42 protein-coding genes and 2 pseudogenes (1 of these 44 running past the window's edge) are annotated in these 57,671 nt (G+C 52.4%); 11 read left to right on the forward strand and 33 right to left on the reverse strand.

From position 1 onward, the window contains the following. Nucleotides 1-268: 268 nt before the first annotated feature. The 3 genes from SD70_RS13295 to SD70_RS13305 form a co-directional block, all read right to left on the reverse strand. Nucleotides 269-1,747 carry an ABC transporter substrate-binding protein gene (locus SD70_RS13295; protein ID WP_041048048.1) on the reverse strand — a complete coding sequence of 493 codons (1,479 nt, stop codon included), beginning with the start codon at nucleotides 1,745-1,747 and terminating at the stop codon, nucleotides 269-271. A 174-nt stretch (nucleotides 1,748-1,921) separates the two neighbouring features. Then, nucleotides 1,922-3,442 (reverse strand): response regulator transcription factor, encoded by a 1,521-nt coding sequence (locus SD70_RS13300; RefSeq protein ID WP_041048049.1) that lies wholly within the window; start codon nucleotides 3,440-3,442, stop codon nucleotides 1,922-1,924. Further along, on the reverse strand, nucleotides 3,435-5,258 hold the full coding sequence (locus tag SD70_RS13305) for a sensor histidine kinase (RefSeq protein WP_041048050.1): 1,824 nt from the start codon (nucleotides 5,256-5,258) through the stop codon (nucleotides 3,435-3,437). Before SD70_RS13305 ends, SD70_RS13300 begins: the two co-directional genes overlap by 8 nt. 199 nt (nucleotides 5,259-5,457) lie before the next feature. Between SD70_RS13305 and pdxR the strand changes: the two are divergent. From pdxR to SD70_RS13340, 7 genes and pseudogenes are all read left to right on the forward strand, one after another. Then, a pseudogene (gene pdxR, locus SD70_RS13310) lies at nucleotides 5,458-6,902 on the forward strand (MocR-like pyridoxine biosynthesis transcription factor PdxR). A 213-nt stretch (nucleotides 6,903-7,115) separates the two neighbouring features. Continuing rightward, nucleotides 7,116-9,341 carry a helix-turn-helix domain-containing protein gene (locus SD70_RS13315; protein WP_041048051.1) on the forward strand — a complete coding sequence of 742 codons (2,226 nt, stop codon included), beginning with the start codon at nucleotides 7,116-7,118 and terminating at the stop codon, nucleotides 9,339-9,341. Between the two features lie 315 nt (nucleotides 9,342-9,656). Next, complete coding sequence (locus SD70_RS13320) at nucleotides 9,657-11,066, forward strand: ABC transporter substrate-binding protein (RefSeq protein WP_052487393.1); 1,410 nt, start codon at nucleotides 9,657-9,659, stop codon at nucleotides 11,064-11,066. A 101-nt stretch (nucleotides 11,067-11,167) separates the two neighbouring features. Then, nucleotides 11,168-12,106: a carbohydrate ABC transporter permease gene (locus SD70_RS13325; protein WP_197081031.1), complete on the forward strand. Its 939-nt coding sequence runs from the start codon at nucleotides 11,168-11,170 to the stop codon at nucleotides 12,104-12,106. Continuing rightward, nucleotides 12,103-12,936: a carbohydrate ABC transporter permease gene (locus SD70_RS13330; RefSeq protein ID WP_041048052.1), complete on the forward strand. Its 834-nt coding sequence runs from the start codon at nucleotides 12,103-12,105 to the stop codon at nucleotides 12,934-12,936. Before SD70_RS13325 ends, SD70_RS13330 begins: the two co-directional genes overlap by 4 nt. Before the next feature lie 37 nt (nucleotides 12,937-12,973). Further along, the gene (locus tag SD70_RS13335) at nucleotides 12,974-13,975 is read left to right on the forward strand and encodes a Gfo/Idh/MocA family protein (protein WP_041048053.1); all 1,002 of its coding nucleotides are present in this window, start codon (nucleotides 12,974-12,976) and stop codon (nucleotides 13,973-13,975) included. 154 nt (nucleotides 13,976-14,129) lie between these two features. Then, entirely contained in the window at nucleotides 14,130-15,008 is an 879-nt protein-coding gene (locus SD70_RS13340) for an aldose 1-epimerase (protein WP_269432468.1), read from the forward strand. 79 nt (nucleotides 15,009-15,087) lie between these two features. Here SD70_RS13340 and SD70_RS39805 read toward each other — a convergent pair whose 3' ends face one another. The 6 genes from SD70_RS39805 to SD70_RS13365 form a co-directional block, all read right to left on the reverse strand. After that, on the reverse strand, nucleotides 15,088-15,567 hold the full coding sequence (locus SD70_RS39805; RefSeq protein WP_331436781.1) for a zinc-binding dehydrogenase: 480 nt from the start codon (nucleotides 15,565-15,567) through the stop codon (nucleotides 15,088-15,090). A gap of 147 nt (nucleotides 15,568-15,714) precedes the next feature. Then, nucleotides 15,715-16,092 (reverse strand): alcohol dehydrogenase catalytic domain-containing protein, encoded by a 378-nt coding sequence (locus tag SD70_RS39810; RefSeq protein WP_331436782.1) that lies wholly within the window; start codon nucleotides 16,090-16,092, stop codon nucleotides 15,715-15,717. Next, complete coding sequence (locus tag SD70_RS13350) at nucleotides 16,089-18,356, reverse strand: helix-turn-helix transcriptional regulator (protein WP_052487395.1); 2,268 nt, start codon at nucleotides 18,354-18,356, stop codon at nucleotides 16,089-16,091. Before SD70_RS13350 ends, SD70_RS39810 begins: the two co-directional genes overlap by 4 nt. 73 nt (nucleotides 18,357-18,429) lie before the next feature. Beyond that, nucleotides 18,430-19,305, reverse strand: coding sequence for a carbohydrate ABC transporter permease (locus SD70_RS13355; RefSeq protein ID WP_041048054.1), 876 nt, complete (start codon nucleotides 19,303-19,305; stop codon nucleotides 18,430-18,432). Then, nucleotides 19,299-20,264 (reverse strand): ABC transporter permease, encoded by a 966-nt coding sequence (locus SD70_RS13360; protein ID WP_041048055.1) that lies wholly within the window; start codon nucleotides 20,262-20,264, stop codon nucleotides 19,299-19,301. Before SD70_RS13360 ends, SD70_RS13355 begins: the two co-directional genes overlap by 7 nt. A gap of 73 nt (nucleotides 20,265-20,337) precedes the next feature. Next, on the reverse strand, nucleotides 20,338-21,954 hold the full coding sequence (locus SD70_RS13365; RefSeq protein ID WP_041048056.1) for an extracellular solute-binding protein: 1,617 nt from the start codon (nucleotides 21,952-21,954) through the stop codon (nucleotides 20,338-20,340). A gap of 698 nt (nucleotides 21,955-22,652) precedes the next feature. On the opposite strand from SD70_RS13365, the gene SD70_RS33290 reads away from it, so the two are divergent. Then, a complete protein-coding gene (locus SD70_RS33290) occupies nucleotides 22,653-26,774 on the forward strand; it encodes an OmpL47-type beta-barrel domain-containing protein (RefSeq protein WP_052487396.1) in 4,122 nt (1,373 codons plus the stop codon). A 48-nt stretch (nucleotides 26,775-26,822) separates the two neighbouring features. On the opposite strand, the gene SD70_RS13375 is transcribed toward SD70_RS33290, so the two are convergent. Beyond that, nucleotides 26,823-27,695: an AraC family transcriptional regulator gene (locus SD70_RS13375; RefSeq protein ID WP_197081032.1), complete on the reverse strand. Its 873-nt coding sequence runs from the start codon at nucleotides 27,693-27,695 to the stop codon at nucleotides 26,823-26,825. Nucleotides 27,696-27,824: 129 nt separating this feature from the next. Here SD70_RS13375 and SD70_RS13380 point away from each other — a divergent pair, with 129 nt between their 5' ends. Then, nucleotides 27,825-28,928 carry an SGNH/GDSL hydrolase family protein gene (locus SD70_RS13380; protein ID WP_041048057.1) on the forward strand — a complete coding sequence of 368 codons (1,104 nt, stop codon included), beginning with the start codon at nucleotides 27,825-27,827 and terminating at the stop codon, nucleotides 28,926-28,928. Nucleotides 28,929-29,059: 131 nt separating this feature from the next. Then, nucleotides 29,060-29,608 (forward strand): dihydrofolate reductase family protein, encoded by a 549-nt coding sequence (locus SD70_RS13385; RefSeq protein WP_041048058.1) that lies wholly within the window; start codon nucleotides 29,060-29,062, stop codon nucleotides 29,606-29,608. 185 nt (nucleotides 29,609-29,793) lie between these two features. On the opposite strand, the gene SD70_RS13390 is transcribed toward SD70_RS13385, so the two are convergent. The 7 genes and pseudogenes from SD70_RS13390 to SD70_RS13420 form a co-directional block, all read right to left on the reverse strand. Next, nucleotides 29,794-31,500: an adenine deaminase C-terminal domain-containing protein gene (locus SD70_RS13390; protein ID WP_041048059.1), complete on the reverse strand. Its 1,707-nt coding sequence runs from the start codon at nucleotides 31,498-31,500 to the stop codon at nucleotides 29,794-29,796. Between the two features lie 19 nt (nucleotides 31,501-31,519). Next, the gene (locus tag SD70_RS13395) at nucleotides 31,520-32,581 is read right to left on the reverse strand and encodes an ABC transporter ATP-binding protein (RefSeq protein WP_041048060.1); all 1,062 of its coding nucleotides are present in this window, start codon (nucleotides 32,579-32,581) and stop codon (nucleotides 31,520-31,522) included. 14 nt (nucleotides 32,582-32,595) lie between these two features. Continuing rightward, a complete protein-coding gene (locus SD70_RS13400) occupies nucleotides 32,596-33,384 on the reverse strand; it encodes an ABC transporter permease (RefSeq protein ID WP_041048061.1) in 789 nt (262 codons plus the stop codon). Between the two features lie 5 nt (nucleotides 33,385-33,389). Then, the gene (locus tag SD70_RS13405; RefSeq protein ID WP_041048062.1) at nucleotides 33,390-34,208 is read right to left on the reverse strand and encodes an ABC transporter permease; all 819 of its coding nucleotides are present in this window, start codon (nucleotides 34,206-34,208) and stop codon (nucleotides 33,390-33,392) included. 29 nt (nucleotides 34,209-34,237) lie between these two features. Further along, nucleotides 34,238-35,170 carry a nucleoside hydrolase gene (locus SD70_RS13410; RefSeq protein ID WP_041048063.1) on the reverse strand — a complete coding sequence of 311 codons (933 nt, stop codon included), beginning with the start codon at nucleotides 35,168-35,170 and terminating at the stop codon, nucleotides 34,238-34,240. A 182-nt stretch (nucleotides 35,171-35,352) separates the two neighbouring features. Further along, nucleotides 35,353-36,434 (reverse strand): annotated as a pseudogene (locus SD70_RS13415) (ABC transporter substrate-binding protein). A gap of 204 nt (nucleotides 36,435-36,638) precedes the next feature. Continuing rightward, nucleotides 36,639-36,998, reverse strand: coding sequence for a hypothetical protein (locus SD70_RS13420; protein WP_041048064.1), 360 nt, complete (start codon nucleotides 36,996-36,998; stop codon nucleotides 36,639-36,641). Here SD70_RS13420 and SD70_RS13425 point away from each other — a divergent pair. Continuing rightward, a complete protein-coding gene (locus SD70_RS13425; RefSeq protein ID WP_041048065.1) occupies nucleotides 36,991-37,329 on the forward strand; it encodes a hypothetical protein in 339 nt (112 codons plus the stop codon). The genes SD70_RS13420 and SD70_RS13425 overlap by 8 nt on opposite strands. A gap of 37 nt (nucleotides 37,330-37,366) precedes the next feature. Here the strand turns inward: SD70_RS13425 and SD70_RS13430 are convergent, their stop codons facing one another. From SD70_RS13430 to SD70_RS13510, 16 genes are all read right to left on the reverse strand, one after another. Next, nucleotides 37,367-38,293, reverse strand: coding sequence for an MBL fold metallo-hydrolase (locus SD70_RS13430; protein ID WP_041048066.1), 927 nt, complete (start codon nucleotides 38,291-38,293; stop codon nucleotides 37,367-37,369). A 193-nt stretch (nucleotides 38,294-38,486) separates the two neighbouring features. Then, a complete protein-coding gene (locus tag SD70_RS13435; RefSeq protein WP_041048067.1) occupies nucleotides 38,487-39,167 on the reverse strand; it encodes a Crp/Fnr family transcriptional regulator in 681 nt (226 codons plus the stop codon). A gap of 343 nt (nucleotides 39,168-39,510) precedes the next feature. After that, entirely contained in the window at nucleotides 39,511-43,368 is a 3,858-nt protein-coding gene (locus SD70_RS13440; RefSeq protein WP_041048068.1) for a carbohydrate-binding protein, read from the reverse strand. 625 nt (nucleotides 43,369-43,993) lie between these two features. Continuing rightward, nucleotides 43,994-45,079, reverse strand: a complete 1,086-nt coding sequence (locus SD70_RS13450) for a Gfo/Idh/MocA family protein (RefSeq protein WP_041048113.1) — start codon at nucleotides 45,077-45,079, stop codon at nucleotides 43,994-43,996. Between the two features lie 43 nt (nucleotides 45,080-45,122). Beyond that, nucleotides 45,123-45,491, reverse strand: coding sequence for an L-rhamnose mutarotase (locus SD70_RS40655; protein ID WP_231571206.1), 369 nt, complete (start codon nucleotides 45,489-45,491; stop codon nucleotides 45,123-45,125). 21 nt (nucleotides 45,492-45,512) lie between these two features. Further along, nucleotides 45,513-46,343: an amidohydrolase family protein gene (locus tag SD70_RS13460; protein ID WP_041048070.1), complete on the reverse strand. Its 831-nt coding sequence runs from the start codon at nucleotides 46,341-46,343 to the stop codon at nucleotides 45,513-45,515. Nucleotides 46,344-46,531: 188 nt separating this feature from the next. Then, nucleotides 46,532-47,452 carry an ABC transporter substrate-binding protein gene (locus SD70_RS13465; protein ID WP_041048071.1) on the reverse strand — a complete coding sequence of 307 codons (921 nt, stop codon included), beginning with the start codon at nucleotides 47,450-47,452 and terminating at the stop codon, nucleotides 46,532-46,534. Between the two features lie 85 nt (nucleotides 47,453-47,537). Beyond that, entirely contained in the window at nucleotides 47,538-49,364 is a 1,827-nt protein-coding gene (locus tag SD70_RS13470; RefSeq protein ID WP_052487398.1) for a cache domain-containing sensor histidine kinase, read from the reverse strand. 15 nt (nucleotides 49,365-49,379) lie between these two features. Then, a complete protein-coding gene (locus tag SD70_RS13475) occupies nucleotides 49,380-50,993 on the reverse strand; it encodes a response regulator transcription factor (protein ID WP_041048072.1) in 1,614 nt (537 codons plus the stop codon). 21 nt (nucleotides 50,994-51,014) lie between these two features. After that, complete coding sequence (locus tag SD70_RS13480) at nucleotides 51,015-51,860, reverse strand: carbohydrate ABC transporter permease (protein ID WP_041048073.1); 846 nt, start codon at nucleotides 51,858-51,860, stop codon at nucleotides 51,015-51,017. 5 nt (nucleotides 51,861-51,865) lie between these two features. Next, complete coding sequence (locus SD70_RS13485; protein WP_052487399.1) at nucleotides 51,866-52,804, reverse strand: carbohydrate ABC transporter permease; 939 nt, start codon at nucleotides 52,802-52,804, stop codon at nucleotides 51,866-51,868. Nucleotides 52,805-52,871: 67 nt separating this feature from the next. Continuing rightward, nucleotides 52,872-54,266, reverse strand: a complete 1,395-nt coding sequence (locus SD70_RS13490; protein ID WP_052487400.1) for an ABC transporter substrate-binding protein — start codon at nucleotides 54,264-54,266, stop codon at nucleotides 52,872-52,874. 335 nt (nucleotides 54,267-54,601) lie between these two features. After that, the gene (locus tag SD70_RS13495; protein ID WP_041048075.1) at nucleotides 54,602-55,486 is read right to left on the reverse strand and encodes an ROK family protein; all 885 of its coding nucleotides are present in this window, start codon (nucleotides 55,484-55,486) and stop codon (nucleotides 54,602-54,604) included. Between the two features lie 31 nt (nucleotides 55,487-55,517). Continuing rightward, nucleotides 55,518-56,819, reverse strand: a complete 1,302-nt coding sequence (locus SD70_RS13500; protein ID WP_052487401.1) for a lactate racemase domain-containing protein — start codon at nucleotides 56,817-56,819, stop codon at nucleotides 55,518-55,520. 28 nt (nucleotides 56,820-56,847) lie between these two features. Beyond that, nucleotides 56,848-57,666: a carbohydrate ABC transporter permease gene (locus tag SD70_RS13505; protein ID WP_041048076.1), complete on the reverse strand. Its 819-nt coding sequence runs from the start codon at nucleotides 57,664-57,666 to the stop codon at nucleotides 56,848-56,850. Then, nucleotides 57,663-57,671: the end of a carbohydrate ABC transporter permease gene (locus tag SD70_RS13510; RefSeq protein WP_041048077.1), read on the reverse strand. Its footprint extends 870 nt past the window's final position; the window shows 9 of its 879 coding nt (coding positions 871-879); its start codon lies beyond the right edge, outside the window — the gene reads right to left on this strand; the stop codon is at nucleotides 57,663-57,665. The genes SD70_RS13505 and SD70_RS13510 overlap by 4 nt, the downstream gene beginning before the upstream one ends.

Here is a 57,671-nt window from a genome sequence, read left to right on the forward strand (position 1 = left end):
CTCACGATGGACACCCTTGCTCTTGGCTAGTGGTTGGCCACTACAAGCCCCCACAGCGGACTTTCACCGCCTAGTTAATCGCCATGCGTGGCGCACTAAGAAAAGAACAAAAACCAAAGCGTTGCCGGCAATGCCATAAGAAGCAGCACTTTGCTTTGGTTCACATCTTTGAGAAAAGCTCTTAGTTTCGTCATGCCATCACACCTCGCGATGAGATAAAAAGATTAGGCGAATGCCGCACATTCGCCCAATCCGTTAAGTGGTAACTTTATTTCTTGTTCGCCGCTCTCCAGGCATCAAGCTGGCTCTGCACTTCGGCCATGATCTTGTCCAGCCCGGCCGCTTTAAACTTCTGATCCGCGAGCGGAATATATTTATCCGGATCTACGGTACCAGTCATGAGCGAAGACCAGAATTCCTCTTTGACGTTCTGAACGGCTGCGATTTCCGTCGCTACTTTCGTCGGATCGAAGTTGAAGCCAAGAATCGGGGAAGGTACTCCCGCTGCATTGAACTTTTTAAATTGGTCCCACTTGTCGGCAGGATCGTTTTTATCCAAGTACGTAATCAGCACGTTGCCCAGCGAGAACGTAGGCATGTCGTAATTTTTGGAATCCGGCAAGTTTTCCATTCTGTTGTTGTCGAGTTTCTTGTAGTGGACGCCTTCGATCCCCGAGTCGACCATATTGCGCAGCACGGGATCGGTGTTCAAGAGGTTCAGGAATTCCATCGCTTTCTCCGGATTTTTCGAATTGGCCGAAATCGCCTGCATCGAGCCCATGACCGACCAATTGTAGACCGTAGGGGAGCTGGCCGGCTTCGATACGACTGGATAGCCGTAGCTTGACGACCACAGGATGTCCGCGAGCGGTTGGTTCGTCGCCTTGTCCGAAAACCATTTGCCCGTCACTTGAACGTCGCTCAGCGAGCCGAGCGTTGCGGCTTCCGTCGGGATGTACCCTGCCTTATAGTAGCTGTTCATCGTTTTCAGAGCTTGTCTCATTTCCGGCGTATCGAGAATGTTCACGACTTTATAATCCGGATTGTCCAATTTGACCGCCATCGGCATCTTTTCGATGATGTAGTCATAAGGCACATAAGGCATGAACGTTTTATCGGCAGCAAGCGGGTAAACGTTCGGTTCCTTCTCTTTGATCGTTTTGAGCAGCGGCTCCAGGCTTTCGAGCGAATTCACGTTGTCCGTCTTCAAATTGTATTTGTCGAGCAAATTTTTATTGAAGCGCCATACGTCCTGAGCCGGAAGCTCTTTGTTGGCCGGTACGCCATAATTGTGGCCGTCGACCTTGGAGCCGCTCAAAAATACCGGGTCCAGCTCTTTCACGATGCCTTGTCCGTACTTGGGAAGCAGGTCGTCGATCGGCTTGAAGGCGCCTTTCCGCGCGTTCTGCACATAGTCGAATGCCCACGAGGACGTGAACATAATGTCCATATCCGCTCCGGAAGCGGTCAGCACTTGCATCTTTTGCGAATAGTCTCCCCAGTCGATCATGTTCATTTTGACCGTGACGCCGATTTTCTCCGACGTATACTTGCTGACTTCAGCCATCACGCGGTCCACGTCTTTTTGCGGCGTTCCGATCGTATACCAAATCAGCTCTACCGGTTTGTTTGCCGGCTGACTCCCTTTCGCATCTCCGGTTTCTTTGGTACCGCACGCACTGAGCGCCAGCGAAGCGGCAAGCGTCAGTCCAAGCGTTACGGCCAAACGTTTTTTCATCTTGCTCATTGTGATCCTCCCGTTCTGATTGCTTTGCCGTTTATCGCCCCAAGGGCTATATTTACAGTACCTCATGAAAGCATTTGCAAATAGACGATAAATTAAATGAACTCTGTCTAAAATAAAGAAAAAACGTTGCCATTCGATCTTTTTCAACAAAAAAGGAATGCTCTTCATCGTGCTCTAGAGCAATCCTCTGTAATCCGTCGGGGAAATTCCCACATATTTTTTAAATTGTTTATAAAAATAGCCCACTTCCGAGTAGCCGACATCTTTGGCGATTCCCTGAACCTTCAAAGTCGTTGTCTTGAGGAGTTCCTTCGCCTTCTCGACCCGGTACCGGTTCATATATTCCGTAAACGTCTCGTTCATTTCCTTGTGGAACAATTGTCCCAAATACACCGGGTGAATATGGAAGTGCGCCCCGAGCATTTTGAGCGACAGCTCTTCCGCGTAGGCTTGATGGATATATTTCAACACTTGCTGCACGATCGGGCTCCGAACGTCCGAGACGAGAAACCCGATCGTCGTATCGGCTATGCCGAGGATCGCGGCTTCCAGTTGTTCCGGCGTAACGGCGCTCCTGATTTGGTGGAAAGCGTCATGATACGCGTCCAATTCCTCGGTATGGCGTATCGCTTTCAGCTCCAGCGTAAAATGAACCAGCATCTCGAACGCGATTGTCTGAAAGTCATGCGGCGTAATTCCCGGCTGCGCTTGAAGGCGTCTGAAATCGCTCTGAATTTGTTGGCGCAGCTGTTCCTGATCTCTTGCCACGATCAGTTTGGCATATGCCGGCCAGTCAATGATGGAGAAATCGACTTTTTGCTTGCTGCGGCTCTTCTCCAGTTCGCTGTAATCGATCATTTGCAGCTCCGGATAGATCCAGAAATATTCCTGGGCTTTCTTCGCCTCCGCATAGCTGCGCCCGGCCTGGTCGGGAAGCTGCGCGACGCTGCCTACGGAAATGCGAAGCTGGCGGCCTTGAAGATCGGACTGAAGCTGCCGCAGCAAGTCGACTAGCTGTTCTCTGCATCGGTCGGCGTTATCCATCGCGGCTAGCAGCACGATATCTCCGTCCATATCGAAAAAAGCGGTGATCCAGCTGTACGGCTCCACCCGGCCTGCGACGAATTCGAACTTCTCGGCAGCGCCGGAAGGCATTCGCAATACGGAGGCAGCGATAAACTCGCAATCGAGGTTGAGACCAAGCAAATCTGCGCGTTCGTAAAACTCCTGCGGAGCGATCTGATCGGTTAACCAACGATGAAGCGTGTTATCCTTCAATATTTGTTTGCTGTAAGCCTGTACAAGCCTGGTTTCGTTGGTCGTATTCAGCTTCTCGACGGCATTGCGAAGAGTAGCTTTCAATTCCTGGATATTGACGGGCTTCAGCAAGTAATTTTCGATGCCGAGCATCATCGCTTCTTTCAAATAAGAAAACTCGTTGTATCCGCTGAGCACAACGACTTTCAAATCCGGGTAAACGGTTCGGGCCTGGCGGATTAACTCAAGGCCGTCCATCACCGGCATGGAAATATCCGTCAACAATATATCCACGGTTGTGTTCCTTATCGCTTCCAATGCTTTTTGCCCGTTGCTGGCGTGCCCGACGATTTCCAGCTCCGCTTCGGCCCAATCGATAATGTCGTACAACCCTTCGATGATGAACGGCTCATCGTCCGCGAGAAACAATCTAACCATCGGGGACCTCCTTTCCGGCGTCCATGGGCAGCCAAACGTCCACTACCGTTCCTTTGCCTAATTCGCTTTGCAATGTAACGCCATATTTGCTTCCATAGAGCAGCTTGAGGCGTTGATTGATGCTTCGCAGGCCGAAAGATTCCCCTTCCGTTTCTTCCATTTGCATCCAATGCTCGAGCTCGTTCAAGCGCTCCGGCGTCATGCCGTTTCCGTTGTCTTTCACTTGCACATGAAGGAATTCATCGGCCTGTTTCACGCGGATGTTTAGCTTATTATCGGTGCTCTCGCTGCGCAGCCCGTGTACGATATAATTTTCGATTACGGGCTGCAGCGACATTTTCATTACACGAAGAGAAGCCAGCTTCCGGTCGCACTCGATCGAGTAGGTGAATTTATCCTTATAGCGGATCTGGAACAGCTCGAGGTACAAGCGGCACGCTTCAAGCTCGTCCTTCAGCGTATATATTTTTTTCTGCTGCACAAAGCTTCGGAATAACGCCGACAAGCTGTAGATCATTTCGCCAACGTCATGGGCTCCTTGGGAAATCGCCCGCATCCGAATCACTTCGAGCGTGTTATACAGAAAATGAGGATTGACTCGCGCTTGCAGCGCCGTCAGCTCCGTATGCTTCTGCTTAATCTCCGCTTTATATACCCGGTCGATATATTGATTCAATTCCTCGATCATGTCGTTAAAGCTGCGGGAAATTTGCCCCAGCTCGTCCTCTCGGGCATCCGGAATCCGCGCATTCAGATCGCCTTGTTTGACCTTCCGTGTAAACCGGATGATCTGGTTGGTGCGCTTGGCAATGCTCAGCACGGCCAGAAAAGGAACGAGAATGGCGAAAAAGATGCATATCCCGCCAATAGTAAAGATCGTCGTCCCGATTCCCCGGGTGGACGCTTCAAGCTCGGTTTTCGGCACGATGCCGACGACGATGAAATTTCCTTTGTTCTGCGTCAGCTTCGTCACGTAGTCGCCTTGATTCGAAGCGCTGTTCTCGTATACCGAGTTGACCTGATCCATAAAAGGGTAAAGTTTGCCGTAATACCGGTCGGAGGAATCGAACAGGACGCCTCCGTCCGGCGACAAGACGAGAATGGTCCCTTTTACCTCTTCCTTGTCATTTTTTAGCGCTTTCCATATGCCGTCCGAGCTGAAGTATATGAGCTGCTGCCCTATGTTTTTTAACGTTTGCTTATCATTGATAGGCGTACGGATTGCGTACAGATGGTTGTCCCATTGATCTGCGGCTTCGCGGACCCATACGTTCGGGAGCGCGGCACTTTTGCTTTCCATCGCCATGACATCGGGCACGTAGGAATGGGCTGCGTTCACAGGAACGATCTTGAGCTGCCGGTTGCGCCCCAACACGTATAAGGTCTGTTGATCCGCGCTGTACAGAATGAGATCGCTGATATCTTCGTCGTCGTCCATGCGATTTTTAAAATAGGTCAAGCCGTCCTTCCACGCGCTGTTTCCGCCCAAATTGTACTGCTCCAGCCCATGCTGCACATACTCCTGAAAAGGGTGCTGCAGCATAAAAGTAACACCCGCGGCAAGCGAGCTATCCCGGTACATATCGAACAGGATGGATTGCGCCGAGTCGTATTTCCCCCCCAAATAATTGGTTACATTCGACATTGCCTTTTTTTGCACATCCAGTTCCCGATCGATCGCCGCTTTCGACATCGAACGGTACATGTAATAGGAGAAGGAAATAATCGTAACGACGGTAATGAGCGAGAACAGGAGAAGGAGCCGAACGAACAAGTTATTTTTGAAATAATTTTTGTAGATTGTCCCGATCCCCACTTGCCATCAACTCCTGCTGATAATCGGGTCCATTATAACATATTGGCGGCGGCTTCCCGAAAACCAGTCAATTTCTGCGGCCGACCCGCCATCCATGTTCAAGAGATTGATATACATTCGTCATTTTATTGATGAAAACAGGCGGTTCGTGCTTGCATGCCGCATGGTATGATGAAAATATTTATGCGGAGGCGATCTCATGCGGCAGCCGGACCGAGCAAGCAGCCAACCTCTATATCAACAAATCGCCGACGACATCGAACGGCGAATTCATACGGCGAGTTTCCGCCGGGCAGTGTGCTGCCTTCCGAGCGAAAACTAGCCGAACAGCTCGGCGTGAATCGAAGCACGGTTATCCTCGCCTATGCCGAGCTTCGAGCTCTTGGGATCATCGAAAGCCGTACGGGAAGCGGAACCAGAGTCAGCAAACATAAATGGGGAGCTATGCCGAAGCACACTCCCAACTGGCATCGCTATGTAGAAGGCGGCAGCTTTCTGCCGAATGTGCCCTTTTTGCGCCGTATCCGGGAAGCGCTGCAACAAGACAAAACGTTGATTGATTTCGCCAGCGGCGAGCTGGGTGCGGACATTTCCCCTGTGGAAGAAATCAATACGCTGATCGCCGAAAACCATTATACGGAATATCTCGGCTATGACAATCCGCAAGGCTTTGCTCCGCTCAGAGAAGCGCTCGTTTCGTATTTAAGCCAATATCGGGGCATTCCTGCTACGGAATCGTCGATCCTTATTACGTCCGGTTCCCAGCAATCGTTATATTTAATTACTCAATGTTTGCTTGCACCCGGAGATGCGGTTGCCATTGAAGACCCTTCTTATTGTTACTCGTTGCCCATGTTTCAGTCGGCCGGTCTCCGCTTGTTCCGTCTTCCGGTCGACCGCAGCGGAGTCCGTTCCGAGGACGTTCGCACTCTGTACAAAAAGCACCGCATCAAGATGATATTCACTAATCCCAATTATCAAAATCCGACAGGAAGGGTTCTTGACGATAAACGCCGTATCGAACTGCTGGATGTTGCGAGCGAGCTGGGGCTCCCGATTGTAGAAGACGATCCCTATAGCTTGACTGCCTATGATGGAACTCCACCGATCCCGCTCAAATCCATTGATCCCATCGGTTCCGTTATTTACATCGGCTCTTTCTCCAAAATCGCGGCATCCGGCTTGCGTGTCGGGTGGATGGTCGCTCCCCACCCCGTCGTCGAGCGGCTGGCCGACGCCAGACAGCAGATGGATTTCGGACTGAGCGTCGTTCCGCAAAAGGTTGCCGCTCAATTTCTCAAATCTCCGTATTTCCAACCTCATCTGGACCGACTAAGAATCAATCTGCAATACAAGAGGGATTTGTTAATCGAAACGCTGCGGAAAGAACTGGCGGATTTGGTCAGCTTCTCGATTCCGCAAGGAGGCATGCATCTGTGGTGCAAGATTATACCTGAATTGGATGATAATAAATTGCTGGAAGAAGCGATCCGCAACGGGGTCGTCTTTGTTCCCGGCAGCGTCTATGGCTCGGATTCCGGATATGTAAGATTTACTTATGGAAGGCCTAAGGCGGATGACATCGCTGCAGGCATTTCCAAATTTGCTTCATCGCTTCGGGCCGTCCTGAATTCATCCGGTTAAAAAAAAGCCAGGCCGCCGTCTTGTTGAAAATCCTTCAAAATACGAAGTTCAATTTTGCGCATATTCACTTTTTCGACATTCACTTTTTTTGCAACAAGCCTGATTTGCTGCTATCTTCTGTAAGCGGACTCCTGATTGTTGATCCTTGTCGAATTTGATATAATGCAATCACCATTCAGGCACCTTAAGAAGCGCTGAAGCGAGGTGAACCCTGTGAGCAAGAAATGGTTTTATCGGACTTTGCTTTCCTATATTCCGGTTTTCTTCGTCGTTACCGCTTTTTTATTCTTTATATTTTTTCAAACGTTGAGTGAACAGAACAAGAAAGAAACGATCAAAGCAAACAGCTTCGTCGCCGAGCAAGCCATTCGATTTATCGATCATTCGCTCAAGGCGATAGACGAAAAGGTGACCCTCGAATTACTGCGCAATCAGGATTTGGCCGCTTTTCTATCGAAGAACGGCGGTTCCGATCTGAAGCTCGAAGTATCGGTGATGAACGCGATGCGTGACCTCAAGATCACCAATCCGCTGATCGACTCGATCTATATCGTCCGCTTTCAGGATGAGACCGTTCTCAGCAGCAGCACGTCCTACCCTCTCTCGCGATACCCGGACCAACCTTTCATCACAAGCAATCGCAAGGCTCCGAACAGCGTATGGTCCGATTCCCGGAGCTTCAAAGAGTTTTCCTATGAACCCGATTCCCAAGTCGTTTCTTTGACCCGCGGCTTTCCTGTCTTTACTCAGGAGAAAGGGATGGTGGTCGTTAACGTAAAAACGGAATCTTTATACGGCTTGATTCGTCAAATGTACAATCCCGATATCAGCTTCATCCGATTGTACGGACACGAGGGGTCCGAACTTAGCGATGCATCGGAAAATACCGGGAAGATGGTGCAGGAGGGCGGAAAAGTATACGCCAGTTACGTCTCGGATTATACCGGCTGGCGGGTGGATAGCGGAATTAAGAAAACCGGGTTGACCGGCTTGATCCTGGATCTGTACAACATCTGGATCGGACTCGGGATCCTTGTCGTCGTCGGCGCCGTGGGATGGATCGTCTATGTAACCCGGCGAAACTACAAGCCTATTGAATTGATCGTTTCGCGTCTGGAGATCTTCCTCGCCTATAAAGCCCGGTTCATCGGCGCTGGAGCGGATGCGAACGTATTTAAGTTCATTGAATCGGCCTTGGACAGCATGATCGAGCAGTCCAACCAGTTGGAGCGGCAATATTATCAGGATTTAACCGTGCGGAGGAATTATTTCATTAATGAGCTGCTGAAGGGCACAAGGCGGGTAGGAGCCGAAGAGTGGAAGCAGGAAGCGGAGCAGCTGTTGATGCCGGCAACGTTCGGACGCCAGATCGTATTCGTGGTGGAAATCGATAAATATGCCGAATTTTGCAAGGAATACAATCACCGGGATCAAAATCTGATGAAATTTGTCATCAGCAAAGCGGTCGAAGAAACCGCAAGCGCCGGAGAAGAGTCGATATGGGTCCTTTGGACGTCTTCCCATCAATTGACCTGCGTTCTGCGGCTTGAGGAAGAAGCAGGAGCCGAACAATCGGAAGACATGGCTTTGTTCGAAAGCATAAGATCCTGGCTTGAAAATAATCTTCAGCTCACGGTTACCATCGGCATCGGAAATAGGGCCGAGCAGCCGGAAGGCCTGCGCGATTCCTATAACGAAGCGCTGGAAGCGCTTCGTTACAAAGCCGTATACGGCGACAACTGCCTGATTGACTACGGAAAGCTTCCTTCCAGGGGAGAAGCGAACGAACATATGCGGTTGATTTTATCGATTGTCGATGCGTACCGCCTTGCCCAGGACGACTGGCTGGACAAACTGAAAACCTTGTTTCAAGCCATGCGCCGAAGCGTGCTGTCGCGTGACGATATCGTTTCGCTGCTTCATTCGCTGACCTTTCACTTGAACCGTGCGGTCAGCTCGATCGGCCCGCAATTCCAGCCGTTGTGGAAGGATCGCGTCTTCCCGCAATTGCAAGCGCTGCCGGATGCCTTCGAAATGCTGGAGGAGATCGAAGCGCAGTATACGTTAGTGCTGCGGCAATTCGCCGATGAGCTTCATGAGCTTCGCGACGCCAAAACAAACCATCTTGCAATCCACGAGGTCAAGGCATACCTGGAGCACAACTTTACCAATCCGAACCTTTCCCTCGATTTTCTGAGCGATCAATTCGGCATGAACGGCAAATATGTCAGCAAATTGTTCAAAGAAGCCTATGGGGTCAAGTTCGTCGATTACCTGATTGACTTAAGAATCGAGCATGCCAAACGGATGCTGAAAGAAACCGACAACACCGTTCAGGAAATCGCCGAAAGCGTCGGCTATTCGAGCGCCATTTCCTTTATCCGGACCTTCAAGAAGGTCACGGGCGTATCTCCGGGAGATTACCGCAAGGAAAAATGATAAAAAGTTCATTGTAGAAAAAAGTTTATGTCCGTTAGAACCGATGCCCAAACCGCATGCTCCAACATGCGTCCTTGCGGCATCCGTTTTTTTATATTCGCCTCCCGCCGCTGCCGCACAAGCCGCTTGAGCCCGGGCATTCGGCGCATAGGAGATGACAATAAGTTTATCGGGGAAAACTATTCATTGAGTAAAAGGAACGGCTGCGGTTAAGATGATGGCAGGTCGACCGAACCAGCAGTACGAATAGCGGCAAGCCGCAAAGCTTTACCAAAGGATCCGAACGATACTTATGTACATGGGGGAAGAGGCATAATGATTCATACGGATAACAAAGCGAACAATTATTTATGGAAAAAGCGGGCGGCGGGCTCCGCAGCGCTTCTGGTGATAGCAGGCTCGGCGCTTGCCGGCTGCAGCAACGCGGACCAGAAACCCGCGGCTAGTGCGGATGCCGGAAGCAGCAAGAGCGGCGAAGCGATTACCTTAACGTTCGAAACGTCGCTTTATGCGGAAGCGCCTCATAAGAAAGCGATCGACGCATTGATCAGCAAGTATAACCAGCTCAATCCTAACGTCAAAATCACGGTTCACGGCGCGGATTATGAAAATTTCTGGGATAAGCTGACTACGGAAGTAATCGCAGGCACGCAAGGCGATATCGTTCAGGTATATCCCGAAAACATCTCCACGTACAATTCGCTGGTCGATGGCGGAGCATTCGTCAATCTCGACCCTTATATCAAAGGCAAAGATCTGGAGAAGAAGCTGGTCGGACAAGAGCTCAGCAAAATCGGGGATTCGTATTACGCCATTTCCAACTATGCATGGGGCAATACCGGCATCTTCTACCGCAAGTCGTTGTTCAAAAAAGCCGGAATCGATCCGGACAGCATCAAGACGCTTGAAGACTTCAAGAATGCAGCCGTCAAGCTCGGCGTCGATACGGACGGCGACGGCAAGCTCGATCAGTACGGATTCGCCAGTGTCGTCGGCTCTCATCCGTTCGTAGCTTCCGAATGGTACCGTCTGGTGGCAAGACCTGTTTCCGGCGGTATTTTCTTCCCTGACGGCGAATCGGGTCCGTATAAGGCAGACCGCATCAACGTAAACTCCGAGGCCAATGTGTGGGCAGCAAAATGGTGGCAGGACTTCATTAATAATCCGCGTGCTACTCCTCCGGGAACTCGCGACAAGAAGGTAGGACGCGAAATGTTCTGGAACGGCCAGGCGGCCATGAACATGGACGGCCCTTGGTTCATCGGCATGACCAAGGAACGGGATCCGAAGCTGATGGATGATTTGGGTCTGATGCCACAGCCGGCTATTGAGTACAACGGCAAAACATACAAGCCGAATCCGCATACGAATCCGTCCGTTGCCATGATTTCGAAAAAGAGCAAGCATCCTGAGGAAGCCTGGAAATTCCTCGAATGGATGACGAGCGAGGAAGCGCAGCAAATGATCGCCGGGTCGGGCATGATTCCGAGCAACAAGAATTATGTCGCAACAGACGCCTACAAGAAGGATAATCCGCTTGCGGTGAAATTCATGGATTATCTGAATAACCTGTACGCACCTGCCGTCATGGACCCGCCGATTCCGGAGCAAGGCACTTTGTCGCAAATTATTATCAATACCGCTCAAGATATTTTCGTCGGCAAAAAAGACCCGAAAGCCTCTCTCGATGAAGCAGCCGCGAAAATGAAAGAAGCTTTCAAATAATCTTCGGAGATTTGCGCGGCCGGCTTGCATGGTGACCGTTCGTCGAAACGGCTCCGTCGCTGACCGCGCCTTCTTTATCGCCGAATTGCTAAGGAGGGCCCATGAAACCAGGAGTAACCCCGCTTATCGAGCAACCTTCCTTATGGAAAAGGGAAATGAAGCGATTGAAGGATAACCGGGTCGGTTATCTGTTTATCGCCCCGCTCGTCATTTCCGTCGCATTGGTCTTGCTCTATCCGATCGGCAAAGCAGCTCTGATGAGCTTTCAATATTGGCTAGTAACCAAGCCCAAGAACGGCCATCCGTTTGTCGGCCTGGACAACTACAGGGAATTGTTCGCTTCGGATTATTTCTACAGATCGCTAGGTATTACATTCTTATACATTATCGTCACGGTTGCGGCGAGATACGTGCTCGGACTCTTAACCGCCTTGCTGCTGAACAAAAATTTCAAGGGTCGGGGACTTGTCCGGGCACTGGTCATTATCCCTTGGGCCGTGCCGGAAGTGGTGACGTGCCTCGTGTTCATTCTGATGTACGACTACCGCTACGGCGTTATTAACGACCTGCTGTTGAAGATGAAGATGATATCCAATCCCGTCGCGTTTTTGGGCGATTCGCATACGGCGCTCGGAGCGGCGATGTTCGTCAATATATGGAAGGGATTCCCTTTCGCCGCCATCATGCTGCTGGCCGGTTTGCAAAGTATCCCCAAAGACTTGTACGAAGCCGCTACCGTTGACGGGGCTGGGATATGGCGGCAATTCCGCAGCGTCACGCTGCCGATGCTGCGTCCGGTTTCAGTCGTCGTCTTTCTCCTATTGGTCGTATGGACGATCAAGGATTTCGGTATCGTCTACGTATTGACTGGCGGCGGACCTAGCCGGGTTACGGAAATTTTAACGATATTCATTTATAAGATCGGCTTCAAAACGTTCAACTTCGGTGTGGCTGCCGCCGGCGGTATGATTCTGTTATTGATCTCTATCGTCTTTACCTTGATTTACTTGAAAGCGACGAAAGCGGGGGAAACGACATGAAGCTGAGACAACCGCTGATCTATCTGGGTGCCGTGCTGATTTCTTTATTTGCGATTTCCCCCTTCGTGTGGATGGTTCTCACTTCGATGAAGCCGCAAAGCGATATTTACAGCTCGCCCTTGTCTTACTTTCCGACGTCCTTGCACACGGGCGGCTATACAGCCATGCTGAATCCGCATGCGGACGACAACGTGAATTTTATGAAATGGTTCTACAATACGGTGATCGTCTCCTTGCTGACAACCGTATTTTCCATCGTGATCTCCGCGCTCGGCGGGTATTCAATGTCGCGGTTCCGTTACCGCGGACGGATGGCGATCGGCTACCTGATTCTGATTACGCAGATGCTGCCGGGCTCGCTGCTGATCATCCCGCTCTATATCATCATGAAACAGTATAACTTGCTGAATTCGCATTTCGGGCTGGTCATCGCTTATTCCACCGTAGCTATTCCGTTCTGTACCTGGATGCTCAAGGGCTACTTCGACAGCGTATCCTCTTCGATCGACGAAGCGGCCATGGTGGACGGGGCTGGACGCTGGAGAACCTTTGCCTCGATTATAATGCCTTTAACGCTGCCGGGGCTCGTCGTGACCGCCATCTTTTCTTTTCTGACAAGCTGGAACGAGTTTTTGTTTGCGCAGACATTCCTCAGCGATTACGGAAAATGGACGCTTTCGGTCGGCATTGCCAGCTTCCAGGGCCAATATGTGGTCAACTGGGACTACCTGATGGCAGGCTCCGTCATGACGACGCTGCCGATCGTCATCGCTTTCTGGGCGCTTCAAAAATATTTGGTCAGCGGGATGACCGCCGGGGCCGTCAAATAATCCATTTGGAATCCATTTAAAGGAGAGAGCAGAAATCATGATCAAGTTTGGTATTGTAGGAATGGGAATTCGGGGAAGCTTGTTTGCGGATACGATCCGCCAAAACCCTTATGCGGAGCTGGTCGCAGTAAGCGACGCTTTCGAGGCCACATTGAACCGTTCGAAGGAAAAATACGGTGTGCCGGGATATTTGAACGTCGCGGAGATGATCGAAAAGGAGCAGTTGGACGCCATCGTTATCGCAACGCCGGACTTCCTGCACCGGGAACCGGTCATGCTTGCAGCGGCGAAAGGCATCCACATCATGGTCGAAAAACCTTTCTCGACCGTAGTGGAGGAAGCCGAGACGATGTATGCCGCCGTCAAAGCCTCCGGGGCCAAATGTCTCGTCGCCTTCGAGAACCGCTGGAACGCGCCGTTTGTAGCCGTGAAGGAAGCGGTCGATAAAGGCGAAATCGGCAACATCATCACCGTGAACTCGCGCTTGAACGATACGATTTATGTGCCGACGCAAATGCTCAAATGGTCGAAGGGCTCGACGCCGGGATGGTTCCTGTTCCCTCATGCAACGGATATTGCGATTTGGCTGAAAGGCGTGAAGCCGGTGAAAGTATACGCCGTCGGCACGAAGAAGAAGCTCGTATCCATGGGCATCGACACGTACGACTCGATTCAAGCCGTCGTGACCTTCGAGGACGATACGCATGCCACCTTTACCACCAGCTGGATTTTGCCGGAATCGATGCCGCTCATTTACGATTTCAAGTTTGAGATTATCGGGGAACACGGCGCTCTGTATGTCGATTTGTCGGATCAAATGGTGCGCAAAGCGGTCACCGACTATAAGCACGTGCATACGCTCGGGACGCCGATCAACGGCTTGTACACCTCGGCGCCAAGCTATATGCTCAATTCGTTCATCGACAATATTCGTTTGGACACCGAGCCGGCCAGCGACGCTGCGGCGGGTCTGCTGAACACGCGGCTTGTTCATGCGATTCACCGTTCGGTGGAAACTGGAGAGATCCAATCGATCTAACAAGCAGAGAGGATGTAAGTTCGCATGAGCGGAAACGCAGTGTATCATAGCGAATTTCTTGGACAAAGCGCTGTCACGGCCGAAACGGACGATTTGGAGTTAACCGTCGTTCCGGCCTGGGGCAGCCAGGCCGTCCGTTTGCGCAGCAAGACGCATTGCCTCGAGCTGCTCCGCGTCCCGCCGAGCGTCAAAAGCCTACCGGCAAATGCCGCTGCTTTACGGCATCCCTGTGCTCTTTCCGCCCAATCGCATCGAGAACGGCCGGTTCGTTTATAACGGCCGCGAATATCAATTCGAGCGAAACGAGAAGAACACCGGACATCATGCCCACGGCATGGTCTATCAGCGCCGGTGGGAGCTGCTCAAGGGCAGCGCGGAAGCCGGGGAGGCAGTGATCGTCACGAAATTCGATTCCGCGCAGCATCCGGATGTGATAGCGCAATTCCCGCACCGTTTCCGGGTTCGCATGACCTTTACGCTGCGGGGCTCCAAGCTCATTCAGGAAGCCGAGGTAACCAACCTGAGCGAAGAAGCTTTTCCTTGGGGGCTCGGCTACCATACGACGTTTTCGTTTCCGTTCCGCGGCAAGGAGGACAGGCTGGACAAGTGTACCCTGGCGGTAAATGCCGCCAAACGGTGGGTATTGAACAGCCAGTTCCTGCCTACCGGGGAATTGCAGGACTTCGACGGCCGCGAGCGGCTCAATGCGGGCCTTCCGATGGAAGGCGTCGTGCTCGACGATGTCTTTTTGTCTTCGGCAGGTTGCGGAGAAACGCCGAACGAAGCGCTGCTGACGGATGGGAACATCGGGCTGAAGGTCGCTTACCGGTGCGACGGCAATATGACGCAGTGGGTGCTGCACAACGGTGGCGGTGGGCAGGGCTTTTTTTGTCCCGAGCCATACACTTGGGTTACGAACGCGCCGAATTTGCCGCTCGACCGTTCACTGACCGGCTTGCAGGAGTTGGAGCCAGGAATGAGCCGGACGGTGCGGTGCCTGATCGCCATCGAACCGGCGGAGACGAGCGTCTGATCGGCTGCACCGGCAGCATTCGCGCTCGACAAAGGCAAAAATTATCGGGAACAGGTTTTCGGTCCGAAATGGAAGAGAGTCACCGCGGGCCGTAAGCAAGCAAAGTTCCTACGGCTGCCGAAGGCGCGGCGTGCTCCGCAAAAGCGGCCGCCGCTTGTTCCACAGGGTAAATCCCGGAAATGAGCGGCGCGGCGAAAATGCGCTTTTCCGCCAAAAGCCGGATATATTCCGCGGTGTTTCGGCCTTCCGTCCAGCGCACGTAACCGATCGGATAGTCGCGGTTTTCTTGTTCGTACTGCGGATCGTACCGCCCGGGGCCCCCGGCTCGGGAGATAAGCACCTGGGCTTCCTTCGCGAACATGTCCCCGCGTGAAAATTCAGCCGTCAAATCGCCGACAATGACAACCTTGCCCCTGTCCCGCAGCCAGCGGAACGAATCGTTGATCAGCTTTTGCCCGCTGCCGCCTACGCAAAGAATGACGCTGTCGAAGCCGGTTCCGCCTGTCATCCCGGCCAGCCGGGCTTCAAAGTCAGCCTGGCTGCCGTACGCGTCCTTCACCCCCGCAGCCGCGGAGCAGCTGCGCCCGCGTCTCGCTCAAATCCAGTCCGGCTGTACGAAACGCGGCCGCGTTCGCGATCTGGGCAATCAAATTGCCTAAAATGCCGAGGCCGGCGACCGCAACCGATTCGCCGAACCGCAGGTCCGCTATCCGCAGTGCATGAATCGCAATCGCGCCGAGACCGGCGAAGGCGGCTTCCTCCGGCCTGACGCCTCCGGAACGGCGGCAGCCAGGTTCGCCGGAACCGAGAGCAGCTCCGCATGCCGTACATACGGCCCCCCGTAACAGGCGGCCCGCTGCCCGACCTCCCAGCCCGTCACGTTTTCTCCCACCTCGACCACCACGCCGGCTGCGCTGTACCCTAGCAGGACGGGCTGATTTTGGGATTTCCGGGCCATGGAAAGTTCCGTTCCGGGGCTTATGGCGGAAAATTCAGTGCGAATGAGAAGGTGGCCTTTGGTGCGGGACGGCGGTTCCAGCTCCAGTATTTGAATGGCTCCAGCTTTGGCAGCAACGGCTTTCATTTTGTTTTCCTCCTAAGCTCCATAACAGAGGGTTCATGTTTTTTCCGATATTCGCTCGGCGAAATGCCGTAATATTTTTTGAACGTGCTGGTAAAAGTCGAGGAATTCAGGTAGCCTGTGCTTTCACCGATTTCCGCGACCGATGCGTTGGTGTGCAGCAGCATTTTTTTGGCTTGAGCTAGCCTGACTTTATTCAAATACTCGACAAAATTGACTCCGAACGTCTTCTTGAAATAATTCGAGAAATATTTGGGGCTCGTTTCCAGCCTATCGGCCATATGGTTGAGATCCAGGTTGTGCATATAGTTTTGTTCGATATAACGGGAGATCGCCTGCTGGTCGAGCTTTCGTTTTTGTCCGTTATTGTAGCTTTTCGCAACCATTTGTGCCGCCTGTACGAGTTCGTCGCGAATCGCCGCGGAATCGAAAGCGTTTTCAATGGCGCTTGATGCTTTTCGCTCCCAATCTCTGTAATCGTTAACCTCGCTCTGCCCGTCTTCATCCATGTGTTGGAAAACGTAGAACAGCAGGCATTTCGCAATAGGCACCAGTTTGTTGAAAGGGACGGACAGCTCCTCATTTTTATCCATCAAATGATGGATTATACGGATACATTCCGTTTCATCGCCGCTTGACAGGCAATTCGAAAGCTTTTCGACCAGATCGGTCGGGAAGTAAATTTTCCTGGAATGCCTGATCGCCTGCACATCGATCACGTGATCGGCGTTGCCGGCATTTCGGTATGTCATGCCGTCGATGATATCTTGATAAGCCAAATGGCAGTTCTGGATTTTCGATGTATAAGCTCTGCCGACCACGGCCAGAACGTCATACGTGCCTTCATTTTCGGTTTGCCGGACCAATTTCCGGATTTCTTTCAGCACGGAATCCCGCTCTGCGCCGTGGTGCACCCCGACAAGGGCCAAAAACTGCAGCCGGCCGGCATGATAAAGCACGGTGCCGGTAAAGCTGCTCTGCAGCCTGGCACTCAGGAAATCGTAAACTTCATCCGCTTTCGGCGCAGCAGTCTCCCCCTTCGCTTTGTGCGGCTGCACGTAAAACGCCGTTAACATAAAGTTGCGGTCCCGGAACATATCCGAAAAATACCGCTGCGTCCGGATTTCAAATTCCCTGGAATGGGAATATTCGTCCAGCGCATGCATCAGCACGCCCCTGCGCATTTCCGAATCGATAAAATCCATCTGCGTTTTATAGGCCTCGTTTTCCTCCTGAATTTTTCGGATGCCTGCTTGAATGCTGCGAAAATCGGCCCAGCCTCCTCGCCCTCCGAACAGCTTCAGGATGTCTTTCACCGGCCTGTATAAATAAAAGGTGAGCATGACGGACAAAATAAGCGCCGCCACAATAGCCGTCAGCATGATGAGCCGGTTGGCGTCGGTGACCGTCTTCACATTTTGGAATTTGTAGGGAATTTTATCAATATAGATGTAGTCGTTATAATCCGATTTGAAAAAATCAAATTCGTAATCTTTTCGTTTCAGCGAAGAGCCGGCCTCCGTCACCGCAAGATCCTTCAAAGCGCCGACAATGTCCCAATTTTGCTCCGTACTGAGAATCACATTTCGGTCTTGGTCCAGAACGATAATCGACGTGCCCTGCATCATAGCGGTCTGGTTGACATGCCGCAGCAGCTTATCCGCGTTGATGAAGATCATCACGTTAAGCGTGGACAGTTGGTTGTTGCCGAGCACGACGTGCAGCTTTCTCGTTTGCTCCCCGAACGGCGCCGCAGCTTGCGAATAGTCCTCCGCCGGAAAAATTCGCATCGGATGCTTGGAAGAAGCATAGGACTTCCAAAAATCGGCGTTATACAGTTTATGCCTGTATTTCTGGTTAATTAGTTCGTTTAAATCGCTTGTTCCTTCGGTTGTGATCGCCAGGCTGGAGGCCGTGTTAAACACAACGACTTCTTCAATATAATCGATCGATGAAGTCATCTTGGCGAGATTTTTTTGAATCATGTATACGTTCGACATATCCGCCTTGCCTGAAGCATCCCATGCTTCATAAGGCAGCATATTGATCGAGAATATAATATCGTTGATATCCTTGAAGCTTCGATCGAACGACTGAATCATGTTCTTTACGACCAGCTTATTGTTTTCGCTCACCTGGTCATAGATGCCCGATATCGAGTTTTTAAAAACGATATAGTTGGAAATAAACATAATGGTGACGACCAAAAGCAAGGCGAAAAAAATTTGCAGCAGTCCCTTGTTGGCAATCATCTTGAAGTTTGGCATGAAAGCCACTCCCCAGCGGAAACGGTTTTAAGCACGAACGCTTATGTCTTGTTCAATTCGACGAACGACCTTATCAACCCTTTTCCGAGCCCAGCATAATGCCTTTAGCAAAATATTTCTGCGCAAATGGGTAAACCATCAGCACAGGAACCATGGACAGAAAAATGGTTGCGTTTTTCATCGCTTGGGGTGTGAGCGCCGCCTTATCCATCAAAGCCGTTTCCCTCGCCTGGTCCGAGATCAGCATATCCTTAAGCACCACCTGCAGCGGATACAGATGCGGGTCGTTCAGATAGATCATCGGCAGAAAAAAGCTGTTCCAGTGACCCATAAAGTAAAACAGCCCGATCGAAGCGAGCGCCGGTTTCGCAAGCGGAATGACGATCTGCAGCAGGATCCGGTATTCCGAAGCGCCGTCGATCACGGCAGACTCCCGAAGCGAGCCGGACATCGATTCGTAAAAGTTTTTCAGGATCAGGAGTTCAATGGTCCAAATCGCATTGGGCAGCACAAGAGCCCAAACCGTATCGATCAGATGAAGCTTCTGGACAATGAGATAAGTCGGAATGATGCCCCCGTTTAAAAACATGGTCAGCACGATGGCCACCAGGAAAAATTTCCTCCCGAAAAAGTTCGGCCTTGAAAGAGGATATGCGGCAACGGCGCTCATCAGAAGGTTGATGGCCGTTCCCAAAGTCGTATAAAGGATCGTATTGAGATAGGCCCTGGGCACTCTGACATCCTGAAGGACGGCTTTATACGCATTCAGATTGAATCCCTTCGGAAGCAAGAAAACTTTATTTTGCACAATGCTGGCCGTATCGCTGAACGAAATGGCCACGACATAGATGACGGGGTAAACGGTGACGGCGGCCACGAGCACCAGAACGACGGTTAGAAGCAGATCGAAAACCGAGAACTGCACCTTGTTGCGGCGCTTTTTTACCATAGTCCTTTTCCCCCGGCCTTCCGGCTTACAAAATTAGATAGCAGCAGCATGACGAGGGCAATGACCGATTCAAACAGGCCCACCGCAGCGGCGTAGCTGTAATTGGTTTCGAGCAGACCTTTTCGGTACACATATGTCGAAAAAACATCGCCGACCTCATAAGTCATCGGGTTGTACAGAAGCAGCACTTTCTCGTAACCGACGCGGAACATCGCGCCGGATTTGAGGATGAACATGATCAGGATCGTCGGCATGATGCCGGGCAATGTGATATGCCGCATCATCTGCAATCGTGTGGCTCCGTCGACCTTCGCCGCTTCATAAAGCGTAGGGTCGATACCGGCGATGGCCGCCAAATAAATAATGGCTTCGTAGCCCATAGTTTGCCAGATCGTTACGAGTACATAGATGGTCCGGAACCATTCCGGCATGGTGAGGAAGTACTTCGGCGCAAATCCGAGCTGCTTCAAGACTTCGTTGACTACCCCGTGTGTCGGTGACAAGAAATCGATAATCATGCTGCTCACAATGACGACGGACAGGAAAGAAGGAAGATAGCTGAACGTTTGCACGGTCTTTTTGAATGCGGCTCTCCTGACCTCGTTCAGCAAAATGGCGAACAGGATCGGAAACGGGAACCCCCACAGCAAGGTAAAGAGCCCCAGCAGGAACGTATTTTTAAACAATACCCAAAAATCCGGGCTATCGAAAAATCGCCTGAAATGTTCGAAACCAACCCACTCGCTGCCCCACACGCCTTGATAAACGCTGTAATCCTTAAACGCGATAATCAAGCCGTATAACGGCCCGTAACGGAACAACACATAAAAAATCATGCAAGGAATAAACAGAATAAGGAGCTGCCGGTCCTTTTTGATATGGCTTGCCATTTTGGCCAACCCGGAACGAGGAACCCGCCCTGTCTGCCGGTGTAAAACATCCGGATGTATCGTTCCCATTGCCAATTCCCCCTAGATCAGGACCGGTCCCCGGACGCTTCCGCAGCCGGGGATGCCGGTTAAGGTGCACTTGTTATTTTGCCGCGTCAAAACGCTTCTGGGCCGCGTTGAACGTATCGATATATTTCGATGCGCCCAATTTTTCCACGTTTTGCACCCAATCTTTCCACTGGGCGTCCCCGTAATCTTTTTTGATGACATACTTCGCACTGAATTCGTTGGCGGCCTTTACCAGAGTCGTACGCACGTCCGCCTGCACTTTGATTTCATCGTTCGTAAATTTCAGCACCGGATCGGCAGGCTCGAATCTTTTGCCGCTCAGCATTTTGTCCTGCGCTTCTTTCTCTTTTTCCGTGAAGTTATAGTATACGCTTCGGTGGTCCGGTTTCAGGTACATGCCTTCCATCCAAAGTCCGTACTTTTTATCAAGCGCTGTGATATCGACAGTCGGCACATCCTTGAGCTCCGGATAAACGGGTTTCCCGTTCTCCATTTTGAAAGTCTGGCCCTCGACTCCCATGGTGACAAGTTCCGCGCCGGACGGGCTGGTCAAGTAATCCAGCAGCTTGAGGGCGATGTCTTTATTTTTGTTGTTTGCCACCGTGATCCCGAAATTATCGATTCTCGGCAAGGTGGTGATGCGGCCGGTCGGGCCGATCGGGTTGCCGTACCGCAAGTTGTAGTTCGGATTTTGGGTTTTCACCTGGTTGGCGAACAAATCCAGCCTGCCGATCCAGTCCCAAGTGACAAAAGCTTTGTCATTCGTCATTTTAGCCGTCCACGACGCGTCGGTGTCCGTAATAAATTCGGGGTCGAGCAGCCCTTCGTTATACAGCTTTTTCAAATAATCCAGCTCGTCCTTGTATTCCTGCTGGGTATATTGAAGCTTCCAGGTCTTGTCTTTTTCGTCGTAGAAAGCCGGCGAGCTGGCTCCGCCGATTCCCCAGCCATAGGCCAGATTGGTGAAGATCGCTTCCTTTGTTTTGCTGGCGAACGGGTACGATTGCGGATAAGCTTCCTTGACCTTTTTCAGATCCTGATAAAACTCGTCCGGACCGTTCCACTCTTTAAGGCCAAGCTTATCCCAAATGTCTTTCCGGTACAGGATGCCGTGGTTGACGTCGCGCTGAAGGTTGTAAATCGGCCACGTGTACAAGTTGCCTTTATCGTCCGTCCACGACTTCATGATCCAGTTATTGTCTTTATTGTCGACATAGAGCTTTTTAAAATTGGGCAATTCACCAAGATGGGCATTGATCGGCTCGAGCGCTCCCTGGCCGCCCATCTTGTTCAGTTCGGCGAGCGGCAAGCCGTGGAAAATGTCCGGGAGTTTGCCGGAGGCCACCACAACTTTCAATTTATCCTGGAAGCTGGCTGACGGGTACGCCTGGAGTTCAAGATGGATGCCTGTCCGCTTTTCAATTTCTTTCACGATCATCGAATCGTTCGGATTCGGGTTCTCGCTCACGAGCATCCAGGTCAGCGTCGTCGGCTTATCAACGATCGGAAGCTTGATTCCCCCTGTGTCCCCGTAATTGGGGGCCGCGGCCCCGGCTGGCGCGCTGCTCGCCGGCGGCGAGGGTGTGCCCGGCGCAGTTTCGCTCTGCTGCTTGGCGCCGCCGCTGCATCCTGCGACAAGCGAAGCCGAGAGCGTGAAGACGGATGCCAAAGTCCATAACCTTCGTGCCATTTCTTTTTCCTCCCTTAATGTTGTGTGGCCATTTTCCCTCTTGTGAAATCGGAACATGGGATTCCGAAGCTTCGGTTTTTATATTAGGCGCACTCCTTCCACACTGTAAATAAAGCGTTTTCGCAATCGCGACAACTTGCGTTCAAGTGTTTGAGCCAAGTCGAAAAACCCTTATTTTCCGGCATTTTACCCGATATGGAAAATGATAAAGAGGTGGAAAATAGTAAAATGCATTCCCGCATTTCCTGCCCGGACGTTCAAGCGGAAGCGTATGCACGGGATGGTTGCATTGCTGGCCGTGGTATACGCTTAATCCGGCTGATCCGCTCGTTAAGTGAAAATCGCCAAAGCGGTGCGCGAGAACGTCCATTCCATGTACCGTTAACGAAGATAAAGTTCAACGTGCCGGCCCTTTGCAGTCCATTCACTTGGCAGTTATTTTTCGCCATTTTATCATTTTCCACCTCGCGCCTCCCCTTACGGCGCAAGCGTTTTCCACCCGTTTCCCATTCCCGCGGACAACAAATCCGGACGAAGCGAAATTGCTAAATATTCACAATTGCAAGCGCTTTATATAATTAAAAATGTTCGTTACCGGAAAGGAGGCGAAGCAGTTCACGGAAGCCGAATGTCCGTCAAGCGAAATTCGATGCCGCTTCATCCAATCAATCGTTCCAGACGCGAATGGAGGATGCCTCGTGAAACAGTTCATTCGAGAAAATCGACCGCTATTTTTGCTGCTTGGCTTATTGCTTCTTTTTTCTTCTATCGTTCCTGCAGGAAGCGCTTTTGCAGCCGGAGACCCTGTTCCCCAATACGAGTCCGTTCCTGTCAGCTTGAACAACCCCGGATTTGAAGACGTTTCGGGCGGCAAAGCCGTCGGATGGTCGTACTGGACCTCCGGTTACCTTTACGGCATGTCTGTCAGCGACACGGTTTACAAGGAAGGCTCCCATAGCTTGAAGCTGGATGTGTTGCCGAACAAAACGATGGGCGTGGAAAGCGCCAAGGTGGATGTCGTGCCGGGCCAGCGCTACCGTGTAACGACGAGCGTTTATTCCGATACATACGACCCTGCGCTTACAAGTTCCATGGTCCGCATTTGGCTGCGATTTTATAACGACGGGGCCCAGGTAAAGGACTTCGGCGTAAACGTACCTAATTCGAATCTTCCGCAAGGGCAATGGACGGATTTAACCGTCGAGGGAGTAGCACCCGCTAACGCCAATAAAGCAACCGTTCTTTTTTATGCGGATAAAGCCAGCGCATTCTCCGCGTATTTCGATAATGTCAGGATGGTGCAGCTCGTCCCGGTCGCGCCAGGCGGGCGGACGCTGCAAAACGGAGGGTTTGAAGCTCCCTCCACGGACGCGGGCATTCCCGGCTGGAAGCCTTATCCCGACACTTTGCCCGCTGGTTACTCCGTGTCTCTGTCTACGGAGCAATCATTCGAAGGAACGAACAGCGTTCGCATCGACGACGGAGGAGCGTCGTCTGTGGGCCTGATCAGCTCGCCTATAGACGTCGTTGCCGGAAGAGGTTACTCGGCCTCCGTAATGGCTTACATCAGTTCGAGGGGCGTAAGCGCGCCTCCCGGTTCCGGAGGAGTAAGCTTATATTTGAAATATTACGATTCGGCCGATAATGAGGTAGGCTCTTTCGCCAAAAGCGCAAAGTCGCCTGTAGACGGATGGGTCCCCCTAAGGGTAGAAGCTGTGGCACCTGTCAATGCTTCGTATGCCAAGCTTTGGCTTTACTCCTCGACCGGCACTGTAGGCACCTCTTACTATGACAATGCAAAGTTTGAAGAAGTCGCCATGTTAACGCTTCCTTACGAATATGCGCAACCGGTTTCCTTGGGCGACGCGACCGTGGTGGCGAAAAACGGAGGCGCGGCAGTTGGGAACGGTGAAGTTTATTTCGGTGCCACCGGCGCGCCTGCCACCTTCTATGCCGTCGACGCTTTCACGGGCCAAGTCCATTTTTCCGCGCCGATGCCCGGGTCGGATACCGTATGGGCCGTAACCGTCGGTTCGGACGGCAACGCCTACGTATCCGGAATGTTGACCGGCATTCTGTATCGATACAATCCGGCCCAGAAAAAACTGGAGAATCTCGGCGTGAACCCGTCCAACAAAGTCGTATGGGACTTGGACGCTTCGTCCGACGGTAAAATTTACGGTTCCACGTACCCGAATTCCAAAGCGTTCGTTTACGATATTGCCGCGGCGCAATTTACGGATTTGGGCACCATCCTTCAGGGGCAGGATTATGCCCGGGGAGGGGGCGTCACGGATAAATACTTCTATGTGGGGACCGGACCGATAGCCCATTTGTTCCGCATTGACCGCAGCACCGGAGAGAAGACGGAAATCCAGCTCTCCATTACCGGAACGGACAATTTTGTGTCCAACGTTTGGTCGTACGGAGGCCGGTTGTTCGTTGCGTACGGAACTTCCCTGCTTGTTCTTGACGAAAAGGATTACAGCGAACTGAAGAAAATCAGCTGGGACAGCGCCTTGGCCTTCGACGGAAGAATTTCTCCGCCTTCACCCTATAATCCGAATCTCATTTACTACCGGAATAAAACGACCGCCGAGCTGTGGTCCTATGATATATCCAGCAATGAGGTAGCGCCGGTGACCCCTGCTGTGAAGCTGTTTACTTCGGGGGTTACGGGGCTGAATTGGCAGAAGCTGCCGGACGGCCCGAATGCAGGGAGAGACGTTCTCGTCATGTTGTCCAATAATGTGGAACTGGCCATATACGATCCTGTCGACAACACCGTCACCCTGAAACCTACAGATGTCGCGAAAAGCGGCATTCTGATACAAAGCTTGGAAGCCGGTCCCGGCAACAAGCTTGTGATGGGCGGATACACGGCGGCGATGAGCATGTATGATTTGACAAAGGGTGCATTTGAACATCAGGAGGCGGAGCCTTCCCAAATTGAAGGAATGGGCTCTTTAAACGGAAAAATGTATTGGGGAACGTATGGAGGAGCCGTCATTTACCGTTACGACCCCGAAAAGCCGTTCGAACTGCGGAAAAATCCCGGAATCGTCTACGACATCGGAGATGATCAGGACCGTCCGTTTGGGTTCGATTCGGGCGACGGGAAGCTGTTTATCGGTACCGTTCCCGATTACGGTCATCTGGGCGGCGCCCTGACGATCTTTGATGAAGAGAAGAACACCTGGAATACGTATCGCAACCTCATCCAGAATCAGAGCATCATCGGCGTTGCCTACCACAACGGCAAAGTATACGGGGGATCGAGCCTATCGGGAGGACTTGGCATCAATCCCACGGAAACCGAAGCTAAGATGTTCGAGTTTGACGTGGCTACGGCGACAAAAACGGCGGAATTCAAGCCGAACGTACCCGGATTCGGAACCCCGAAAATGATCGGCGACCTGAAAATGGGTCCAGACAACCTGCTTTGGGGAATCATGTGGGGGCTTACGGCCGACGGTCAGAACGGATACGCCTTATTCGCCATGAATCCCGACACCAAGCAGGTCGTCAAAAGCCGAATCCAGTATACGGGCGACACCGGAAGCACCTGGCGGCCTTTCTATCTTCGCTGGGGAAGCGACGGGCTGCTGTATACGACAATCGGCAGGCAGTTGATCGCCTTCGATCCGAATACGCTGGCAGCCAGGCAATTGGTGAACGGCTCCGTGTCGCTGATGACCCTAGGACCGGACGGCAGCATTTACTACGCCCTGGACGCAAAATTGATGAAAATGACCCCGCGGATGACATCGGCTTCACTCTCGGCGGGGCAGACAGAGCTTACGAAAGGCCAGCAAACGGACCTTACGGTATCCCTGCAGCTGGTCAATAACAAAATCGCCAACTCGGCCGGCACGGAAATTAGCTACACCGTCAGCGATCCTTCCGTTGTGCAGGTGGAAAACGGAAAAGTAGTCGCATTAAAGTCGGGAACGGCGTCCATATCGGCTACGGTCAAACAGGATACCGCCGTAAAAACGACGAATACGATTACCGTCACCGTTGTCGATAAAGTTCCTCCGGTAACCCGGGCAACTTTGGATACGAACGGAGCGCAGCCGGTAAACGGTTGGTATACCGTGCCTGCAACTGTATATTTATCGGCCGAAGATGACGATTCGGGCGTGCAGCTTACGGAGTTCCGGGTCAATGACGGAGCTTGGGAGCCTTACGGGCAAGGGATCGTGTTTGACCAAGACGGGAGCTACACTCTCGAATACAGAAGCACCGACCGTGCCGGCAACCGGGAAGACAGCAAATTCCTGAATGTGAAAATTGACCGTACCGCACCGGTGATCTCGCCGCCTTCAACGCTCACGTTCCTGCAAACCGATCCTATTCAGCCGGTATTCCAAATTACGGACGCCGCAAGCGGAGTAAATGAAATAACGGCGAATTTGGACGGTGCGTCGGCAGCTTATCCGTTACAACTGCCGCCGGTTCAATTATCCGTAGGTGACCATGCCCTCCATATACGCGCTACGGATCATGCGGGCAACGTAAGCGAGGCTGATTTTACGCTGAAGGTGACAATCGATCTTAGCCATTTTGCCGACCTGATTTTGGACTGGGCTGAGCAGACAACCGACCACGGGTTTTCGCAAAGTATGCTCACCAAAGTTCAAAACGATCTGAAAGCAGCCGATAACCATTCGAATCCGAACAGCGATCGCGTCGTTGTCAACGTATTGAACGCACTGGAGAATGAAGTTCAGGCGCAATCCGGCAAAAAAATGCCGCAACACTTTGCCGCTCTTCTGCTGCAGGACATTCAATATTTGAGGAACCAATACAGTCAATAAAGATGTAATAAACAGCTGCCCCGTTAATTCTAGGGGGCAGCTGTTTTTTCAGCCAGAATATCGCCTTGCGTTTGCGTTATTTTTCACAATGGGAATCCATGCTTCGCAGCGATAGCCTTCCTCTTGAGCATTTCCCGACAAGTACATTTCGATTTCGGGCAAACCGGCGTGCTCATAATCGGTGGCCGGGAACCAAACCTGGTAAATTTTGCGGAACGTATTTTGAATGGCGTCGGGAAGCGGCCCGATAGAAGGGAAAATGGCCCAGGTGGAAGACGGTATCGTTTGCATGGCCAACCCGTCCGCCATGGAAGCGGCATCTGCTTCTCTGGCGATCATGTATGTAAATTGTTCATCGAAATTCATTGTTACGCCAAGGAATGGCGTATCCGTTTCCAGGGAACTTAACTTGGCAAAAGTGCCGTCCAACCGGCACTCGCCCCAAAACCACTGCCGGGTGCGGCCTTCATTCCCGCATACGAGCTCGGCAGCTTTGCCGACGACTGTAAACGCTTCCTTTTCCACGATGTAATAATCCACTTCATCGCTTCCCAGCGTGGGGAGCTGAAACGAAACACGGGGAAACGCTTTTAAAGGAACGCCCGTTTGGCGGGCTTCCGACGGAACAACGCCGTGGATTTTACGGAACGCCTTGCAGAACGACTCCGGCGAATCATAGCCGTATTTCAACGCGACATCAACTACTTTCGCCGAGGATACGGCCAATTCTTGCGCGGCTAACGTCAACTTGCGCTTTCGCACGTATTCGCCCAGCGTTATTCCGGTCCACATATGAAACATCCGTTGAAAATGAAAGGTGGAGGAATGCGCGGCCTTCGCAATTGTCTCGACATTCAGCGATTCTTCCATATGGCTTTCGATAAACTCCAGAGCGTCTTCCATTCGTTTCAGCCAATCCAAGCCCCATCACCTCAAATTCATTATACATGTCGCAACCTCTGCGGAAAAAGCATAAAAAGACAGGATCGTTCCCGCTACCGTTGATAAAATTTGATTGAACATAAGGAATCATACGATGAGGTGATCGGAATGAACGTTATACGGAACAGGAAAAAAACGCTATGTAAAGTCGGTATCTCGTGCTGCATTGCTGCATCGCTCCTTGCTGGTTGCCAGTACAAAGCCCAACCCGGAGCGCAGAACAGCAGCCCCGCCCAAAACCAGATCGCAGAGAAACGGCTGATTGAAGCGACCAGCCCCGAATGGCTTTACACGAACGGAAGCTGGAACAAAGTGAACGTATCGGGCTGGGGCGACGTAATGAGAAGCGAAGAACAGTACGGAAGCCGCGCCCAAATCGAAACGGACAGTCCGCTGGCCATTCTTAAGCAGCGTGGCATCGGCGGCAATGTGATCGTTACTGTAGACGGCAAAGAGGCTGTCAATCGCGGACTGGGCACAACCGGGGAAGCGGAGGAAATTCCTATACTCAGCAACAGCACGGGATGGCATCACATCGAGATTATTTTCTCCAACCGCACTAGTGAAATCGACGGAATATTGATCAGCAAAAATGCCAAGGCCAGGAAGCCCGAATACAACAAGAAGAAATTGGTCGTGATCGGCCACAGTTATGCAGAAGGATATAATGCGAGCAATTTTGCCTTACGGTCATTTACAGCGTTAGTTGGCGACATCCTCGGCTTGGAAAGCATCAATAAAGGCATCGGCAGAACGGACATCAACGTAGCCGTCGGCGCTGCGAAAAACAGCGGATTGGACAGAGTCCAGACTGACGTGATCGGCTTGAAGCCCGATTATGTTCTCTCCGTCTTCGGTTACAACGTCTTGAGCGATATTAGTGTTGGCAGAATGACGCATAAACAGTATCAAGACGATTATACGAAGTTCATAAAAGCGATAAATGATGCATTGCCGCAGACGCACGTTTTTGCAAGCGGAATTGCTTCCGTACCGGGCAGGCCCGATGAAAGCCTAAAGCCGGTAAACGACGATATTAAAAACGCTTGCGCCAGTGCTTCGAACTGCACGTTCATTGACTTGGCCGGCAAGCTTAACCAGAGCAACTATGACAAATATATCGCATATGACGGAATCCACCCGAACGATGCAGGACATAAATTCCTGGCGGAACAATATGCGAAGGTCATGTCGGAGGTTATCAAAAAATAAAAAGCCGCATTTCAGCAATCTACAAGAAATCGACACATGGATAACATAGTAAAGTGGATGTAAGACGAGATTTACCCACGCGCTCGAAGAAATCAATTGTGGGCTAATCTCAAAGTTAGGAGGTTAGTTGAATGAGAAGAATCATTGTTTCAGAAATGTTATCCGTTGATGGCTTGATCGAAGCGGAAAGCGGAAAGCTTGACTGGTTCGTTCAGGACGAAGAGCTTAATGCAAACGCCATGGAATTGCTTGAGTCGGTCGATGCTATTATATATGGACGAACGACGTATGAGATGATGGCAGGTTTTTGGCCGTACGCTCCAGGCGATTTCGCCGCGAGGACAAACGCTTTGCAGAAATACGTATTTTCAAATGACCTCAAAGCGACACCGTGGGGTGAGTGGAACAATGCCCGTCCGATTAGCGGCGATTTTGCGGAAGAAATTGCAAAGCTCAAACAACAACAGGGCGAAGATATGGTCGTATACGGAAGCGGCAGTATTGTTCGACAATTAACGAATCTTGGATTGGTTGACGAATATAGATTCATTATTAACCCGGTTGTCCTGGGCAAAGGCAAACCGCTTTTCGCTAACATTCACGATCTCATCACGCTGAAGCTGGTTCAGGCAAAAACTTTTCCTTCAGGCTGTGTCGCACTGACGTATCGCCCTTCTTAAGGTTAGTTGCAGGCGCGAGCTGTGGATGCCGCAAACAAGCTATGTGATAAAAGTCCAATTTTTTGACGATGTGAACAGGAACCTGTGTAAGTCGAAAACGGATCAAGGCTGCCGATCGTCTCCCTCGGCAGCCTTGTTCGGATCTCGTTCACTTTACTTCGACACGCGGGGCTTCAACGCGAATCTTATACCAACAGCGATACTACCTTACCCTTATTCACGTCGATTAGTCCGTAATCCGTGATTTTCAGCGCCGGACTGACCGGGAGCGAATGCGTGCTGATGGACATGATCGGATTATAGTGACAGTAACCGAGCGCTTCCAAGGCCCTGCGCAGCTGCTCCACTTCCTCCGCCAGCTCCGCCAGCGGCTTCTCCGAAAGAATACCGCCCACCGGCAGCGCCAGATTGGCCAAAATTCGGCCGTTCTCGACCGCGCAGAAGCCGCCCTGGCCGCTGATCACGGTGTTAGCCGCCAGCATCATATCGGCCGGGTTGTGTCCGACCACCAGCAGGTTGTGGTTGTCATGCGAGTACGTCGTCGCAACGGCTCCCCGCTTGATCGTGTCCCCGCCGATGAAGCCGTAGGCGCGGTTGCCGTTTACCCCATAACGCTCGAACGTTGCGATCAGCCCGTAGGGGCTCTCCTCCCAGATCAGCTTGCCGCCCCGCGCTTCCATCTCGCCGACCAGCTCCTCGGTAAAGGTAGAGCCGTCTTTGACCATCATCACGCGGCAGGCATAGCGCCCGTTTTCCACCTCGGCGTGAGCCGCAAAGTCAGCCTCCGTAAGCAGCGGCAGCTTTACACTCCGGTAAAAATGGTCGGGAAACTTGTACGCCGACGGCACAGGCTTGTATTCTTCGCCGGCGGAGTACACCTTGCTTCCATTTTTATAGACTTGGTCGATGGCGAGCTCTTCCAGACTGGACACCAGCAAAAAGTCGGCTATTTTGCCGGGCGCGATAACGCCGCGGTCGTGCATGCGCATGCGCCTCGCCGGTGTAAACGTGCCGGCGTAAATCGCTTTTTCGGGCGCCATGCCCATCCGGATCGCTTTGCGCACAATATGGTTCAAATGCCCGCGCCGCTGAAAGGAGTCGGCCATCACGTCGTCGGTCACGAAGCAAAAGTGCTCCGACACCTCGTGCGTGTTCAAATAATCGATCACTTCCTGAGTCATCGATTTTTCCTGAATTTCGATAAACATCCCGGCGGCAATGCGAGCCTCCATCCCTTCGATCGATTGATGGGTATGGTCGGAATCCACCCCGGCATAGATGATCCGGTGAAGATCCAAATCGAGCAGCTTCGGTACGTGCCCCTCAATAATCAGATGCGGATAGCGCTCCCGGATATGCTGAAGAATACGGTTGGTTTTGCTGTCCGGGGCATGAATGACATCGACGTAATTCATAATTTCCCCGAGACAAATAATATCCTCGGTTCTCAGCAGCTCGTCCATGTCGTCGATCTCCATGGCGCCTCCGGTCGTTTCCATGGACGTGGCGGGCACCGAGCTGGGAATCGCATAAAACATATCGGCAACGCAGTGCTCGCTGGCCCGGATCATGGCCTTGACGCCTGAGAGCCCGAATACGTTGGCCATTTCGTGCGGCTCGGGAACAATGGTTGTGACGCCGTTTTGGATTAAGCCGTGAGAAAACGCGGCCGGCGTCACCATGGTGCTCTCAATGTGCAGATGGATATCGATCAGCCCGGGAATCAAATACATGCCGCGCCCGTCCAATACTTGATCGACCTCGAAGCTATCTGCGGACCGGGTACCGATATACAGAAATTTGCCGTCCAGCACCGCGGCATTGCCCGGAATAAATTTTTTGAAATATCCGTTGTAAATCCGTACGTTATCGATCCATAAATCTACGCGCATGTCCTGCACCTCCGAGTCGTTACTCCACGAGCACCAGTTTTTCTCTTGGGAAAAAGAGACGTACCTCCTGCCCGCTCAAAAAGGGCGATTCCATCTCTTTGTTGGCCGTGAAGCTGCCCAGCTCGGTCTCCACGACATATTGGTAGCTGCGCCCGAGGAAGGTGCTAACCTTCACGCGGCCCGTCAGGCAGCCCACCCCGGCCTCGATTTCTTCCGGAGTGCCGACAACAATGTCGTCCGGACGGATCGCCCCCTTGCGCCCGTTTGCCCCGGACATACCGGGGTGCCTTACTGCGCGAAAGATCCGGTCCTTCGCCTTGAGCTCGATCTCATCGCCCGAGTCGGAGCGCTGCTCGAAATCGATGAAGTTGTTGAAGCCGATAAACCGGGCGACAAACTCCGTCTTCGGGTATTTAAAAATCGCTGCGGGGCGGTCCAGCTGCTCAATGATGCCCTTGTTCATAATCGCTACCCGGTCGGAGATGGAGAAGCACTCTTCCTGGTCGTGCGATACGTAAATGGTAGTGATGCCGAGCTCCTGCTGGATGCGGCGGATTTCCACACGCATACTCACGCGCAGGTTCGCATCCAGGTTGCTGAGCGGCTCGTCGAACAGCAGCAGATCGGGTTCGATGACGAGCGCTCTGGCAATCGCTACCCGCTGACGCTGTCCGCCGGAAAGCGCCTTTGGAAATCGCTGCTCGAATCCCGCCAGGCTTACCGCATCCAGCACTTTCGTCACACGCTGCCTGATTTCAGGCTCTTTTACCTTCCGGAGCCGAAGTCCGAAGGCTACGTTGTCGTACACGGACAAATGGGGAAACAAAGCGTAATTCTGAAACACAAATCCGAAATTCCGTTTATTGACGGGAATCCGGGTATAATCTTTGCCGTTCAGGAGGAACTTGCCTTCCTTCGCTTCCAGAAAACCCGCGATCAGGCGCAGCGTGGTGGTCTTGCCGCAGCCGCTCGGCCCTAGGAGCGAAATGAGCTGGCCCTTCTCGACGCTTAAGTCGAAGTTCTGAAGAATATATTGATTTTCATAGGCTACCGAAACTTTTTCGAGCGACAGCAATGCCATGGACGAAAGCCTCCTTATCGTTTCGTAAAGTATGACAAACCCATCAGTCTTTCGATCACGAACATCAGCACGGCGGTAAGCGCCATGAGCAGCACGGAAATAGCGGCGATGGTCGGGTCAAAGTAGTTTTCCACGTAGGTCAGCATCTGGATCGGCAGCGTGCTCACCCCCGGCCCGGTCATGAAGACGGAGATGTCCACGTTGTTGAACGATTCCAGGAAGGCGATCAGCACGGCTGCGATAATGCCCGATTTGATATTCGGCAGCACGACGCGGAAAAACGTTTGGAGCCGCCCCGCTCCCAGGCTGAGCGCCGCTTCCTCGACAGCGAAATCGAAGTTCGCCAGGCTGGATTCGACGACCCGGATAATGAACGGGAGCATAACGACCGTGTGCCCGACCAGCAGCCCCGTATAAATCGGCAGATGATACGTGACGATCAAAAATTTGAGCATGGTGAAGCCAAGAACGATGCCGGGAATCAGCACCGGCGAGAGAAAAACGGCGTTCAAGGCATCCTTGCCTTTGAATGGAAACCGGCTGAGCGCATACGCGGCGGGAATGCCCAGCAGCAGGGCGAACAAATTCCCGAGCAGCGACACCGCCATTGACGTTTTGAACGTTTTCATAAACATTTCGACTTCGAAAATTTTCTGATACCATCTGAGCGAAAAGCCCGTCGGCGGAAATTTCAGTACGGTGCCGGGTTCAAAAGACGACAAAGCGATAATAACGAGCGGTCCGAGCAAAAAGAGATAGACCAGAAGCGTAAACAGGCCCAGCCCTCGATTGTTCTCCTGCATACCTTCTACCCCTTCGGATTCAATGTATTGGCGATTTTGTTCATGATCGCGATAACCGCGAAGGTGATCGCCATCATGATGGTGGCAATGACGGAAGCCGAATACCAGTCGTTCAGCGTAATCGCATTTTGATACAGGAAGGTCGAGATCACTTTCTGCTTGCCTCCCAGCAAGGCCGGCGTGGTGTAGGCGGTCAAGCTGCCGACAAACACCAGAATGCTGCCGATGATGAGCCCCGGCACGCTAAGCGGCACAATGACTTTACGGAATGCCGAAAACCGGGAGGCCCCCAGGCTTTCCGCCGCCTTGATCAGATCCGGATCAATGTTCTCCATCACTCCGACAAGCGTAATAATGATCAGCGGCAGGAACAGATGAACAAGTCCGATCATCATGGCCGCCGGCGTATATAAAATGTCCATGGGCTCCTTGATCAGTCCCAGGGCGATCAAAGCGTTGTTCAGCAGCCCCTTTTTCCCCAAAATAATCATCCAGCTGAAGGAGCGCACCACCGAACTCGTCAGCAGGGGAAAAATCGCCAGCGCCAGCAGCAGGCTCTTTTGCCTCCGTCCCCGCCGGGAAATATAGTAAGCGACCGGAAACCCGAGCACGATGCACATCAGCGTCGTGACCAGACTGACCTCCAGCGTAGTGAACAGGATTTTCAGGAAAAACGTATCCCCGAAAAAATGCATATAGCCTTCGAGCGTGAACGCCCCGTCATGAACAAAGGTGGAGCCGACCGTGATGACAATCGGAACCAGCATGAACGCGGTCAAAAACAGCAAGCCCGGCAGCAGCAAAACCAAAACCTTTTTCTTCATGTGCTCCTTCTCCTGTTCCTTGGGTTCCTCTAGCCTAGAAGCGCTTGAATAAACATGGCGAGAAAGGCGTCCGCGTCCACATCGAGACAAACATGGGCGTTGGCCGGACGGCCCAGACGCCCTTGAATGTCGCACACCGTCTGGCCATCGCAGAGCTCGCTCTTCGTTTCCACATCCACATGGAGATGACGCGTCGTTACCAGCTCCCTGGAAATCGCCACGCCTACGGCGAGAGGGTCATGAAGAGCGCAGGCGCGTACGCCGTTGCGCTCGTAATACCGCTGCATATAATCGGCGGTGCTCTGCTCCACATATCGTCCGATCGGCGTGTCCCCAAGCTGGGCGATATGTTCCTCGTTCAGCAGGGCGCGGCGCGTTACATCGAGCCCTACCATCGTAAGGGCAGGAAAGCCGGCCTGCAGCACGAGCTTGGCCGCCTCCGGATCGACATACATGTTGTACTCGGCCGAAGGCGTCACGTTGCCGAAGGTCAGCATAGCGCCTCCCATCACGACCACCTCTTTTACTTCGTTGGCGAGCTGCGGATACTTCAGCAAGGCGAGTGCCAAATTGGTCAGCGGCGCCGTCATGACGAGCGTTACTTCTCCCGGATGGCGGCGCACCTGCTCGATCAGAAAGTCCGGCCCAAATCCGGGGGCGGGCTGTTGACGCACAGGCATATCGCGCAGTGCGCCTCCAAGCCCATCTTCGCCGTGTACCCGATGCTCGAAGAACGATCCGCGCAGCAGCGGACGGTCCGCCCCTTTGATCACCGGGATCTCTCGCTCGACCCCGAGCAATTGCAGCACTTTGCACGTATTTTCCGTTGCCTTCAGCAGCGATACGTTGCCATTCACCGTCGTGATGCCCAGAACGTCCAAGGCGCCGCTGCGAACCGCCAGCATGATGCCGAGGGCGTCATCGATCCCCGTATCGACGTCCAGAATGACCTTTTTTGCCATAGCGGGCTTCCTCCCCTGTTTTGCAGTTGGCGCAGCTTCCGTCTCTCCGAATCTCGAAAGCCGTCTGAGAGAAGAACTCCTATCGAAGTATTCTCCAAGATTGTGAACCGGTAACAAAAACAAGGGTACATGTTGGCGCATATACCCTTGTCGTCGAGTTGTGGCGTGATGCCGGACTTCTTTTACCGGGTCACTTCTTTGTTAAAACGGTCGATCCACGCTTTCAGGTTCTGGTTCACAAATTTCATATCCAATTTCCGCAGCTTGGCTACCGTATCCGCCCCATAGGTAATGCCTTGCGCTTCCTCGGCCGTCAGCTTAAGCTCTTTGTTCACGGGCGAATCGACTTTTGCCTTTGCGGATTTTTCCTGCACTTCCTTGCTCAGATGCCAGTTAATGAAATCCTCGGCCAACTGCTTGTTTTTGCTGCCCTTGACGATGTTGACCGTATTCATGATCGCATAACCGCCTTCCTGCGGCGAAACGAACTTCGTTTCCGGCACCGCCGCCTTCAGGTCCTTCACATACATTTCCATAATCGGCCCGGCGGCAATTTCGCCTTGGGAGTACATGTTCACGAACTCCGAAGTTTGGCCGTAGTATTTGACAACGCTATTATTCAGCTCTTTCAATTTGGCGAACGCTTGATCCGCATTGAACGCTTGTCCGCCCGCCACGAGGGAAGCCGCATCGACGACCATCGGGCCGCTGGTCGAGGTGATATTCGGCATCGTCAGCTTTTTCGCCAGCTTCGGATTCCACAGGTCCGACCACGATTTAATTTCCATGCCCGCTGCTTTCGGGTTGTACGCGATTCCCAGCTGGCCAATCGTGTAAGCCGGACCGTAGTCCTCGCCGAGCGGCGCTTTTGCGATATCGTAAATGTTGTTCAGGTTCGGGATGCGGCTGCGGTCGATCTTCTCGAACAAGCCGGCTTCGATTCCTGCTGCGCATAATAGTCGGACAAATAGATAAGATCGACGGAGGAGCTGCCTTGTTTGACCTTGTTCAAGCGTTCTGCATTATTTCCGGTCTCCAGGACGATCTGCACATTGTGCTCTTTTTCAAAAGGGGCGTATACTTCTTTTTTGAAAAAATCTTCCGAGAACCCCCAAGTGGAAATGACGAGTTTGGTCGGTTCGCCTTTTGCCGCGCCTCCTGCTGCTGCGCCGCCTTGCGGCTCCTTGTTCGCACTGCTGCATCCGGCGAGCGCCACTCCCACCAAGGAAAGAGAAATCAGACCGGTCATTATACGTTTTTTCATACTTTTTCGCGCCTCCATCAGCTTAAGTAGTGTCAAATGTTCAATTTTTTCCCCAAAGCGTTTATGAGAAAAACAAAAAGAAAAGCACTCTTAATAGAAAACACTTCTTCTAATAAGAACACTTTTCTTTGTAAACAAAGGAAAGCTGTATCCTCTTAGCCGTTTCCCGGTCTTCCCTTAAGATAAATCAAAAGGGAAAATCCGCTATATGTTTTGTGGAGCCGATAAAATGATGTTCGTGACGGCCAGCTGATTGGCCGGGTCGTAATCTCGAAGCACCGTTTCGATGGCCAGGCCCAGGTCCTGCTCCAGTCTCTCCCGGAGCTTCTTCTTGTAGATCGAGGACATATAAAAATCAACCTCGTACTTGAGCGCGGGCGCCTCGCCTTCCAGTGCCGCGGAACGCGGCGAACGCCGATGCTTTGCATAAAACGTGATCATCTGATTTTGCTCATCAATCATTACGCGGAGAAGAACCGTACCGAACCCGAATAATTCCTTCGAAACCTCGTTGTACGTGTGATATAGCTTCTTCTTGTACTCGGTGGAATCCAAGGTGGACATTCGATCACCTTCCGGGAGCATCCACGGCTCTATTTCGCAGCAACTTAACTTAATAATACATAAGAAACTTTTTTTTCGCAAGAATATTGTTCGTGTTTCGTTGGAAATGAAGATGGATTTTCATTGTCGCTCTCTTAAAATTAACCATTTTCCGAATAAACCCAGTCAATTTTATTCCAGCATTTTCATGAAGCTCATGTCAATGAAAAGGAAAAAAGAGAGGCTTTCGCCCCCCTTTCACCGCTTCGCCTTAAAAAATGTGGCGAGCTTGGTGCTCAACGTGCTGACGGCCTTCCTGTCCCCTTTGCGCAAGGAATTCAGCAGCGCGTAATCTGCCGCCGTCGCCGTATCCGATCGCTTGCCATTGTTCAATTATCGCTTAAATCAAACGACATCAAATCCCGTCCAACGGTAATGGGGCCATTGAAAATATCTTTCATTCCGGCTATATAAGCCTCCTCGGCTGATTCGGCAGCAGCCGGTGCCGGTATATGATGAGTCAGCACAAGATGCTTTACTCCGGCCTTGGCGGCGATCTCGGCCGCTTCCAGCGTAGTCGTATGATATTTCGCCGGATTGGAAAGAGCTTGCGCATACTCGGGATACTGTTCGATTAATCCGTCCAACCACTCTTTGTTGTAAGCCTCGTGCACCAATAAATCGGCTCCGCGGCTATGCTCAACCATATTCGGCACGGGAACGGTATCGCCCGATATGACGACGGTTTTCCCGTTGTATTCGAACTTATAAGCAATGGCAGGATAAACCGGGCGATGGTCGACCTCGAAAGCCGTAATCCGGATGCCTTCCTTATCGTATACAATACCTTCGTTTCGCTCCGTGTAAACGATTTGCGAACCTGCTTCATCCGATAGATTGTAGCTGACTCTAAGCTTGACATCAAACTCGAACGATTCCCGCATCTTGCCTATAATTTCCTTGGTCGACTCCGGACCGTATACATGCATGGGCGTCGAGCGGCCTTTATAAACACGTTCGGGAGTAATGTGCGTTCTCCAGCTCGTAATGAAAACATCGAAGAAGGCGGAATTATGATCGTAGTGATGATGGGTAAATAATACGTCGGATACCCGCTGCGGCATCACTCCCGCTTTGATCATTTGATCCACGGCCGCACCGCCGCAATCCACCAGGAAGACTTTGGATCCGGCAAGGACGACAACCCCGGGTTTGGCGCGGGCATAAAAGGCGCGCGGCGAGCCGGTGCCAAGAAGAATGACCTTGAGATGCTCATGGTAATCAGGCAGTACGTTTTCCTGTGGCTGAATATGCATCGATATACCTCCATAATTGCGGCTACTTGCCGTTTCTTACACCTTGCAACAGCGTTAACGGGCCGAGAATGGACACGAACTCACAAGGTTTGCTCGATTGCAGGAAAGCTCCCGCCGTCTCGCTGATGAAAAATAGTATAAATGCCTTGCAATACGAACAAGATCCATCCTCCACTATTCCATTTAAGCCCTGTTACAGGTTGGACATAAAGTGCTGAGAATCCGAAATGACGACGCGTTTTTTCTCATATTGAATCACGCCCTGCTCGCGCCATCTGCTTAGCGTTTCCGAGACGGTTTGCCGGCTGCAGCCGATGATGTACGATATTTCTTCATGGCTTAGCGACAAAGCCACCTCAATTTCGGTTCCTTTCACTCTTCCCAGCTGCATCAGTAAATGAGCCAGTCTCCAAGCGACAGGTCTGGAAATCAGCGTTTCTACATAACGCTGGGTCGACAACAGTCGTCTGGCGTTGGTCACTGTAAGCGCATATAACACATCGGGCTCCCGCATTACCAAATTCGTAAATTGGGAAGCAGCGAGAGCGAGCACCTGGCTGTCAATTATACAGCGCGCATACCGCTGACGTTTTTGCCCTGCCAGCACCTCCGCCATGCCGAAAGCTTCGCCCGTATGGCGCAAAAACAGCGTGATGCCCTGTCCCTCTTGAGCTGACTGGGAAATCTTGACCAAACCGTCCTGCACAAAAAATACTTCTTGACACTCGTCATCTTCCCTGAAAATGACCTCATTCTTCTTGTAATGCCGCAACGTTCCATATTGCTCGAACAATTGGGCTATCAGCTTCTCCTCCGTGCGATCATCGCTCTTATTTGTCTTATCCGAGGAAGGAGGGAATTGTTCTCTAATCATGGCGGGCTCACACCTTCTGGCAGGGATGCTTCTAATTCCGAGTTATCTTATTGGCATTATAAATAATTTTCCGCGTAAAAAACAGTCGGCTACCCGACAAAATGCAAAATAAATAGGCATGGCCATCCATGCCTTCGGCATACCCCTTCAACATTATCATGGAATTTCCCCTCCCTGTCGGCCAAAATACCAAGTGGATATCGGGAGGATTGTCGCGCGCCTCAGTGCCAAGTTAGCAAAACCGTTTGCCGATGCCTCACATCCATCCTATGCAACGTTGCGATTCATGAAAAATCACCCTCTTCCAGGCCGTGTAGACCTCGGAAGAAGGTGATTTCGCCGTTCATTGTACCGGATTTTGCGTCACTTTGAAGTTATCGATATAGCTTTCGCTGTTGAAGCTCCTCACTCCTGCCTTACCATGCGTGAAAGCTGTATCGCTCCGATCCGTATAATCAATTAGCGGTTTATCCATGTCGCCGACAAATACCCTGATTCGTGTCCCGCTCGTCACAACTTTCATATGCTGCCACTTGCCGGCCATTCCGGTCAACGATACTTGGGCCAAGTCCTGAAAATTGTAATTGAATTTGCCCAGATGCACGCCGTCGGCGCTCAGGTAAGCCATGTAGCCTTGAAGGAAATCGTTGCGGTTCTGCGAAAGCAGCGTGCCGTCAGCGGGATTGTTCACATAGACAAGGACACCTGCATTTCCTCCGGTTTTCGTATTCGCCCCCAATTGGATATCCGTCTCCACCGTATAGTCCGACCAGCGGCTGTCGCCAATGACCGATTTCGGATACCCTTGCGGCTGCGATTTGTAAACGGCTTGTTTGGGAACGGTAGGATCGTTATGGAAACGGAAGCTGTAAAAATCGAATTCGCCGGTTACGATTTCCACCTTGATCGTGTGACGTCCTGCAGGAAGGGAAACTCCCTCTCTGGTTATCGTTCTCCATTCATGAAAACCGCCGGTATTCGGCACATTGATGATGCCGGTCAAGTCGGTTTGATCGTCAAGCCAAAGTCTGGTCTGGACTCCGTCCATACCGGTAGCCACTCTCAAATCCAGCTTGTAGGTGCCTGCTTCAGCGATATCTACGTTGTATTTCAACCATTCCCCGGTCTGGTTCCAGCCCGTCGTATACCCTTCCGGGAGCAGCCGGATATCGACATCGTCAGTCCGATACAGACCGCGGATGTTTCCGGGCGTGTTGTCGTGGTAGGCCACCCCTTCCCCGCCGTTCATGTAATCGACTGCATATACGGTACCCGGAACCGTATGCGTGTCGTCTGAAGGATAAAACGAAAGGCTGGCAAAATCGTATTCTCCCTTCACAATTTCCACCTTGATGGTATGGTCGCCTTCCGGCAGCGTTAAGTCGCCCAGCTTCACATTCGTCCAGTTGTTCCAGCCAGCGGTGTTGGGGATATTCACGACACCGGTCAGATCGGTCTTATCATCAAGCCACAAACGGATTTGCCCTCCGTCAAGCGCCGTTGCGATCCGCACGCTGACATTGAAAGTTGCGGTTTTGGCGACATTGACATTGTATTTCAGCCACTCTCCGGTCTGATCCCAGCCGACGTTCCAGCCCCCTTTCGGGTTGACGCGAATATCGACGCCATCATTCCGATATTGACCGCCGATATTCGCGGCCGTATTGTCATGGTAACCGACGCCTTCGCCGCCCGTGTTATAATGGACGGCCTCGATAATGCCCGGAATCGGTTTGGGCACGTCGAACGATACGAACTTCAGCCGGGCAAAATCATACTCGCCCTTGACATTTTCGAATTTGATCGTATGATGGCCTTTCGGCAAATAGAAGCTGCGGGACAGCGTCGTCTGCCAATTGTTCCAGTCTCCCGTGCTCGGAATATTGACCGCGCCGGTCAAATCCGTCTGATCGTCCAGCCATATCCGCGCTTGATTGTCCGTATAGGTGGTGGCTGCCGTTATTTCAACCCTATACATGCCGGAGCGCTTCACATCGATGTTGTATTTGAGCCATTCGCCCGCCTGATTCCAGCCTACATTAAGCCCGTTGAAATTGGTGTTCGTCCGGATATCGACGGAGTCGCTTCGATAGGCGCCGCCTATGTTATCGGGCGTGTTATCGTGGTAGGCGACCCCTTCCCCGCCCGTATTGTAGAACGGAGCCTCGATGATGCCCGGAACCGGTTTGTACAAGTCGAACGGAGGCTCTTCGCCGGTAGAAACCCGCCAGCCCGGTTCGAATTTCTTCCAGTCATTATCGTTTCCGTCGTTAAAATCTTCGCTCATCGGCGTTACCGCCTCGGAACGGCTCAGCTTCAACGAGGCAAAATCGAACGTTCCGCCTAATGAGACCACTTTGAGCTCATGGAGACGTTGCGGAAGCCGGACGTTCTTGATCACCAGGTTATCCCATTGTCCCGCGCCGCCCGTCGCAGGGAGACGAACCGCATCCGTCAGTTCGGTCGAATCGTCAAGCTCCAGCTTAACCCGCGCGTCTGCTGCTGCGGCGTACCGGATTTCAACATCGTAGGTTCCCGCCTCGGAAACGTTAATGTTATACGGCAAATTCCCTGCATGGAATGAGGCAACATGGTAACCCCCATCCGAATCTTTGGCGATCCCGATCGGTTCGCTTTTGCTATCGGAGGAATTGCCCATTCCCCTCGGTTTGTAGTGCACGGCTTGAATCTCGCCCGGAACCGGCTTGTAAGCCTCGCCTGCGCCGCTGCCTCCTACCTTGTTGCTAAACGCGACGTAGCCGAACTCCGCGTGTGCATCTGCCGTCATGTATCCGATCCTGCCTTTGCCCGCAAGCTCGGCGGAACGGGTCATCTTCAACATGCCGTCTACATAAATTCTATAATCGGAGCCTTCCTTCTCGATCCGGATCGAATGCCATTTCGTATAATCGTAGCCATCCGGAAGCGGAGCGGTCATCCGTTCCGTATCCTTGCCGTTCACCCGAAAGACGGTTTCCAGACGATTTTGATTGCGGTTAAGGACCGCGACTCCATAATTTCTCTCGTTCGTATAGGAAAATATTGCGCCCATAAGAGGATTTGCGCTGTCGCCTTGTTCGATTTGCTTCATATTGAATTCCGCCGTAAAGTTGTCACCGGTCAACTTCTGAGACAGCAACATATGCGGCTGCTCCGGTTCGCCCGTTTCCGTTTGAACTACCGTGCCGTCGCTTGTAATCCCCCATTTTCCTCCGCCCGTAACCTTCCAATCGTCTCCCAATTCCTTTCTTTGGAACCGGTCGCTGAAATCGGGCATGGCCGGATCGGGTTGCTCGGATGTCGTCGGCCCCAGCACGAACATCTTGTCCCCGTTCCATACGATCCGATCCAGGTTCAGATGCCGTCCCGGATTTGCGTGGCTGTGGTAAACGATATAATCAGAGTCCAAATCGGGGCCGCGAACGATGGTGTTGTGTCCAAGCCCCACGTGATCGCTTTCCGTGTCGAGCAGAATAGGGTTCTGGGAGGCGGCCGGCACGAAGCCCGTCAGCGGACTTGTACTGCTCGCGTAATCTATCCGGTAGGCGTCGCTCCATACGTGGTTTCCGGTATAGGTCATATAGTATTTGCCGCCCCGTTTGAATACCGTCGGCCCCTCGGTCCATCCTTTCATCGTGGCCCCGGTGTTTATATTCTGCCCGAACGTATACGGGTCGGACATGGGCCTGGCGTCGATGTTGCCATTGCCCGTGCTGTAGAAATACCAGTGCCCGTCATCGTCAATGAACACGTCTCCGTCAATGCCGTTTACCTTGTTTCCCGTTTGAGGCGTGAACGGGCCTGTAGGACTCGAGCTCTTCAGAACGCGATGACCGCGTTGAGTGGTGCCGTCACCCTTAAGCAAAGCCGTATACATGTAGAAATCGCCATTCCAGTAAACGACCTCAGGTGCATAGGCCCCTTTCGTAACAGGATCCGTTGTGCAAAGTCCGCGATACTCCCAGTGAACGAGGTCTTCAGACGACCATACCTTCACTCCCGGCTTATCATCCACCGTACTGGTATAGAGATAGTAGACACCGTTAAATTTCAAGACGAACGGATCGCCTTCCCCATAAAAATTCCCATTATCCCAAAGCCACGATTCCGGAACGATTTGCGGATTGCTGTAGGAGAACCCCGTTGCCGGAAAGGATAAGATCCATACTAGAGCAATCAGTCCAGTCAACCATTTTTTCATTTACTTTAAACTCCTCTCGACTGCGGTTGATTTTCAAGACGGAACTAATTGTAAATAATAGCCCCTTCCGTTCATGTTTGACGGCCATTATCCGGCATAAGCCTGCGTATCCCAACCTTTCATCTCGGACATCCAGCCGAAAGAAAGCGCTTTCTAGATGTTGTACTAATTATAGGAGATCGCTTCCCGCTGGTGGTTCCAAATATTTGACTTTCTATTCTACTTTTTTGATATGAAATGGAAAATTATCAACTGGCGAATCCAGTATTATTATTTGCCTACGTCCCATGAGCAAGATAGAGCGAATGGCGGCCAAGTAATCCTTTGCGATCTCGGCTTCAGCAGACGTCTCATTCTCGACCTGCTTAAGGGCATAAAGGAAGACCTCCGTCAATTAGCTTCTCACTACTTCGACAGAGGTCTTGGAACATCTTGTTAACTAATTGGTCATCCGCAGAAAAAAAAGATGACGGCTGTTTCCCGCGTACAAGCGGCCGATTCCCGGCCTTGCAATGCGAGCTGCGGATGCCGCAAATGTAATATAAAAAGTAGCTGCTCCCGGTATTCTAAGGGAGCAGCTATTTACATTTTCTGGACGGATTACAGGCTGCACGGCCAAATCCGCTTATTCACCGGCGATTTCGGACAAATACACAGGCCTGTTCTCGGCCATGGAACGGTATGAGGCAAACACCATCTGCAGAGTCAGCAGATTGTCGGCTACGCTGTTCTCCGGCTCCCGCTCATCCTCGACGGCGCGCATCAACTCGCCCATTGTGCCCATGAACGCATGCGGGAACCAGCGTCCCTCGAGCGTCGGGCTGTATAATCGGTCCGGCTGCAATTTGCGGGTGTAGAAGGAGATCGTATCCCCCCTGCCGTTCGGATAGTCATACAGCGCGCCGTTCGTCCCGCGGGCAACACCTTCGGTGCCTTCGAAGCGAAACGTCGCGTACCAATCCTCCTGCGGCTGCCGGTTGTTGTGGCTGTCATGAATGAGACCGCGCGCGTCGCCTGGGAACTTCATAAAAATCATCGTCCGGGTTTCGCCTTTATACGGCTGATTCGGGAATTTGGCACCGTCGGCGTATATGAATTCCGGAGTCATCCCCATAACGTAGCGGATCGAATCCATATAATGAATGCTGTGGTACATAACTTCCAACGTATCAATGGTCGTTAGCCACGGCCAATTCTCCCACTGCGTCAGAACGTTGACCTGAATGCTGGCCTGTACCGGCTGCCCGAGCAAGCCCAGCTTCACCAAGCCGCGGCTGGCGCTGATACCCGGCGACCAGCGCATCTGCTGATTGACTGCCGCCTTCACTCCCGTTTGCGCACAGATGTAGGTGATCCGTTTCGCCGCGGCATATTGCTCGGCCAGAGGTTTCTGGCACAGCATGTGCTTCCCGGCGGCGGCAACCTGCTCAACGATGTCCAGCTGGTATTTGGCCGGCACCGCAATGTCCACGATGCGGATCTCGCTGTGCCGCAGCAGGGCGTCAAGCGATTCGAACACGTACGGAATTCCGAACAACTCAGCTGCCTGTCGGGCTTTGGCCGGATCAGCATCGTAGATGCCTACGACGCGGAAGCCCGCCATGCGGTAAGCCGGCAGGTGACAGCTGCGCACGATTTCCCCTGCGCCGACGATTCCAATGCCCATCGACAAATCGCGGGGAAGCTTAATCCGATAATCCAAATCCGGCATATCCTGCGAATCCAACGAAACCGACGAATCCTGTGTATACCGATTAGCCTCCAAGCCCACTCCCGATTCTCTCCCCTCTTGTCGGTCGATCAATCCAGGTGAAACAATTCTTCCATGGACGCCCACCACTCATCGTCTGCGGCCGTATCGAGCCGCTCCTGGCACGGCTTGCAGAGCGCCCACCAGCGTTGTGTCGTCGGATCCTCCGCCATGCGGGCCATATCGCTTCGTAATCGTCGCCGCTATATTCAAAGTAGCTGAACAAGTAACCGTCCTTGTAATAAATCGAATAATTGCTGATGCCGCATTCCTTGATCATCCGCAGTACGTCCGGCCATACCTCGGCATGCAGCCGCTTGTATTGTTCCAGCCGTTCCGGCCGCACTTTAATCACGCTGCCGTACCTTTTCATCCAGCACCCGCTCCTTCCGGATTACAGATTGTAGAACTTGACGGCCGTACCGCCCAATACCGCTTCCCGTTCGGAAGGCGAGAACGCCGCCAGCGCTTTGTTCGTCTCTTCCCACACCTGCGCGTAATCTCCGGCAAGGTTCGCAACCGGCCAGTCGCTGCCGAACATAAGCCGTTCAGCACCGAAATGCTTCATGGCAAAATCAATGTACGGCTGCAGATCGTCGGCGCTCCAGCCTTCTCCGGCCGCTGTATTCAAGCCGGAAACTTTGGCGTACACTTGCGGGTACTCGGCAGCGCGGGCCAATTGACCGGCCCAAGGCTCCATTTGCTTCGCTTGAATAGGCGGCTTCGCCAGATGATCGATCACCATCTTTAAATTCGGAACCTTCTCGGCCAAAGTCGGCACATGTTTGAGATGGTTCGGGAAGACGGCCACGACATCAAAGGTTAGCCCGAAGCCGGCCAGTACCTTCAAACCCTCGATCACATCATCGCGAACGACCCAATCCGGATCCTGCTCCTCGTGAATCAAATGGCGGATTCCTTTAAAATATGGATTGAGGGTATACGCTTCCAATTTCGCCGCAGCTTCATCGGGCAGGTTCAGCGGCACCCAGCCGACGACACCGGCAACCCATTCGTAATTGGCGGCCGTCTCCAGCATGTAATCGGTATCCTCGTACGAATTCATCGCCTGCACGATGACGGTCTTATCGATGCCCGCCGCCTTGAGCAGCGGCTCCAGCTCCGGCGCCTCGAACGTCCGGTAAATCGGTCCGTAGGACGGCACGAGCCATGGGTAGCTGACCTTATCCAAGTTCCAAAAATGCTGATGCGAATCGACCTTCATCCTCATATGTCCCCTCCGATTATGATTTGGTGTTTACATCGCAAAGCTCGCTGACGATGAGTCTGTCCACGCGTTTGGGGCGATCCCGATTCTCCTTGATCATGCTCTTGATGCGGATCATATCACCTATAAATGCCGGCTTGATGAAGCGCCGGCATCGGCCGTACTCGCCACGTCCCGCTTCTGCATTACTTATCGAACGGATAAATCAGCTTCTGGTACTCCGGCAGCTTGATTGTCTCCTTCGTCACGATTTCAGCCTTCGTCTCGATCAGCGGCTGCACCTTGATGCCGCTCAGCGTGTCGGCTACCGCCTTCACGCCGAAGTACCCCATGGCGAACGGATTTTGCACGACTATCGCCTGCAGCACCCCTTCTTCCAACAGCCGGATCTCATCCTGCGAGCTGTCAAAGCCGATGCACACGATCCGGTCGGTGAGTCCGATCTCCCTGACGGCCAACCCGGCTCCCGCCGCACATTCGCTGCAGGTGGCAAAGATGCCTGAGATGTCCGTGTGCCCGCGAAGATAGGCAACCGCCGTCTGCATCGCCGCCAAATTGCCGGATGGGACGGAAAGCGTTTCGGAAATTACCAGCTTTGTACCGTCTAGTCCTTTCTTAAACCCGGATATGCGCGCATCCTCGGTGAAGGAATCGGAGCCGCTTCGGACGATAAGCACCTTGCCGCTCGCCCCCGACTGCTGCATGAAGCCGGCCGCTATGGCCGCGGAACGGACGTTGTCGGTGGCCACATGGCTCACGGGATAGGTCGATTCCGTCTGGGCATCCATCGTCACGACGGGAATGCGCCGGCTGCGGGCTTCTTGGAGCTTGGCGGCCAATCCGGAGTAATCGGCGGGAGCGAGCAGGATGCCGTCCACTTGGCTCGCGATCGCCTCGCTCATGTATTCTTGCTGCTGGCGAAGCGGATCGCTGTATTCTCCCGCCGTCATGTAGACCAGCTTCAACCCGAATTCGTCGGCGGCCGCTTGAGCGCCACTGCGGACGCTTTTCCAATAGTCGGAGGGGAAATCCTTCGATACAACGGCAATTTGCCGGACCCGATCCTTGCCGCCAGTGCCCGTGCAGCCAGCCAGCCCCCCCCGCAAGAAGCACGCAGGCTGCGATGATAAATCCGATACGATACACCCGCACCCGCATTCGCATTCTCTTCCTCCCCCTTCATGGCTCGCGTTAGGCCCCGCCCGGTTCGTTCTTCGCCTGCAGCAGCACCTTCGCGATCGTGCCGACACCGAGGCGGCTGTAATATTGCAGCCCGTACCGCTCGCCGCAGTACAGCCGGATGCGCTCCTGCACATTCTGCACGCCGACCCCGCCGCCGTGCAGCTGCGTCTGCTTCACGTAGGGCATCTGATTCAGCGTCGCTTCATCCATCCCTACGCCGTTGTCCGCAACCTCCAGAATGATATCGGTTTGAGGCGGAGACGGAGCACGGTAAGCGCGGATACGGATCGAGCCGCCGTTCGGGGAAGGCTTGATGCCGTGGTAGATGGCGTTCTCCACGACCGGCTGCAGGATAAGCCGTGGAATTTTCCGTTCGAGAATGTCCAGATCGACCTCGAAGCTGTAATCCAGCTTATTCTTGTACCGGATCTTCTGAATCGTCAAGTAGTGCTCGACGTGCGCCAACTCTTCGCGAATCGTGATGTAATCCTCTCCCTTGCTGATGCCGAGGCGGAACAGCTTGGCGAGCGAAGATACCATCTCCGTCACTTCCTTGATCTTGCCCTTCTGGATCATCCAAATAATCGAATCGAGCGTATTGTACAGAAAATGCGGATTGATCTGCGCCTGCAGCGCCTTCAGCTCGCTCTTGCGCTTCGTCTCCTGCTCGCTCACCAGCTGCGTCATCAAGTCGTTGATCCGCAGCAGCATCAGATGGAACGTCCGCCCGAGCTGGGCAACCTCTCCGTGCCCTTCCACGTCGACGCGGACGCTCAGGTCCCCCTTCTCGACCTGCTTCATCGTCATCTCCAGCTTCTTGATCGGACCGGAAATGCGCGAGGCGATCCACATCGAGATGAGCACGGCCGCCAGCACACTGACAAGGCTCAACACGATAAAATAAGTGCGAATCTGCGCCTTGTCGGATATCAAGTCCTGCCTATAGGTCACGCCGACAAAAGTCCAGTTCACGTAATCGGATGATTTGATCGTGTACAGCTTGTCCATGCCGTCGACCTTGGCGGAGACGAACTTCTCCTTGGCATGCAGAATCAGGTCCATGTCTTCGTGTTTGATTTTGCTATAGATGAGCTGCTGCTGCGGGTGATAGATGAGGTTCCCTTCTTTGTCGACGATGAAAACGTAGCCCTTGTTCCCCAAATGGACTTGGCTGCAAATATCCTGAATCACCTTGAAATTCAAGTTGATCAGGAAGACGCCCAGCCCCTTCTTCGTATCCAGGTACTTGACTTCCCGGCTGAGCGAGACGACCCAGCGGTAATCGTCGACGAGAAAATTTTGCACATGCGTCGGCGTGACGACGGGGGCTCCGCCGGCTTCGATCGCTTTGCGGTACCACTCCTGCTCCTTGATATCCGTGTAATCCTTCAACCGCATGTTGGTCAGACTCGTCAGCACTTTCCCGTGATTGGTGAAAATATAGAAGGACGAGATATCCTGTCGAACATTCAGGAAGGAATTGAAATAATCGGTAATCTGCGCTTCCTGGAGCGACGGATTGGCGACGCCCGTCACCGGGTCGGCCTCGGCGTTCTCCGACTCGTTCAAGTAATTCTGGATCGTTTTGTTCAAATAGATAAGGGTCGACAAGTCCTCCATATAGTGCAAATAATACTCGGCGTTGCGGCTGACTTGATCAATGATGTTGTAGGAATGATTGCGGGCGTCATCCTCCGCCATGGACAAATATTTGTTATACGACAAATAACCGATCAGATTGATACTGAGCACGATCAGCAAAGAGAAGGACACCGCTACATTCCATTTGATGCTTCTCCGGAGAAAATACCGGTCCAAAGACAACCACCGGAACATTGCGCCGCCTCCTCTCTAAGTTTGTGTACGATATTCGCTGGACGTCACGCCGGTCACTTTCTTAAAGACGACGCTAAAATAATGCACGTTGCCGAAGCCGATTTCCTCCGCAACTTCATAATTTTTCTTATTCGTCGTCCTAAGCAGCACCTTCGCCTTGTCGATCCGGGTCCGGGTCAAATATTCCAGGAACGTACTGCCGGTCTGTTTCTTGAACAAGTAGCAAAAATAGCTCTGGCTCACATGCAGATGCTCGCACAGCAATTGAATGGACAGGTCGATGTTGGCATGATTCGCTTCAATATACTGTATCGCCTCGTTCACGATCTGAGCGCTGGCATCCTCGCGGTTCTCGGACAGCCGGGAGATGACCTTCATGCACCACTCGACCAGCCAGGCCTTAATTTGATCGAGCGTCGAGAAGCGCAAAATTTGCGTGATCGGATGAAGATCGCCATTTTCCGCCTCACTCCGGGTGTGGGACGATTCATAATATTCCTTGCTTAGTAAGGAAACGAGCTCGATCACGTGCACAATGCTGAGCTCCCGCTCGATGCCCGCCTTCTGCAGCTCGCCGAAATAGCCGTCCAGCAGCTGCTTCATATCCTGCTTGGAGGCGATCCGCAGCTGCTTGACGATCTCATCTCGCAGCAAGGATATCGTATCCGAAACCGCAGCCGAATAGGTCTCTCTGCGTTCCAGATCCTCGATATACAACACCTGGTCGATCCCCATAATGAAGCGGTAATCGAGCGCCCGGAGCGCCGAGGCATACATGTGCGGCACCTCTGTGCGGGAGCCGACGAAGCCCAAGCCGACGGCGATCGGCACGTTCAGGAAGCGTTCCGTTTCGAGCCGCACCGTCTCGGACAGCTCTTGAAATTTCCACTTCATGCTCGGCAGATCGTCGCCGGCAATCGCCGTGATCAAGACCAGTTGATACTTCGGGCTGACGAACGGCTCACCGGTGAATCCTGCTTGGTGTACACATTCTTTGATTATGTTCGTTAAAGCAAAATGCAACAGCTCCTCGCCTGGTACGAACCGGCTCAGATGCTGCTGTTCCAAATCGAGCACCAGGACCGACCACAGGTCGCCGGATAACTGCGCATGCACGGAGCTTAAGCGGGCATCGAGCTCCTCAGGCTCCAGCTTGCCGATGATCCACAGGTTGAGATACCGCTCCCGTAACAGCGGAATGCTCATCTCCAGCTGCTCCTTTATTTGCGCGGCCGTTTCCTCCGCCAGCCGCTCGTGATCCAGATCCTGCTTCACCTTAACCAACAGCTGCATCATCTCGTCGGGCGTGATCGGCTTCAGCACGTAATCATACACGTTAAGCTTTATCGCATGCTGGGCATATTCGAAGTAGTCGTATCCGGTCAAGACGATCACCTTGATTTGCGGATACAGCCGCACAATCTCCTCGGTTAGCTCGAAGCCGTTCATCACCGGCATGTTGATGTCGCAGAGAACGACGTCGGGCTGTACCATAGCGCACATTTTCAAGCCCTCGACGCCGTTCTCCGCTTCTCCGGCGAACTCGAAGCTGAGCTCCGGCCACGGGATAATGTCGCGAATGCCCTCCCGAATCTCCTCTTCGTCGTCCACGATCAAGATTTTGTACATGGGGCCTCCCCCTAGGCTCGGTTATTTGGACGCACCGAACGTCAAGCCGCGAATGAGCCATTTCTGCGCAACAATAACGAACAAAGTGGATGGAATGATCATCACGACGGCCATCGCCGCCATCCCCCGCCAATCTACGGTAAACTGAGTGGTAAAGTCGAACAGACCGACGGTAAAAGGCTTAGACGCCACGGTCCTGGCGAGCAGGCTGGAGATTTGGAACTCCCCCCAAACGGTCAGGAACGTAAAGATGGCGGCCGCAGATAGCCCCGGCAGCGTCAACGGAAGCGCGATTTTGGCGAAACTGCCCCACATGCTGCAGCCATCCACGAACGAGGCTTCATCCAGCTCGATGGAAATTTCCTTGAAGAAGCCTTGCATCAGCCATGTAGCGAACGGAATGTTCAGCGCCGTGTAAGCGATGACCAGTCCGCTGATTTTGTCGAGCACGCCGATCTTGGAGAACACCAGAAACAGCGGCAGACTGAGCGCCACGCCGGGAATCGCCCGGGCCAGCATCATGCTCAGGAACACCGCATTGGCACGCTTGGAATGATGGCGCGAGAAGTAGTAGCCGGCCAGTGTGCCGATCATGACGGAGAACACCGTACTGAGCAATGCGATCCAGATCGTATTTAGGAAATAATCGTGAAACGGAATGGAGCCGGTCGACGTATTGCCGCCGAATAATTTGGCGAACGCATCGAACGTGACGGTCTCCGGAATCCATACCGGCGGGGAAGCGTTTACTTCTTTGTCCGGGCGGATTGCCGTCAATATTATCCATACCGCAGGGAACGTAAACACGCCCATAAGCAGGTAAGATGCAACATAATTCAGACTAAGGTATACATTCTTTTTTCTCAAGCCCTTTACCTCCTTGCCGCCACTAATTGTTTATAGATATAAACGGTAAACACAAAGGAGATCGCCACAGAGACAAAGGACATCGCACAGCCCAGCGCGAACTTGCTGTCCACCATGCTAAGCCGGGTGACGTACGTCCAGATGAGCTCGGTGCGCTGAGCAGGGCCGCCGCCGGTCATAATTTTGACGAGATCGTACGCCTTGCTGATGTCGAGTGACCGGATCGCCAGCGCGATCAGCATATACGGCGCCAGCAGCGGGCGGGTAATGTAGTAAAATTTTTGGAAGCGGGTTGCGCCGTCGATGTCCGCGGCCTCGAACGGCTCCTTCGGCAAAGAAAGCATTCCGGCAAGCAGGATGATGGCGATGAACGGCGTGCCCATCCAGATTTCGGCGGTCAGAATGGAGATGAAGCCCAGCACCGCATCGATTAGCCACGGAATTTGCGTCGTCTGGCCGGTTACGGCATAGATCAGATTGTTGACGAGACCGACTTGGTCGTTAAAGAACCATTTGAATTGGAATCCGATCAGGATCGGAGGCATCATCATCGGCACCATCAGTGCCGTACGCAGAAAGCCCTCCCCTTTCATCGGTTTGGCGAGCAGTTGGGCGACCAACAGTCCGAGCAGCAGTTCAAGATTGACCGCCAGCGTCATGAAGACGATCGTTCTCAGCAGTGACAGGAGGAACGTCGAATCGGAAAGCAGAGCCACGTAATTGTCTAAACCGACGAACTCCTTGTTGATTTTCAGCACCAGGTTGAAGTTCGTAAAGCTTAAATAAAAGCTGTACAGCATCGGGATGACAACGACCAGCGTCAGGAAAATCAAGGCCGGTGCCACGAATACGACGGCAAACAGCCACTTGCTGGCTCTCAAACTATCGAACACGCTCTCTTTGAGCACATATTGTCTGTCCGCAAGGCTTGCTTCGGCTTTCATCGTAAATCTCACTCCTGTCTGATGAAAAGACGGCAGGCTAACCGACCCCTGCCGTCTATCTGTCTGTTTAATTGCCGCTTTGCTTCATCATCTTCTCAATATCCTTGGCCGCATCGTCCAAGCCCTGCTTCGGCGTCGTGCTGCCCAGAATGATTTTCTGGAGGTACGGGTACAGAATGTTCGAAAGAGGAATCCATTCTTTAATGAGCGGAGGCGTCCGGAAGTCTTCCTTCAGCGCCGTATTCAGTACGTTGTAGAAGTTGATTTTCCGCGCATCGCCGCTGGCCTTCGCATCGCTCAGCACTTTATCCCATACGGATTGGCGCGTCGGCATGTTGCCCAGCTTGGAATCGGCGTACATATTATCCGCGCTCGTAAGGAACTTGATCAGCGCAGCCGCGGCCGGCTTGTTCTTGCTGGACTTCGTCACGGAGAAGCCGTGTGCGCCAGACCAGCCCGGGTGAACACCGCTCGGACCGGCAGGAGCGCGGACAACGTCGAACTTGCCGGCGACCTTCGTGCTGGCCGGGTCGTCCATCCAGGTGTACCAGCCCGGCCACTCCGAATAGACCGCCACGTTGCCGTTGCCAAAGTTCTTCGCCACTTCATCCCACAGGAAGTTGACCATACCCTTCGGCATTGCTCCGGCCTTATACAGATCCTGCAGCATCGTCGCCGCCTTGATGCCGGCTTCCTGGTTCAGGATCACCTTCTTATCTTTATCAAAGAAATCCCCGCCGTAAGCGTTGACCAGCTCGTAGAAGCGACCTGTAAGCGCTTCCTCTTTGCCGGCGAATTGGGTTCCGTTAATCCCCTTGCCGTTCTTCGTGAAGAAGATCGCCTGATCCTTGAATTGATCCAGCGTCGTCGGCGGAGCCAGGTCGTAGCCGTAGTCCTGCTTGAACTTCGTCTTGTTGCTTTCGTCGTTGTACAGATCGGTGCGGTAGAAGTACACGCTGATATCCGCCAAGCGCGGAATCATGTACAGATTGTTGTCTCGCTTGCCCCCGTTCAGGATCATCGGCGTGAAGTCCTTCATATCGTCGGCCGAGAATAGGTTGTTCAAAGGCTCGAGGGAGTCGACGTACTGCGAATAGAAGCTGCTGTGATTGGAGATGACGTCGTAATCGTCGCTCTTGGAGGCGAAATCGATCTTCAGCTTCTTATCGAGATCGAAGAAGTTGCCCTTATACGTGATCTGTACTTTGGCGCCTGTCTCCTGCTCGAACTTCGGAATGGATTCATATAGCTTTTCGTAAGAGCCGCCCCCGACCAATGCCGCTTTAAGCGTAACTCCCTCGAAAGGCTTCTTGTTGTCTTTGTTGTCCACAGCCGCACTGTTGGACGCAGGCTTCGAAGTTTGCTCGTTCGGCTTGTCCGTCCCTGCGCCCTTAGCGCAGCCCAGCACGACGGACAACATCAGCATGACCGCCGTCCCGGACATAACCCATTTTCTTTTCATCGTAAACCTCCCCTTTGGATGAATAAAACCTATCGTGATGCCGCATAGGCTTACTTATAGCTTACATTTTAAGGGCTTTTGCAGTGAATTCAAAAACTTATGCTCATGGTTCAAAATCTTCTTCTCCTGCTAAGCAGCAATACACATAAACCGCCGATAGCCATTTTAGCTGGTTTATTTCCGGAGAAAAATAAAACACTGCTCTCTACGCGTAATAGAGAGGCAGTGTTATTTAATCTCAGCGACACGTCCTTGCGCGTTTTCTTGAGCGAACGCAGTTGCATCAACATCTCGTTCGCAGGGAACGATCGGCTTGATCAAGACGATCGAGTCGTTCAGCCCGCCTCTGAACCACATTTTGCTTGCCGGCCGAGCATCAATGCTCCGTATAAGCCGGAACAGTCCCCCAAAGCGGGAGGGACAATGTAGTTTTCAACTGCCTTAATAACTTCCTCTTGTTGTACGTAACCGTTCAGCAGAAATTGCACCTGTTCTCGTATTAAAGGGAAAAGATGCCTCTGCTTCATGATTCCGCCGCCGACTATTATTTTTTTCGGAGACAGGATAAGGATAAAAGTCACGACCGTTTGGGCAATATAATAAGCTTCGATTTCCCAAGCCTTATGCGTCAGCTCCAACTGATAGCCCCTTTTCCCCCATCTCTTTTCCAGCGCCGGTCTGGACGCCAACCCTTCCAGACAGTCTCCGTGGTATGGGCATATCCCCTGAAAATGATCCTCCGGATGCCGTTTAACCAGAATGTGCCCCATCTCCGGATGCTGCATACCGTGAATCAGCTTCCCTTCCGCAACGGTTCCGGCACCGATTCCTGTACCGACGGTCATGTAAAGACAGCTGCCGAGTCCTTTGGCCGCTCCCAGAACGCTCTCCCCCAATGCGGCAGCGTTGACATCCGTGTCAAATCCGATGGGTACTTGGAACTGTTTGCGCAAGGCTCCTACGAAATCGAATTGACGCCAATTCTCCTTCGGTGTCGTGGTGATATACCCGTATGTGGAACTGCCCGGATCGAGATCAATCGGGCCGAAAGAGCCGACGCCTATCGCTTCCATCGGTTTTCCCCGAAAAAAACGAACTGCCTGCGCAAGCGTTTCTTCCGGCGTCCCTGTAGGAAAAAGGGTTTGATCCAATATTTCACCCTGATCGTTTCCGATCCCGCACACAAATTTCGTACCGCCTGCCTCTATGGCGCCTATCATATTGGCCTCCTCCTTTCCTTTTGCGCATTTTCTAAAACTGAAACAGTGTCGCAAGCTGCCCACGATGGTCGAATTCGATGGGTACAGGCTCCCCCTCCACGACAATTTCGTCCCGGTTCGCGATTTCACCCAAGTAGGTGTCGGACACATAAATCCGTTCCAGTTTTAACGTATTTTGAATCCATACGATTTTTACCGTTTCCGGCGTAACTCGATTACTCGTTTTTACAGCTACGGCTAAAGCCTCCTTGTCCGACCGCAGGACAACCGGAATTTTGGCTCCGAGCAAAGCTGTAGACGTGATGCAATTCGCATACGTATAACCGAAATCGATTTTATTGAATACTTTGGCTGTAATGATATCCGCTATTCCGATACCTGCGGCATTGCCATGCGTCTTATCCGTCAAATCCCGCACAACGATCTTTTGAATGGGAGGCGCGAGAAAGCCTTCGGTCAAACCGGATCCCGTTCTCCCGACGATATTCGGATCCATGCCGGAGCCGCTTATGTTTTTGCCGATTTCCTCAACGACAAGTACATCAATTTGGTCCAGCAACAATTTCGGCATCGCCGCTTTCGCTCTTATTAGCAGCTCCGGCTCCGTTTCGCAAATGCTCTCCGCAGGAACGGCGACGATCTCGGCGGTTTCATCCCTCGCGTTTTCAATGATGGCTACGCCAACGGCCATGTTGGTCCGGGCGATGAGCGCTTTCCCCGCTTCAGGAATCACCGCATGAAATCGATCGAAACCGAGACTGTGTATGTACGATGCTCCTTTGTGCTTACCTAAACCGATCACGATCATTTTTTGAAGACCGCTTTCAACTGTTCCTTTAAAATCGGTATGCGGCTTGACTCGGGACACCGCCACAATCGCATCGCTTTCATACGCGAATTGATCAAAGTATAGCGGAATACCGCTCGGCAAATGCCCTACTTGAACGGTTTCCATGGAAGAGCGGATCGGGCAGCCTACAGAGGATTCGATAATTCCGTAGTCCGCGAGCACCTGAGCTTGGCCTTCTGCGGTAGCCCCGCCGTGGCTCCCCATGGCGGGCACAATAAAAGGCTCGCCGCCCATGCGCTTAATTTCCCGCACGACACAAGCGACAATCTCTTTCAGGTTATGGATTCCCCGGCTGCCGACAGCGACGGCCACTTTCATCCCCGGTTTAATTTTAGCCCGGACTTCCGTCTTTCCAAATTCAGCTTCAACGACGCCGGGAACGTCGTCTACTTTGCTCATTTGGAATTTTTGCTTAATCGGAACCATGTTCGGCAAACGAATGTCGAAGCCGCCTTCCACCTTTACCTGCAAATCCTCAAACATACACGACCACCTCCACTGTGAAAAGTCATTATCCCTTAACCGCTCCGACCGTAATTCCGGACACGACATACCGCTGCAAAATCAAGGTAATGACAAGGATCGGCAAGGTGATGACAACAGCCGCCGCCATTAAGGCGCCCCAATTGATATTCGAATAGGACAGGAAGCTGTATACGGCAATAGGCAGCGTTTTCGTTTTTTCTCCGGAAAGCACTAAGGCGAACATGAAATTGTTCCAAGAGAAAATAAATGCCAAAATCGAAGCGGTGACGATGCCCGGTACGGAAAGCGGAAGCAGGATCCGGAAGAACGCCCCTTGGATCGTGCAGCCATCGACCCGCGCAGACTCTTCCAATTCGTGCGGAAGATTTTCGTAAAACGAAATCATGACCCAAATGATAAACGGAAGCCCGACCAGCATATGCGCCAAAATTAAGGAAAGATACGTATCGACCAACCCGATTTTGCTGAAAATGATGTACCATGGAATCATAAACGAAATACCCGGTATGACCCGTGCGATCAATATTGAAAAGGCCAATCCGTTCTGCTTGTATTTGGCGATCGCATAAGACGCCGGCAGGCCCAATACCAGGCCGAAAAGCGTTGATAAAAAGGCTACGAGCAAGCTGTTGAAAATAAAGCGGGTATAGTTATAATCGCGAAAGACGGTAGCATAGTTCTCGCCGGTCGGTTGAAACACAAATATCGATTGGTTGGATAAAATTTGCGCCTGAGTTTTAAACGAGGCCAGCAGCATCCAAATAAAAGGAAACAGAAAAATAAGCGTTATGGCAATGACCAGCAGAAACAGCAACCGTTCCGTCCACACTCGTTCCGTCTTCATTGCAA

This window comes from Gordoniibacillus kamchatkensis, from assembly GCF_000829455.1.
Classification (GTDB): Bacteria; Bacillota; Bacilli; order Paenibacillales; family NBRC-103111; genus Gordoniibacillus; species Gordoniibacillus kamchatkensis.

Bases quoted from the DNA above. Each gene is read 5' to 3' on its own strand.
- SD70_RS13295 (WP_041048048.1), bottom strand. From the start codon at position 1,747: ATGAGCAAGATGAAAAAACGTTTGGCCGTAACGCTTGGACTGACGCTT.
- SD70_RS13430 (WP_041048066.1), bottom strand. From the start codon at position 38,293: ATGCATATTCAGCCACAGGAAAACGTACTGCCTGATTACCATGAGCAT.
- SD70_RS13485 (WP_052487399.1), bottom strand. From the start codon at position 52,804: ATGAAAGCCGAAGCAAGCCTTGCGGACAGACAATATGTGCTCAAAGAG.
- SD70_RS13475 (WP_041048072.1), bottom strand. From the start codon at position 50,993: ATGTACAAAATCTTGATCGTGGACGACGAAGAGGAGATTCGGGAGGGC.
- SD70_RS13385 (WP_041048058.1), top strand. From the start codon at position 29,060: ATGAGAAGAATCATTGTTTCAGAAATGTTATCCGTTGATGGCTTGATC.
- SD70_RS13355 (WP_041048054.1), bottom strand. From the start codon at position 19,305: ATGGTAAAAAAGCGCCGCAACAAGGTGCAGTTCTCGGTTTTCGATCTG.
- SD70_RS13410 (WP_041048063.1), bottom strand. From the start codon at position 35,170: ATGGCAAAAAAGGTCATTCTGGACGTCGATACGGGGATCGATGACGCC.
- SD70_RS40655 (WP_231571206.1), bottom strand. From the start codon at position 45,491: ATGAAAAGGTACGGCAGCGTGATTAAAGTGCGGCCGGAACGGCTGGAA.
- SD70_RS13300 (WP_041048049.1), bottom strand. From the start codon at position 3,442: ATGGTTAGATTGTTTCTCGCGGACGATGAGCCGTTCATCATCGAAGGG.
- SD70_RS13470 (WP_052487398.1), bottom strand. From the start codon at position 49,364: ATGTTCCGGTGGTTGTCTTTGGACCGGTATTTTCTCCGGAGAAGCATC.
- SD70_RS13450 (WP_041048113.1), bottom strand. From the start codon at position 45,079: ATGCCGGATTTGGATTATCGGATTAAGCTTCCCCGCGATTTGTCGATG.
- SD70_RS13495 (WP_041048075.1), bottom strand. From the start codon at position 55,486: ATGATAGGCGCCATAGAGGCAGGCGGTACGAAATTTGTGTGCGGGATC.
- SD70_RS13380 (WP_041048057.1), top strand. From the start codon at position 27,825: ATGAACGTTATACGGAACAGGAAAAAAACGCTATGTAAAGTCGGTATC.
- SD70_RS13365 (WP_041048056.1), bottom strand. From the start codon at position 21,954: ATGGCACGAAGGTTATGGACTTTGGCATCCGTCTTCACGCTCTCGGCT.
- SD70_RS13500 (WP_052487401.1), bottom strand. From the start codon at position 56,819: ATGTTTGAGGATTTGCAGGTAAAGGTGGAAGGCGGCTTCGACATTCGT.
- SD70_RS13505 (WP_041048076.1), bottom strand. From the start codon at position 57,666: ATGAAGACGGAACGAGTGTGGACGGAACGGTTGCTGTTTCTGCTGGTC.
- SD70_RS39810 (WP_331436782.1), bottom strand. From the start codon at position 16,092: ATGAAAGCCGTTGCTGCCAAAGCTGGAGCCATTCAAATACTGGAGCTG.
- SD70_RS13405 (WP_041048062.1), bottom strand. From the start codon at position 34,208: ATGAAGAAAAAGGTTTTGGTTTTGCTGCTGCCGGGCTTGCTGTTTTTG.
- SD70_RS13420 (WP_041048064.1), bottom strand. From the start codon at position 36,998: ATGTCCACCTTGGATTCCACCGAGTACAAGAAGAAGCTATATCACACG.
- SD70_RS13460 (WP_041048070.1), bottom strand. From the start codon at position 46,343: ATGAAGGTCGATTCGCATCAGCATTTTTGGAACTTGGATAAGGTCAGC.
- SD70_RS13490 (WP_052487400.1), bottom strand. From the start codon at position 54,266: ATGAAAAGAAAATGGGTTATGTCCGGGACGGCGGTCATGCTGATGTTG.
- SD70_RS13435 (WP_041048067.1), bottom strand. From the start codon at position 39,167: ATGATTAGAGAACAATTCCCTCCTTCCTCGGATAAGACAAATAAGAGC.
- SD70_RS13330 (WP_041048052.1), top strand. From the start codon at position 12,103: ATGAAGCTGAGACAACCGCTGATCTATCTGGGTGCCGTGCTGATTTCT.
- SD70_RS13350 (WP_052487395.1), bottom strand. From the start codon at position 18,356: ATGCCAAACTTCAAGATGATTGCCAACAAGGGACTGCTGCAAATTTTT.
- SD70_RS13360 (WP_041048055.1), bottom strand. From the start codon at position 20,264: ATGGGAACGATACATCCGGATGTTTTACACCGGCAGACAGGGCGGGTT.
- SD70_RS13390 (WP_041048059.1), bottom strand. From the start codon at position 31,500: ATGCGCGTAGATTTATGGATCGATAACGTACGGATTTACAACGGATAT.
- SD70_RS13335 (WP_041048053.1), top strand. From the start codon at position 12,974: ATGATCAAGTTTGGTATTGTAGGAATGGGAATTCGGGGAAGCTTGTTT.
- SD70_RS13325 (WP_197081031.1), top strand. From the start codon at position 11,168: ATGAAACCAGGAGTAACCCCGCTTATCGAGCAACCTTCCTTATGGAAA.
- SD70_RS13400 (WP_041048061.1), bottom strand. From the start codon at position 33,384: ATGCAGGAGAACAATCGAGGGCTGGGCCTGTTTACGCTTCTGGTCTAT.
- SD70_RS13320 (WP_052487393.1), top strand. From the start codon at position 9,657: ATGATTCATACGGATAACAAAGCGAACAATTATTTATGGAAAAAGCGG.
- SD70_RS13395 (WP_041048060.1), bottom strand. From the start codon at position 32,581: ATGGCATTGCTGTCGCTCGAAAAAGTTTCGGTAGCCTATGAAAATCAA.
- SD70_RS13440 (WP_041048068.1), bottom strand. From the start codon at position 43,368: ATGAAAAAATGGTTGACTGGACTGATTGCTCTAGTATGGATCTTATCC.